Origin of the sequence: Massilia sp. CCM 8734, from assembly GCF_011682155.1 — a bacterium.
Taxonomy (GTDB): domain Bacteria; phylum Pseudomonadota; class Gammaproteobacteria; order Burkholderiales; family Burkholderiaceae_D; genus Telluria_A; species Telluria_A rubra.
In genome coordinates, this window is record NZ_WHJI01000018.1 from 1 (window position 1) to 57,671 (window position 57,671).

At 64.9% G+C, this 57,671-nt stretch carries 41 protein-coding genes (1 of these 41 running past the window's edge); 17 read left to right on the forward strand and 24 right to left on the reverse strand.

Going from position 1 to position 57,671, the window contains the following annotated elements; genetic code table 11:
- Positions 1–139: 139 nt before the first annotated feature.
- Genes F2P46_RS17615 through F2P46_RS17630 form a run of 4 tightly spaced genes read left to right on the forward strand, consistent with a single transcriptional unit; the run spans position 140 to position 4,648 of the window.
- A complete protein-coding gene (locus F2P46_RS17615; protein ID WP_166892270.1) occupies positions 140–682 on the forward strand; it encodes a DUF4402 domain-containing protein in 543 nt (180 codons plus the stop codon).
- Positions 669–1,151: a DUF4402 domain-containing protein gene (locus F2P46_RS17620; RefSeq protein WP_166892273.1), complete on the forward strand. Its 483-nt coding sequence runs from the start codon at positions 669–671 to the stop codon at positions 1,149–1,151. The genes F2P46_RS17615 and F2P46_RS17620 overlap by 14 nt, the downstream gene beginning before the upstream one ends.
- Positions 1,152–1,177: 26 nt before the next feature.
- Positions 1,178–2,014, forward strand: a complete 837-nt coding sequence (locus tag F2P46_RS17625) for a molecular chaperone (RefSeq protein ID WP_166892276.1) — start codon at positions 1,178–1,180, stop codon at positions 2,012–2,014.
- A 42-nt stretch (positions 2,015–2,056) separates the two neighbouring features.
- Entirely contained in the window at positions 2,057–4,648 is a 2,592-nt protein-coding gene (locus F2P46_RS17630; protein ID WP_166892278.1) for a hypothetical protein, read from the forward strand.
- A 284-nt stretch (positions 4,649–4,932) separates the two neighbouring features.
- Here F2P46_RS17630 and F2P46_RS17635 read toward each other — a convergent pair whose 3' ends face one another.
- The gene (locus tag F2P46_RS17635; RefSeq protein ID WP_166892281.1) at positions 4,933–6,765 is read right to left on the reverse strand and encodes a DUF885 domain-containing protein; all 1,833 of its coding nucleotides are present in this window, start codon (positions 6,763–6,765) and stop codon (positions 4,933–4,935) included.
- A gap of 307 nt (positions 6,766–7,072) precedes the next feature.
- Between F2P46_RS17635 and F2P46_RS17640 the strand changes: the two genes are divergently transcribed.
- The 4 genes from F2P46_RS17640 (at position 7,073) to fnr (ending at position 10,237) form a co-directional block, all read left to right on the forward strand.
- Entirely contained in the window at positions 7,073–7,744 is a 672-nt protein-coding gene (locus F2P46_RS17640; protein ID WP_166892284.1) for a hypothetical protein, read from the forward strand.
- An 80-nt stretch (positions 7,745–7,824) separates the two neighbouring features.
- Positions 7,825–7,953, forward strand: coding sequence for a hypothetical protein (locus F2P46_RS38275; RefSeq protein ID WP_267875870.1), 129 nt, complete (start codon positions 7,825–7,827; stop codon positions 7,951–7,953).
- A 72-nt stretch (positions 7,954–8,025) separates the two neighbouring features.
- Positions 8,026–9,273 (forward strand): DEAD/DEAH box helicase, encoded by a 1,248-nt coding sequence (locus tag F2P46_RS17645; protein WP_166892287.1) that lies wholly within the window; start codon positions 8,026–8,028, stop codon positions 9,271–9,273.
- Between the two features lie 196 nt (positions 9,274–9,469).
- Positions 9,470–10,237 (forward strand): fumarate/nitrate reduction transcriptional regulator Fnr, encoded by a 768-nt coding sequence (gene fnr, locus F2P46_RS17650; protein ID WP_166892290.1) that lies wholly within the window; start codon positions 9,470–9,472, stop codon positions 10,235–10,237.
- A 39-nt stretch (positions 10,238–10,276) separates the two neighbouring features.
- Here the strand turns inward: fnr and F2P46_RS17655 are convergent, their stop codons facing one another.
- Positions 10,277–10,804 (reverse strand): hypothetical protein, encoded by a 528-nt coding sequence (locus F2P46_RS17655; protein ID WP_166892293.1) that lies wholly within the window; start codon positions 10,802–10,804, stop codon positions 10,277–10,279.
- 269 nt (positions 10,805–11,073) lie between these two features.
- Here F2P46_RS17655 and F2P46_RS17660 point away from each other — a divergent pair, with 269 nt between their 5' ends.
- Positions 11,074–11,637, forward strand: coding sequence for a suppressor of fused domain protein (locus F2P46_RS17660; protein WP_166892296.1), 564 nt, complete (start codon positions 11,074–11,076; stop codon positions 11,635–11,637).
- 108 nt (positions 11,638–11,745) lie between these two features.
- Here the strand turns inward: F2P46_RS17660 and F2P46_RS17665 are convergent, their stop codons facing one another.
- From F2P46_RS17665 to F2P46_RS17730, 14 genes are all read right to left on the reverse strand, one after another.
- Positions 11,746–11,967, reverse strand: coding sequence for a hypothetical protein (locus tag F2P46_RS17665; RefSeq protein WP_208296670.1), 222 nt, complete (start codon positions 11,965–11,967; stop codon positions 11,746–11,748).
- 26 nt (positions 11,968–11,993) lie between these two features.
- The gene (locus F2P46_RS17670; RefSeq protein WP_166892301.1) at positions 11,994–12,527 is read right to left on the reverse strand and encodes a FixH family protein; all 534 of its coding nucleotides are present in this window, start codon (positions 12,525–12,527) and stop codon (positions 11,994–11,996) included.
- Between the two features lie 32 nt (positions 12,528–12,559).
- On the reverse strand, positions 12,560–13,963 hold the full coding sequence (gene ccoG / locus F2P46_RS17675) for a cytochrome c oxidase accessory protein CcoG (protein ID WP_166892303.1): 1,404 nt from the start codon (positions 13,961–13,963) through the stop codon (positions 12,560–12,562).
- On the reverse strand, positions 13,960–14,895 hold the full coding sequence (gene ccoP / locus F2P46_RS17680) for a cytochrome-c oxidase, cbb3-type subunit III (protein ID WP_166892306.1): 936 nt from the start codon (positions 14,893–14,895) through the stop codon (positions 13,960–13,962). The genes ccoG and ccoP overlap by 4 nt, the downstream gene beginning before the upstream one ends.
- Positions 14,888–15,070 carry a cbb3-type cytochrome c oxidase subunit 3 gene (locus tag F2P46_RS17685; RefSeq protein WP_166892309.1) on the reverse strand — a complete coding sequence of 61 codons (183 nt, stop codon included), beginning with the start codon at positions 15,068–15,070 and terminating at the stop codon, positions 14,888–14,890. Before F2P46_RS17685 ends, ccoP begins: the two co-directional genes overlap by 8 nt.
- Before the next feature lies 1 nt (position 15,071).
- Positions 15,072–15,686 (reverse strand): cytochrome-c oxidase, cbb3-type subunit II, encoded by a 615-nt coding sequence (ccoO, locus tag F2P46_RS17690; RefSeq protein ID WP_166892312.1) that lies wholly within the window; start codon positions 15,684–15,686, stop codon positions 15,072–15,074.
- A 14-nt stretch (positions 15,687–15,700) separates the two neighbouring features.
- Positions 15,701–17,128: a cytochrome-c oxidase, cbb3-type subunit I gene (gene ccoN, locus F2P46_RS17695; RefSeq protein WP_166892315.1), complete on the reverse strand. Its 1,428-nt coding sequence runs from the start codon at positions 17,126–17,128 to the stop codon at positions 15,701–15,703.
- An 88-nt stretch (positions 17,129–17,216) separates the two neighbouring features.
- The gene (gene ccoS / locus F2P46_RS17700; protein ID WP_166892318.1) at positions 17,217–17,411 is read right to left on the reverse strand and encodes a cbb3-type cytochrome oxidase assembly protein CcoS; all 195 of its coding nucleotides are present in this window, start codon (positions 17,409–17,411) and stop codon (positions 17,217–17,219) included.
- Positions 17,411–19,831 carry a heavy metal translocating P-type ATPase gene (locus tag F2P46_RS17705; protein ID WP_229509335.1) on the reverse strand — a complete coding sequence of 807 codons (2,421 nt, stop codon included), beginning with the start codon at positions 19,829–19,831 and terminating at the stop codon, positions 17,411–17,413. The genes ccoS and F2P46_RS17705 overlap by 1 nt, the downstream gene beginning before the upstream one ends.
- On the reverse strand, positions 19,828–20,592 hold the full coding sequence (locus F2P46_RS17710) for a sulfite exporter TauE/SafE family protein (RefSeq protein WP_166892320.1): 765 nt from the start codon (positions 20,590–20,592) through the stop codon (positions 19,828–19,830). The genes F2P46_RS17705 and F2P46_RS17710 overlap by 4 nt, the downstream gene beginning before the upstream one ends.
- 10 nt (positions 20,593–20,602) lie before the next feature.
- Positions 20,603–22,033, reverse strand: a complete 1,431-nt coding sequence (gene hemN, locus F2P46_RS17715) for an oxygen-independent coproporphyrinogen III oxidase (protein WP_166892324.1) — start codon at positions 22,031–22,033, stop codon at positions 20,603–20,605.
- Positions 22,034–22,068: 35 nt separating this feature from the next.
- Positions 22,069–23,703: a PAS domain-containing methyl-accepting chemotaxis protein gene (locus F2P46_RS17720; RefSeq protein ID WP_166892327.1), complete on the reverse strand. Its 1,635-nt coding sequence runs from the start codon at positions 23,701–23,703 to the stop codon at positions 22,069–22,071.
- 216 nt (positions 23,704–23,919) lie between these two features.
- Complete coding sequence (locus tag F2P46_RS17725) at positions 23,920–24,273, reverse strand: hypothetical protein (RefSeq protein WP_166892330.1); 354 nt, start codon at positions 24,271–24,273, stop codon at positions 23,920–23,922.
- A 56-nt stretch (positions 24,274–24,329) separates the two neighbouring features.
- A complete protein-coding gene (locus F2P46_RS17730; protein ID WP_166892333.1) occupies positions 24,330–27,008 on the reverse strand; it encodes a bifunctional acetate--CoA ligase family protein/GNAT family N-acetyltransferase in 2,679 nt (892 codons plus the stop codon).
- 173 nt (positions 27,009–27,181) lie between these two features.
- Here F2P46_RS17730 and F2P46_RS17735 point away from each other — a divergent pair, with 173 nt between their 5' ends.
- Complete coding sequence (locus F2P46_RS17735) at positions 27,182–28,012, forward strand: universal stress protein (RefSeq protein WP_166892336.1); 831 nt, start codon at positions 27,182–27,184, stop codon at positions 28,010–28,012.
- Here F2P46_RS17735 and F2P46_RS37705 read toward each other — a convergent pair.
- Positions 27,975–32,018 carry a response regulator gene (locus F2P46_RS37705; protein WP_229509336.1) on the reverse strand — a complete coding sequence of 1,348 codons (4,044 nt, stop codon included), beginning with the start codon at positions 32,016–32,018 and terminating at the stop codon, positions 27,975–27,977. The two genes, F2P46_RS17735 and F2P46_RS37705, sit on opposite strands and share 38 nt — an antisense overlap.
- Before the next feature lie 167 nt (positions 32,019–32,185).
- Here F2P46_RS37705 and F2P46_RS17745 point away from each other — a divergent pair, with 167 nt between their 5' ends.
- Positions 32,186–33,058: an alpha/beta fold hydrolase gene (locus tag F2P46_RS17745; RefSeq protein WP_166892339.1), complete on the forward strand. Its 873-nt coding sequence runs from the start codon at positions 32,186–32,188 to the stop codon at positions 33,056–33,058.
- A gap of 70 nt (positions 33,059–33,128) precedes the next feature.
- On the opposite strand, the gene F2P46_RS17750 is transcribed toward F2P46_RS17745, so the two are convergent.
- Complete coding sequence (locus F2P46_RS17750; RefSeq protein WP_166892342.1) at positions 33,129–33,728, reverse strand: PEP-CTERM sorting domain-containing protein; 600 nt, start codon at positions 33,726–33,728, stop codon at positions 33,129–33,131.
- A 259-nt stretch (positions 33,729–33,987) separates the two neighbouring features.
- On the opposite strand from F2P46_RS17750, the gene F2P46_RS17755 reads away from it, so the two are divergent.
- The 6 genes from F2P46_RS17755 to F2P46_RS17780 all read left to right on the forward strand — a co-directional run bounded on the left by F2P46_RS17755 (position 33,988) and on the right by F2P46_RS17780 (position 45,194).
- Positions 33,988–35,154, forward strand: coding sequence for a DUF5009 domain-containing protein (locus F2P46_RS17755; RefSeq protein WP_166892344.1), 1,167 nt, complete (start codon positions 33,988–33,990; stop codon positions 35,152–35,154).
- A 13-nt stretch (positions 35,155–35,167) separates the two neighbouring features.
- A complete protein-coding gene (locus tag F2P46_RS17760) occupies positions 35,168–36,499 on the forward strand; it encodes a glycoside hydrolase family 18 protein (protein WP_166892347.1) in 1,332 nt (443 codons plus the stop codon).
- On the forward strand, positions 36,496–37,053 hold the full coding sequence (locus F2P46_RS17765) for an NAD(P)H-dependent oxidoreductase (protein ID WP_368737926.1): 558 nt from the start codon (positions 36,496–36,498) through the stop codon (positions 37,051–37,053). The genes F2P46_RS17760 and F2P46_RS17765 overlap by 4 nt, the downstream gene beginning before the upstream one ends.
- A 25-nt stretch (positions 37,054–37,078) precedes the next feature.
- Positions 37,079–38,887 carry a glutathione-regulated potassium-efflux system protein KefC gene (gene kefC, locus F2P46_RS17770; protein WP_166892350.1) on the forward strand — a complete coding sequence of 603 codons (1,809 nt, stop codon included), beginning with the start codon at positions 37,079–37,081 and terminating at the stop codon, positions 38,885–38,887.
- Between the two features lie 782 nt (positions 38,888–39,669).
- Entirely contained in the window at positions 39,670–43,323 is a 3,654-nt protein-coding gene (locus F2P46_RS17775; RefSeq protein WP_166892353.1) for a hypothetical protein, read from the forward strand.
- Positions 43,320–45,194 carry a hypothetical protein gene (locus F2P46_RS17780; protein WP_166892356.1) on the forward strand — a complete coding sequence of 625 codons (1,875 nt, stop codon included), beginning with the start codon at positions 43,320–43,322 and terminating at the stop codon, positions 45,192–45,194. The genes F2P46_RS17775 and F2P46_RS17780 overlap by 4 nt, the downstream gene beginning before the upstream one ends.
- 495 nt (positions 45,195–45,689) lie before the next feature.
- Here F2P46_RS17780 and F2P46_RS17785 read toward each other — a convergent pair whose 3' ends face one another.
- From F2P46_RS17785 to F2P46_RS17810, 6 genes are all read right to left on the reverse strand, one after another.
- Positions 45,690–47,306, reverse strand: coding sequence for a di-heme oxidoredictase family protein (locus F2P46_RS17785; protein WP_166892359.1), 1,617 nt, complete (start codon positions 47,304–47,306; stop codon positions 45,690–45,692).
- A complete protein-coding gene (locus F2P46_RS17790; protein ID WP_166892362.1) occupies positions 47,303–50,953 on the reverse strand; it encodes an Ig-like domain-containing protein in 3,651 nt (1,216 codons plus the stop codon). The genes F2P46_RS17785 and F2P46_RS17790 overlap by 4 nt, the downstream gene beginning before the upstream one ends.
- A gap of 73 nt (positions 50,954–51,026) precedes the next feature.
- On the reverse strand, positions 51,027–52,145 hold the full coding sequence (locus tag F2P46_RS17795; RefSeq protein ID WP_166892365.1) for a hypothetical protein: 1,119 nt from the start codon (positions 52,143–52,145) through the stop codon (positions 51,027–51,029).
- Between the two features lie 150 nt (positions 52,146–52,295).
- Positions 52,296–53,414, reverse strand: a complete 1,119-nt coding sequence (locus F2P46_RS17800; RefSeq protein ID WP_166892368.1) for a hypothetical protein — start codon at positions 53,412–53,414, stop codon at positions 52,296–52,298.
- 31 nt (positions 53,415–53,445) lie between these two features.
- Entirely contained in the window at positions 53,446–56,934 is a 3,489-nt protein-coding gene (locus F2P46_RS17805) for a choice-of-anchor X domain-containing protein (RefSeq protein ID WP_166892370.1), read from the reverse strand.
- Between the two features lie 10 nt (positions 56,935–56,944).
- Positions 56,945–57,671: the 3' portion of a PEP-CTERM sorting domain-containing protein gene (locus F2P46_RS17810; RefSeq protein ID WP_166892373.1), read on the reverse strand. 182 nt of this gene lie beyond the right edge of the window; only the last 727 of its 909 coding nucleotides appear in the window; its start codon lies beyond the right edge, outside the window — the gene reads right to left on this strand; the stop codon is at positions 56,945–56,947.

The window sequence follows — 57,671 nt, forward strand, 5'->3', positions numbered from 1 at the left end:
CGGAGCTGCTCTGGGGTAGAATTCATGTCGGGCAAGGTGTGTTCGTGCTGATAGGGTAGGTTTCTAGATAACTCCCATTCTATCAATCACTTACGGCATTCTTGCCCTTTTTTGTGCAAAATTCAGGTTAGGAGCTGGAATGAACACAACGATCCAACAGCAGCGCACCCTGGCCGCCATCGCCATCCTCGTCGCCGGCCTGGGCCTGGGCTTACCTGCACACGCAGCCCAGGCGACGGCGATTGCCGGCGGCACCGTGATCACCCCACTTGCCATCGCGCCGATGGTCCCGCTGGCCTTCGGCAGCTTTGCAGCCGCCGCCGGCGGCACCATCACCGTCAGCACCAGCGGCGTGCGCACCGTCAACGGCGTGGTGGCGATGAGCGGCTCGGCCACCACGGCCGCCAAGTTCGACATCACTGGCGAACCGAACAGCACTTACACCATCACCCATTCCGGCACGGTCGCGCTGACCAACACCGGCGGCGCCGGCGAAACCATGACGCTGACCAAATTCAGCAACCTGACCGGCGTCGACGCCACCTCGGGCGACGCCACCAACGGCACCCTCTCGGCCGGCGGCGCCCAGTCGCTGTACGTGGGCGGCACCCTGACCGTGGCAGCGAACCAGGTCCCTGGCGTGTATGCCGGCGATGTCATCGCCACCGTTGAATACAACTGACGCGCGCCGCGGCGGCGCGTTGGCGGTGGCGCTGGCCATACTGACAACCGTGCTGGCCGCCGCGCCGGCGCGCGCGCAGTTGAACGCCGCTCCCGCCGGCGGCCTGGCCTTCGGCCGCTTCGCCGTCACCTCCGCCGGCAGCGTCAGCGTCGACGCGCACGGCAACCGCGCCTCCAGCGGCGGCGTCGTGCTGCTGCCATCGGCGGCGGCGCCGGCCAGGTTCACCATCAGCGACAGCAAGCCGGCCAACGCCAACCTGGTCTACATCGTCAGCCTGCCGTCCGCCGCCAGCATCAACGCCGGCGCGGCCAGCATGGCGCTGACCGGTTTTACCAGCGCCCCCGCCGGCGGCGGCGTGCTCACCGGCGGCAGCCAGGCACTGTCAATCGGCGCCACGCTGCAGGTCGGCGCCGGCCAGAGCGCCGGCAACTACAGCGGCACCTTCCACATCACCATCGAATACCAATAGCCGATCATCGAACCGCGAGGCCCACCATGCATGCCATTTTTACTTTCCCGCGCGCCGCGCGCCTGCTCGCCGCCACCCTGATGGCCATGCTGCCCTTGCAAGCGATGGCCGGCCTGATGCTCAACCCGACCCGCGTCGTCTTCGCCAAGAACCAGCGCGCCGCCCAGGTTGAACTGATCAACAGCGACAGCACTCCCGCCACCTACCGCATCAGCCTCGTCAACCGCCGCATGACCGAGAGCGGCGAATTCACCAGCGCCGACACGGCCGGCCCGGACGAGCGCTTCGCCGACGCCATGCTCAGTTTTTCGCCGCGCCAGGTGACCCTGCAGCCGGGCACCGCGCAAGTGGTGCGCGTCATGCTGCGCAAGCCGGAGGCGCTGGCGGCCGGCGAATACCGCTCGCACCTGCACTTCGAAAAACTGGCCGACCGCAGCAGCGCCACCAGCGTCGAACAGCACGGCGCCAACGCGCAGCAGATCGGCGTGGTGCTCAACTCCCTGATCGGCGCCTCGATTCCCGTCATCGTGCGGCACCAGACCGAAGGCGCCAGCGTGACCCTGGGCGCGCTGGCGTTGCAGAAGAGCGGCCAGGGCGCGCAACTGGTGTTCCAGATCGCGCGCAGCGGCGACAGCTCGGTGTACGGCGACATCAGCGCCGCCTTTACCCCGCAGGGCGGGGCCGAACAGGTGCTGGCCAGGGCTGCCGGAATAGCGATCTACACCCCCAATCCGATGCGCAAAGCCAGCCTGGCCATGCCGGCCGGCGTGAACCTCGCGCGCGGCACCGTGCACCTGCGCTATCGCGAACGGGCCGAAGCCGGCGGCGCCCTGCTGGCCGAAGCCACGCTGGCCCTGCCCTGACAGGAGCGCGGCCGCAGTCGCGCCAACGACGTAAGCGCCAGCATGCGATCCCACCGCCCGCGCCGGCGCGCTTGCCGGCTCTGCCTGCTGCGTTTGCTGGCACTGCTGTTACTGGCGCTGCCGGCGCCTGCACGCGCCGCCGACGGTCCCGACCTGGTGCTCGAAGTGCGGCTCGGCGAGCACCTGGTCGCCGACGCCATCGGCGCCTACCAGCACGGCGACGACATCCACCTGCCGCTGGGCGAACTGGCACGCCTGCTCACCATCGCCATCCGCACCGACCCGGCCGAGGGCGTCGCCAGCGGCTACATCCTCGACGAGCAGCGCGGCTTCCGGCTCGACCTGGCGCAGCGCCTGGTCGTCATCGGCGAGCAGCGCACCGGTTTTGAGGCGGCGCGCGTGTTGCGCCATCCCGACGACCTGTACGTCGCCAGCCGCCTGCTGGCGCAATGGCTGCCGCTCGACCTCGAGATCGACATGGCCAGCCTGGTGCTGCGCGTGCGTGCGCGCGAAACACTGCCGCTGCAGGCGCGCCTCGAACGCCAGTCGCGCGCCGGCCCGGCGCGCCGTGCGGACGGCGCGCCCGCCCCCGCCTACCCTCGTCTCGACACGCCCTACGCGCTCGCCGGCGTGCCCTTCATCGACCAGACCATCGCCGCCGACCTGCGACGCGGCGGCAGCACGGTCGGCTACACCGCCTACCTGACCGGCGACCTGGCGGGCATGGAAGCGGCACTCTACGTCAGTGCCGCCAACAGCGCCGCCGGCGCCGGCGCCGGCGCGCGCATGACCCTGGCCCGCAACGACCCCGACGCCGGCCTGCTCGGCCCCCTGCACGCGCGCACCATCGCGCTTGGCAGCGTGCTCGCCGCCGGCGTGGCCGACATCGCGCACGCCGGTAGCGGGCGCGCCGGCGTGGCCATCTCCAACCGCGCGCTCGGCCAGAGCCCGCGCACCGACCGCCACACGCTGCAAGGCGACCTGCCGCCCGGCTGGGACGTGGAACTGTACTTCAACGACGCCCTGATCGGCTTCCAGCAAGCGCGCCCCGATGGCCGCTACCGCTTCGACGACCAGCCCCTGATCTACGGCAGCAATGAATTCCGCCTGGTGTTCCACGGGCCGCTGGGCCAACTGCGCGTCGAACGCCAGAGTTTCTTGATCGACCAGGCGGCGCTTGCGCCCGGCGCCATCGCCTACAGCGCCAGCGTCCAGCAGGGCCAGCGTGCGCTGGCCCAGGTCGAAGTCGGCGTGCTGGCGCAACTGACCGCCAGCGGCGGCGTGGTACGCCTGGCGCTGGACGGCCGCCAGCGGCGCTACGCCAACCTTGGCCTGCACGGCTACTGGCGCGCGCTGCTGGCCGACGCCGCGTTCGCGCGCGCCGATGACGGCGGCGCCCTGGCCCGGATCGGCCTCAAGACGCGGGTCGGCGGCATGGCGCTCGGCGCCAGCCACGCGCGCCTGGACGGCTTTAGCAGCGAACTGTTTTTGCCCGACGCCGACCCGCTGCGCAGCCGCGACGAAGTGCGCCTCGACGGCCTGCTGCCGGGCGACGGACGCACCCCGCTGCCGCTGGCGCTGCAACTGCGGCGCGAACGGCTCGCCTCCGGCAACACGCGGCACGAAGCCGGCGCGCGCCTGTCCGCGTACACCCGCGGCACCGCCATGAGCGGCAACCTCCACTGGCGCGCCAGCGGCGGCGCGCGCCAGGCCGACGGCAGCCTGCAAGCGAGCCGGCGCGTGGCCGGCGTCGGCATCAGCGGCCAGCTGCACTACGCCATCCTGCCCGACGCCGGCATCTCGTCGCTGGCGCTGGGGGCCGACAAATTCGTCGGCGACGGCTACCTCCTCAACGGCGCCGTCACGCGCACCTTCGCCGACCCGCAGCTGCGCTGGAGCGCCTCGCTCAACAAAGGCGTAGGCAGCGTCGGCATGGGCGTGAACGCGTTTTACACCAGCCGCGGCGCCTACGGCGGCGGGGTCCAGCTGTTCATGGCGCTCGGCCGGGAACCGCGCAGCGGGCGCTGGCTGCACGACGCCGTGCCGATGGCAGGCGGGGGCGCGGCCTCGGTCCGCGTCTTCCTCGACAAGAACGGCAACGGCGTGATGGATGGCGACGACGAACCGATCAAGGGCGCCGGATTTGCCGTCAACGGCAGCGCCAACGTGGCACGTACCGGCGACGACGGCGTGGCCTACCTGAACCGGCTGCCGGCGCACCAGCACGCCGACATCGCGATCGACCCCGCCACCCTGGAAGACCCGCAATGGCAGACGCGCGAAGCGGGGCGGCGGCTGGTTCCGCGACCGGGCAAGGTCAGCCGGCTGGAAGTAGCGGTCGGCGTCACGGGCGAGATCGACGGCACCACCTGGCTGGCGGGTGCGAGCGGCAAGCGCGGCATCGGCGACGTCGAGCTCGAACTGCTGGACCAGGGCGGAAAAGTGATGGGCAAAACGACCAGCAGCGCGGACGGCTACTACGTGCTCGGCGGCATCGCACCAGGAAACTACATCCTGCGCATCGCGCCGGCCCAACTGGCCAGGCTCGGCCTGCAAGACAGCGGCATGCACCTGATCACCATCGACCCCGCCGGCAGCATCGTCAACGGCAAAGACTTCCACGTCACCAGATAACCCCCCAAACAGTTCGGAAACACCCTACAACCGGGGTCAGAGCTTTAACTCGCAACATTTCACATTCTTGCAAAACCGGGGCACTTCAGAGCCCGGCTGTACAACATGCGGCCAACGGATGCACTGGGACCAAAAATGGCATACTCATGGCTAATATTTCTTAACTGGGGCCTACCTCGGTTAAGAAAAGGTTGTCCCAACATCAATCAAACCGAGGGCAGGATTTAACAAAATTTCTAGTTAAAGCTCTGACCCCGGTTGGGCGGCGGGCGGTTGCGCGGGGCTTAGGCGGGCTTGGTTTGGTCGGCGATCCACTGGTCGATGATCTTGGCAAGCACATCCATCGGCACCGAGCCGTTTTTCAGGATGACGTCGTGGAACGCCGGCAGGGTGAAGCGCTCACCGAGCGCCAGCCGCGCCTTTTCGCGCAGTTCGAGTATCCGCAGCATGCCGAGCATGTAGGCGCAGGCCTGGCCCGGCCACACGACGTAACGCTCAACCTCGGCCGCGCCAATGCCGTAGTCGATCGCTTGCTGGCGCGTCCAGCCTTTGCTGTGCAAGCCGGTGTCGACCACCAGCCGGCGCGCGCGGAACAGTTCGGACCCGAGCGCACCGAGCAGCCCCGGCACGTCGCCTTCGTACCAGCCCTGCTCCACCGCCAGCCGCTCGGTGTACAGCGCCCACCCTTCGGAGTGCGCGCTGCCGCCACCAAAAATGCGCTGCGTGCGGAACTTCGGCAGGCCGCCAAGCTCCTGCTGGATCGCGAGCTGGAAGTGATGCCCCGGCACCGCTTCGTGATACGCCAGGCTGCGCATGCGGATCATGTCGAACGCCGGCCCGCGCAGCGGTACCCAGAAGATGCCAGGCAGGCTGCCGTCCGGCGCCGGCACGCTGTAGTGCGCCGAGGCGCTGCCTTCGGTCAGCGCCGGTTCGCGCCGCACTTCCACCGGCGCGCGCGGCATCAGGTTGAATAATGCGGCGCTGCGCTTTTCCGCATCCTTCACCATGGCGACGTAGCTGGCAAGGATCGCCGCGCGCGGATCGGGTCCGGCGGCCGGCTGGAAGGTTTTGTCGAGCGCTTTCATGCGCACGTCGATGCTCCCTTCGGTAAACCCCAACTGGCGCAGGTGGCGGTCCATCTCGCCTTCGATGCGCGCCACTTCGCGCAACCCGATCGCGTGGATCTGCGCCGCGCCCAAGGTGGTGCCGGTGTAGCTGGCCAGTGCATGGCTGTAGGCGGCGGCGCCGTCGGGCAGGCGCGCGATGCCGGCTTCGTCGCCGGTCTTGGGGTGCAGTTCGGCCAGCAGCGCCTGGGTCCTGGCGTAGGCCGGCAAAATGCGCTTGCCGACGATCGCCGTGGCCTGGTCGATGGCGGCGGCGCGCGCTTGCGGCGTCAGGTCGGCCAGCGCGGCGCTGCGCTCGGCCAGCGACAGCACCAGCACGTTTTTATCGGCCGCTGGCTTGAGGAAGGCGTCAACCTGCCCCTGCGCGCGTTCGAGGATGAAGCGCGGCGGCAGCATGCCGCGCGCCGCGGCCGCACGCGCCCGCGCGCTGGCCTGGTCCATGCGCTCGCCGATCTGCGCCAGGCGCGCCAGGTAGCTCTCGACATCGGCCGCGCGCCGCAGCGGGTGCGCGCTGGTCATGAAGTTGACCAGCGCGATATGCGTGCCACCGAACTGCGAGAACACGAACGCGTGCTCGTCGAAACGCTCGCCGGCCAGATGATTGGCCAGCGACCAGCGCATGGTTTCGGCCGACACGCGGTCGGTCGCATCGAGCGCGCCGGCCAGAAAGCGGTCCAGGCGCGCCACCCCGGTCTTGGCCAGCGCCGTGTAGCGGGCGCGCTGCGCCGGCGTGATCGGGGCCAGCTGGCGGTCCAGCGCCTGCTGTTCGGCGCCGGCGAAGTACTGGTCGACCGTGGCGCGTTGGGGCGACAGGCGCACCCAGTCGGCGGCAAAGCGGTCGGCCCATTTGTCGAAGGCGCTTTCACGGTTCTCCATGCCGGCCGGCGCGCTCGCGCCAGCGGCCGCAAGCACCGGCAAGGCGGCGCCGAGCGACAGTGCCACCAGCGCGGCGGTCAGGCAGGGCGCGATGGCGCGGCGGAACGGTGTATGCATGCGAAAGTCTCCTGGTGGGTATCATCGGCGTTTTGCCGCGACAGAATTTATCATGGATTCCGACAAGAAACCACCACAGCGGAAACCAGCGCCGCCCTGGCGTTTCGCCCGTCAATACAGGCCAGACACCGTTGCCGTGCGCGCCGCCGCCATGCGCCGCGGCGACAAACAACGACAATTGCTTACCTTAAGGGACTGGATCGCCAGCCCCGACTGGAGTAGCATGGCGAGCCACGATGCCAGCGCGTCTCGCCGCCTCAACCGGTACAATGCCGCCATCGCCCAGTCATTCGTCAAAGGTCATTGCATGTATATCAAGAATACCGTCATGGCGGTCGCCGCCCTGTTGCTCGCCGCCAGCGCGCAAGCCGAAGTCGCCGTTACCGCCGAAGTCGGCACCACGGGCGTCGGCGCCCATCTGATTTTCCCAATGGAAAAAACCCTGAACGCCCGTTTCGGCGCCAGCTACTTCCAGCACAAGTACAACGATACCGCCAGCACCCTGAGCTACACGATGAAGGCCAAGCTGCAAAATATCGATGTGCTGTTCGACTGGCACTTGATCGATAACAGCCCGTTCCGCCTGACCGGCGGCGTGGTGTACAACGGTAACAAGATCAGCATGGTGGCGCGCCAGGATTCGAACGGCTTTTTCAACATCAACGGCAAGCAATACGCCGCCAGCCAGGTCGGCATCCTCAACGGCGGGATCGAGTACAACAAGGGCGCGCCGTATGTCGGCGTGGGCTGGGGCAATGCCTTGAGCACCGACAAGAAGTGGCAGCTCAGCGCCGATCTGGGCGCGCTGTGGCAAGGTCACCCGAAGGGCCGCTTGACGAACTCGCAATGCACCGCTGCGGCCGCCGCCTGCGCCACCCTGGCGCGCGATGTCGCCACCGAGCGCGTGAAGATGGAAGCCGACGTCGAGGCCTACAAGGTTTATCCGGTCTTGCGCGCCGGTATCAGCTACCGTTTCTGACCGGCAGGCACCAGGTAAGGAACAGCGCGCCGCGCGGGCGTGGTTTTGGGTAGGATATCCTTTTTACAAGGGAGTGCACCATGAAACCACGCTTTCACTCGCTCGCGGCGCTGGCCGCCTGCTGCATGCTCGTTCTGGCCACGGCCGCCTGCGGCGACAAGCCGGAACCGACCAAGCCCCAAGTGGCGACAGCGCCATTGACCCGGTAGGCTTTTGCGCCACGGCAAGCGCCGGACAGAGTAAACTACGCCCTTGTTCTTTCGCTGCAAGGTCGCTTCCCCATGTCTTTTGATTCCCTCGGTCTGATCGATCCCCTCGTGCGCACGCTGGACGCGCTCGGTTACCGCACGCCCACGCCAGTGCAGGCGCAAGCCATTCCCGCCGTGCTGGCCGGGCGCGACATGATGGCCGCCGCCCAGACCGGCACCGGCAAGACCGCCGGCTTCGCCCTGCCCCTGTTGCAGCGCCTGACCTTGCAGGGCCAGGTCGGCGCCAATGCGGTGCGCGTGCTGGTGCTGGTGCCCACGCGCGAACTGGCCGAGCAGGTGCACGAGAGTTTCCGTGCCTACGGGGCTGGCTTGCCGCTGCGTACCCACGTGGCCTACGGCGGCGTGAGCATCAATCCGCAGATGATGAAGCTGCGCAAGGGACTCGACGTGCTGGTGGCCACTCCCGGCCGCCTGCTCGACCTGTACCGCCAGAACGCGCTCAAGTTCGACCAGCTCGAGACCCTGGTGCTCGACGAAGCCGACCGCATGCTCGACCTGGGTTTTTCGCGCGAACTCGACGCCGTGTTCGCCGCCCTGCCGAAAAAACGCCAGACCCTGCTGTTTTCGGCCACGTTTTCGGACGAGATCCGCGCTTTGGCCGGCAAGCTGCTGAGCGACCCTTTGAGCATCGAGGTCAGCCCGCGCAACAGCACCGTCAAGCGTATCCGCCAGTGGGTCGTGCCGGTCGACAAAAAACGTAAGCCGGAACTGTTCTTGCACCTGCTCAACAAGCACCGTTGGGGCCAGGTGCTGGTGTTCGTCAAGACGCGCAAGGGCGTGGACCAGCTGGTCGAGACCTTGCAGGCGCAGGGCGTCGCGGCCGATTCGATTCACGGCGACAAGCCGCAGCCGGCGCGCCTGCGCGCGCTCGAGCGCTTCAAGGCCGGCGAAGCGAAGATCCTGGTGGCGACCGACGTGGCCGCGCGCGGGCTCGATATCGACGACTTGCCGCAGGTGGTCAATTTCGACCTGCCGATCGTGGCCGAAGACTACATCCACCGCACCGGCCGCACCGGCCGCGCGGGGGCCTCGGGCGAAGCGGTCTCGCTGGTCTGCGCGGACGAGGTGCAATTGCTCGCCGCCATCGAAATTCTGACGAAGCAAACCCTGGAACGCATCGAGGAGCCTGGTTTCTCGCCGGAACACAGGGTGCCGCTCACCAACACCACCGGCGAGGTGCTGAAAAAACCCAAGAAACCGAAGAAAGCCAAGGTCAGCGGCGACGTGTCGACGGTCGACGTGCGTTTCCGCCCGCGCTGAGGCCGGCGCCGCGCCATGCGCAGGGGTATGGATCGCGTTGTTAGGACATGCACAACGCAAATCTGCATAATGCATGCCCGGCCGGGAAAAACAGTCATCTGTATCGGGGAAACAGCCCCATCTGTTCCGGTATTCGCCCGTGCGCCGGGGTCGCCGTGGGGTATCATACGGCTCAAGCCACAAACCGTCAGACCCTATGCCTCAGCCTCTCCCCTTCGTTCCGGCAGCCATGCTCAACGTCGCCGCACTCAAGGCCAGCTGCGCCGGATGCAGCATGCATCAGCTGTGCCTGCCGATGGGACTCGAAAACGATGACATCAGTCGCCTCGACAACATTATCGGCAAGCGCCGCCGCGTGCTGCGCGACGAGCGCCTGTACCAGATGGACGAGCCGTTCCGCAACCTGTACGCGATCCGCTTCGGCCACTTCAAGACCTACCAGGTCAACGCCAACGGCGAGCAGCAGATCACCGGCTTCCAGATGGCGGGCGAACTGCTGGGGATGGACGCCATCAGCGGCGACCGCCACCATTGCGACGCGGTCGCGCTGGAAGACAGCGAAGTGTGCGAAATCCCGTTCGAGCGCCTGGAAGAATTGTTTGGCGAAGTGCCGACCCTGCTGCGCCATTTCCACCGCATCATGAGCCAGGAAATCACGCGTGAACAGAATGTCATGCTGTTGCTGGGAAATATGCGGGCGGAGCAGCGCTTTGCCGTATTCCTGGTCAACCTGTCAGCGCGTTATGCGGCGCGCGGTTACTCGGCCACCAGCTTCCAGCTGCGCATGTCGCGCGAAGATATCGGCAATTACCTGGGGTTGACCATCGAAAGCATCAGCCGCCTGCTGTCGCGCTTCAAAAAGCAGAGCTGGATCAGCGTCGACAAGCGCGAACTGACCTTGCTCGACCCGGCCATGCTCAAGGCGCTGGCCGCCGGCACCGAACAGTGCAGCCCGATGGCGTGAGCCAGGGGCGCCCGGCCAGGGGCACCCGGCAAGGGGCTCTCAGGCTGGCAGCCCGCCGCGCGCCAGCGCGGCTGATCCCTGCGCGAGCCAGGTGGCAAGGTCGGCTTCCAGGCTGCCACTGCTGCTCATGGCCAGCACCGAGCATTTTGGATGCCCGGTAAAGCGCAACACCACGAGCGGTACGCCGGACACCGCCATGAATACCCGCTCGCCCTTGCTGGCGTTGAACCATCCCGAATAAAATCCGAAGCCAGCGATGCCGTTGCGCTTGGTTGTGATGCCAAGGCTGCGCACGTCGGGCAGGCGCTCGATGGCGGGCGCCCGGATGTCGGCGCGCGCCAGCCGGAAGGTGTAGAAGGCATGCCTGACCACAATGGCATCGGCGCCCAGTTCGACCGAGTGACGCATCAGCATGCTGGCGCAGAGAACCAGGGCGAATAATCCCGATGCCAGCAGTATGCCGCCGACCAAACCGGTTTCCATGGCATCCGGCGCTTTTTGGTGCGGAGTCAGGTAATAGAAGAACGTGGCCAGCAGGAGCGGCAACGCGATCAGCATGCCGATCAAAAAAACTTGCTTGTTGGAAGTTGGAATGTCGGTTTTCATCATCTGGGTATCCCGTCATGGCATGGTTGGCTATATTTATCAGACAGTATAGTTCCAGAACGCGCTGTAAACAGTCCGTTCGCGTCGGCGCAGGATGCACCGCCTTGGGTGCCGATGCAGACATGTCCGAGCAGGCAGGGGAGCCACTCACGGTCGCCTACAAGCTGCCAACACTCCCGGGCAGAAGCCCGTTAAGAACCCGATTAACAGATACCGCAACGAAGTTGGAAATGACAACAACACAAGCGCACAAAGATTGGGTAAGTTTTCTTCGCCACCAGATTGGGGGGGAGTTCGCTGTCACCAAGTACGACGACGATGAACGGACCACAAGCATCCCCATTTATTCGAGCCAGACGGAAGGAGGCCTGGTTGGCGCAACGGTCGGCCTGATGGACCTTGACCAGAGCAGAAATCCTGCCGTCCAGATCCGCACAGAAATCTTGATCGACACGCGCATGGACGACGCGCGAGGGCTTAATCTACTCTCTACAATCGCCTTTTATATCATAAAAAGTCAATGGCGGGTTTCACCTGGGACCGTCTTCGAAGAAATTGGCGGGATGTACTTTCCCGGCACTCCGCTCCGTCATATTTACTTTACCGCCCCGTATCAATGGGACGGCATGTCCAAAGTCGTATTGAGCGACCGAACCATTTTCCCTCTGATCGCCATTCCAATTTCGACAGCAGAGGCAAATCTGGCGAGTCAAGATGCTGGAAACGCACTCGAATCACTATGGGATGCCAATCGCGTTGACGTTTTGGACTGGAATCGAAAAAGTTCTGTTTAACGCCAATCGTAAAATATCGGGAAAGCGCAGGTCGACAAATGCCTGCCCTGCCATCTCGGGCTATCAAAGCACATTGAAAAACGCGCGTCGGCCTTTTACGACGAACGCTTAAAACGGCGGATGCGGATCGTCCGGCACCACCACCAGATAATAGGTCAGCATGCTGGCCAGCGCGCAGAAGATCCAGAAGAAGAAAAAGCCGATCGTGTACACCGCCATCGGCGACAAGGCCAATTCACCCAGGTGCAGTTCTTCGCGCGGATCGAACAGCGCAAAGAAACAGCCTTCGGCCAGCATCGCCGCCAGGAAAGCGGGCCACAGTACTTTCATCGCAAGACGCATCGACACTCCCCCGTTTAGTTGGCTGGTTGCTGCACGTCGGCCTTGATCGCCAACGCCTGCTCGCGCGGCCAGTGCCAGGCCGCAGCCAGGCGCCAGTCAAGCTTGCCGCCTTCGACCACCACCTGCCAGCGCGCCCGTTCGAGCAGCGGCAGCGCCACCGAAAAACGCCCCTGCGCATCCGGGATCACGTCCAGCTTGCGATCCTTTTCAGGCTGGGTGGCGTGCGCCAGGTGGATGCTGAATGGCGCGCTCAAAGGCTGCCCGCCGCTGCTCAACATCCCGGCCAGTTTTTCAGTGGCCGGATCGTAGCGCGCATCGAAACCGAGGCGCATGGCGCTGGCCGCGCGGTCGCGCCGCAAGTCCTGGTTGATGGCCTTGCCCTTCTTGTAGTAGTCGTCGACCACCATGGCGTCCTGGCCGCGGTAGGCCACGACGCCGAGATTGACGCCGGCCACCACCACGATGGCGGGACCGAGCATCAGGAGCCACGGCCAGCGGTGCTTGTACCACGGCCCGGCGGGGGGAGTCAGGGGTGAGGCGGTTTGCATGCGAGTCTCCTTTTTTGCTTATTTTGGCACGATTATTTAGGCACGATGAACACGGCTTTTTCACGCACCGTGAGCGACGGGTCGTCCACCGCGGTGATCTCGAACTCGATCTGGTTCGAGCCTTTGGCCGCCGCGCCCCGGTCGACCTGCACCCGCACCGGCACCGCGCGCGTGCTGGCGCCGTCGAGCACCGTCTGGTCCGGCGTGGCCAGGCGCACCGAATCGAGGCCCGAGACCTTGATGCGGAAGCTATGCCCCTCTTCCGCCGTATTCATGATCTGCAGGCGGTACACGTTTTCGATCAGGCCATCGCCCACTTCGCGCCCCATCGAACCGCGGTCGCGGATCACGTCGACCTTGAGCGGGGTGCGCAGCGCCAGCGCGGTGCCGAAACCGGCCACGATCAGCACCAGCAGCCCGGTATAAATCAGCACGCGCGTGCGCAGGATGCGCTGGCCGATGCGCTTGGCCGACCACTTGTTGTCCATCGCGTTGTCGGTCGAGTAGCGAATCAGCCCGCGCGGCAGGTCGATCTTGTCCATCACGCCGTTGCAGGCGTCCACGCAGGCGGCGCAGCCGATGCATTCGTACTGCAAGCCCTTGCGGATGTCGATCCCGGTCGGGCACACCTGCACGCACATATTGCAGTCGATGCAGTCGCCCTTTTTCTTCGCTTCTTCCGCCGTGGCCTTGGGATTGATGGGGCCGCGCGGTTCGCCCCGTTCCTGATCGTAGGTGACGATCAGGGTGTCCTTGTCGAACATGGCGCTCTGGAAGCGCGCATACGGGCACATATATTTGCACACCTGCTCGCGCAGCCAGCCGGCGTTGCCGTAAGTGGCAAACGCATAAAAGCCGATCCAGAACCATTCCCACGGTCCCAGCGCAAAGGCGCCGATGTTCGCCAGGAGCGAACGCACCGGCGCAAAATAGGCCACGAAACTAAAGCCCGTAAACAGCGCCACCGCGCCCCACGCCAGGTGCTTGGCGGTCTTCCTGGCCAGCTTGTCGGCGGTCCAGGGCTGGCGGTCGAGGCGGATGCGGGCGCTGCGCGCGCCTTCGATCTTGCGCTCGATCCACATGAAAATCTCGGTGTAGACCGTCTGCGGACAGGCGAAGCCGCACCACACCCGTCCCGCGATCGCGGTGACGAGGAACAGCAGGTAGGCGGCGATGATCAACAGCGCCGCCAGGTAGATGAAGTCCTGCGGCCACAACACCATGCCGAAGATGTAGAACTTGCGCGCACCGAGGTCGAACAGGACGGCCTGGCGGCCGTTCCAGTTCATCCACGGCAGGCCGTAAAAGACCAGCTGCGTGATCCACACGCAGGCCCAGCGCAAGCTTGCGTATCGTCCTTTTGCTTCGCGCGGATAGATTTCCTCGCGCGCCGCATACATCCGGATCACCGCCGGCTTGGTGGGGGCCTCGTTCATTTGGCAGCTACCTCCGCCACTTGCGGCTTGGCCGGATCGTTCGACAGGCTCCAGACATACGCCGCCAGAACGTGCACCTTCGACTCGCCCAGGAATTCGTGGAAGGCGGGCATGGTGTTGGTGCGGCCCTTGCGGATCGTTTCCATGATCGTCTCGGCGCTGCCGCCGTACAGCCAGACCTTGTCGGTCAGGTTGGGCGCGCCCAGTGCCTGGTTGCCGACCCCGCCGGCGCTGTGGCAGGCGATGCAGGCGGCAAACTTGGACTTGCCGAAGGAAACCTTGATCGGATCGGCCGTCAAGCCCGACAGGCTCTTGACGTAATGCGCCACGTTCTCGATATCGGACTCGGAGCCGACCGCCGCGCCCATCGGCGGCATCATGCCGTTACGGCCCTTCATGATGGTTTCCTTGATCACCGAGGGCTCGCCGCCGTGCAGCCAGTCCTTGTCGGTCAGGTCGGGATAGCCCTTGTTGCCGCGCGCATCGGAACCGTGGCACTGCGCGCAGTAGGTCAGGAACATGCGCTCGCCGATAGCATGCGCCTGCGGATCGGCCGCCACGGCCTTGAGGTCCTCGCTGGCGTATTTGGCGAACAGCGGGCCGTAGTCGGCATCGGCCTTGGCCAGCTCCTGCTGGTATTCGCCGGTCGACTTCCAGCCCAACTTGCCGGCGTAGCTGCCCAGCCCCGGATACAGCACCAGGTACACCAGCGCGAACACGATGGTGATGTAGAACAGCCACATCCACCAGCGCGGCAGCGGGGTATTGAGTTCGGTCAGGTTTTCGTCCCACACGTGGCCGGTGGTGCCGTCGCTGCCCGGTTCGACCGTGTGGGTCGATTGCGACCACAGCAGCACGCCGCAGCCGACGATCGCCAGGATCGTGATGATGATGATGTAGAGGTCCCAGAAACCACTGGTGAAATCAGCCATGACCGCTCTCCCCTGTGTTGTCCTCGTTATCGTCCGCAAACGGCAGCGCCGCCTGCGTTTCGAAGTCCTTGTTGCCCTTGAGGACAAACGTCCACAGCAAAATGCCGCAGAAGGTGGCGAAGCTGATGACGGTCATTACGCTGCTCGCACTGTCAAAAATATGTTCGATTGCCATGTCAGTTCCTGGTTTTGATCTGGATGCCGAGGCCCTGCAAATAGGCGATCAGGGCATCCTGTTCAGTCTTGTCGGCCAGCGCGGCCGGTGCCTGGGCGATGTCTTCTTCCGAGTACGGCGTCGACAGGCGCTGCAGGGCGCGCATTTTCGGAATCACTTCGGCCGGATTGAGCTTGGTTTTGGCCAGCCACGGGTAGCCGGGCATGTTCGATTCCGGCACCACGTCGCGCGGGTTGTCCAGGTGGGTGCGATGCCATTCATCGCTGTAGCGGCCACCGACGCGCGCCAGGTCGGGACCGGTGCGCTTGGAACCCCACTGGAACGGACGGTCGTAGACGAATTCGCCGGCCACCGAATAGTGGCCATAGCGCTCGGTCTCGGCGCGGAACGGACGGATCATCTGCGAGTGGCAGTTGTAGCAACCTTCCCGCACGTAGATGTCGCGTCCGACCAGGCGCAGGGCCGAGTAAGGCTTCAGGCCGGCCACCGGCTCGGTGGTCGACTTCTGGAAGAACAGGGGAACGATTTCCACCAGGCCGCCGAAAGATACGACCAGCAAAACCAGTCCGATCAGCAGCCACGGGTTCTTCTCGATTGACTCATGTGAAAATTTCATTACAAGCTCCGAAATCAGGCGTGTGCAGGTAAAAGGGTCGGAATGCGCGCATCTTCGCTGGCGGTGCCGCGCATCGTCTGGAAGGTGTTAAAGGCCATCAGCAGCATGCCGGTCAGGTACAGCAGGCCGCCGCCGACGCGGATCACGTAGTACGGGTAGGTTGCCTTGACGCCTTCAACAAACGTGTAGGTCAGGGTGCCGTCGCTGTTAACAGCGCGCCACATCAGGCCCTGCATCACGCCGGCGATCCACATCGAAGCGATATACAGCACGATGCCGATGGTCGCGACCCAGAAGTGGGTATCGATCAGGCGCACGCTCCACATTTCCTTCTTGCCCGCCAGGCGCGGGATCAGGTAGTAGATCGACCCCATGGTGATGAATCCAACCCAGCCCAGGGCGCCGGCATGCACGTGGGCGACGGTCCAGTCGGTGTAGTGCGACAGCGCGTTGATGGTCTTGATCGACATCATCGGGCCTTCAAACGTAGCGATACCGTAGAACGAGAGCGACACGATCAGGAATTTGAGGATCGGGTCCGAACGCAGCTTGTGCCATGCGCCCGACAGGGTCATGATCCCGTTGATCATCCCGCCCCACGATGGCGCCAGCAGGATCAGCGAGAAGACCATGCCGATCGACTGGGTCCAGTCAGGCAGCGCGGTGTAGTGCAGGTGGTGCGGTCCCGCCCACATGTAGGTGAAGATCAGGGCCCAGAAGTGGACGATCGAGAGGCGATACGAGTACACAGGGCGTTCGGCCTGTTTCGGGATGAAGTAATACACCATGCCGAGGTAGCCGGCGGTGAGGATGAAGCCGACCGCATTGTGGCCGTACCACCATTGAATCATTGCGTCCTGCACCCCGGCGTAGGCCGAGTACGACTTCCAGAACGAGGCCGGCATGACCGCGCCGTTGACGATGTGGAGGATCGCCACGGCCAGGATGTAACCGCCGAAGAACCAGTTGGCGACGTAGATGTGCTTGACCTTGCGCTTGACGATGGTGCCGAAGAAGACGATCGCGTAGATCACCCAGACCACCGTGATCAAGAGCGCGATGGGCCATTCCAGCTCGGCGTATTCCTTACCGCGCGTGAAACCCATCGGCAAGGTGATGGTGGCCAGCACCAGGATCGCCTGCCAGCCCCAAAAGGTCACCATGGCCAGCGCGTCCGAGAACAGGCGCACCTGGCAGGTGCGCTGCACCACCCAGTAGGAGGTTGCAAACAGGCCGTTGATGCCGAATGCGAAAATGACCGCGTTGGTATGCAGCGGACGCAGGCGCCCGTAGCTTAACCATGCGATGTCGAAATTGAGGGCCGGCCAGGCCAGCTGCGCGGCGATGAAAACGCCGACCAGCATACCGATAACGCCCCAAAAGACGGTGGCGATCGTAAAGTATCTGACGATCTTGTTGTTGTAACTTAAAGCTCTGTCCACAAAGGCTCTCCTGAGAATGCAACGATGACAGCAGAAGAGTAAGTTTCTGGGACTCAAAAATCCTTGATGTGAATCAAAAACGCCGGAATCACTCGTTGTCGTTGCGCAATGAGGTCTGTGGTGTCTCTGATACGGCCGGCAGCTCTTCGTCGTCGAGCAGGATGCGCATGCCGGGCCCATCGAGGTCGTCGAACTGGCCGCTGTCGGCCGCGCCGAAAAACACCCATGCCGCCAGGATGACGATGAACACGCTCAGGGGGACCAGCAGGTAGAGCGATTCCATTATGCGGTCCTGGCGCGCCGCAGGCGCAATGCGTTAATGACAACCACGGCGGAACTGAGCGACATGCCCGCCGCCGACAGCCACGGATTGATCAGCCCGAAGGCGGCCGCGGGAATCGCCACGCAGTTGTAGACGCTGGCCCAGGCCAGGTTCTGGCGGATGATGCGCAGCGCGCGCGCCGCCCCGAGTGCCGCGTCGTCGAGCGACGTCAAGCGGTTTGAGAGCAGCACGCAGTCGGCCGAAAGCTGCGCCAGCGCGGCCCCGCCGCCCATGGCGAACGAGACATCGGCCGCGCGCAGCACGGCGGCGTCGTTGATGCCGTCGCCGACCATCGCCACCACCGCGCCCTGCGCTTGCAGCTGCTGCACATAAGCGAGCTTTTGCTCCGGTAGCTGCTGGCCGATGGCGGTCTCGATGCCGAGCGCCGCGCCGGTGCGGCTGACCACGCTCTGGTCGTCGCCGCTTAACAGAATGACGCTCTGGCCACGCGCCTTGAAGCGCCGCACCACCTCGGGCGCATCGGCGCGCAGGGCGTCGGCCAGTTCGAAGCGCGCCAGCACGACGCCGTCGACGCCGAGGTAGACATTACTCACATCGGGCCAGCGCGCGGCCGGCGCCGCGCCCGCGTAGCCGTCGCGCCCGAGGCGATAGCGCACGCCGTCGATCGTGCCTTCCACGCCCTGCCCGGCTTCGCTATGGAGCTCGGTCGCGTGCGGCGCGCCGCTTGGGGCGGCAGTGCGGATCGCCAGCGCCAGCGGATGGGCGCTGCCCGCCTCCAGCGCCGCCGCCAGTTGCAGGCAGCGCGCCGCGTCCAGCGTCGCCAGCGGTTCCACATGGCGCAGCACCGGGCGCCCTTCGGTCAGGGTGCCGGTCTTGTCGAACACAATATGGGTGGCGCGTTGCAGCGTTTCGAGCACGTGCGGCTGCACCACCAGCACGCCGCGCCGCACCAGCGCATCGGTGGCGGCGGCCAGCGCGGTCGGGGTGGCCAGCGACAGCGCGCACGGGCACGACACCACCAGCACCGCGATCGCCACCTGCCAGGCGCGGCTTGGCTCGACCATCTGCCAGCCGATGAACACCGCCACCGTCAGCAGCAGCAAGCCCACCACGAACCAGGCGGCCACCTGATCGGCCCACTGGGCGATGCGCGGCTTGCCCTGGCCGGCTTTTTCGACCAGCTTGACCAGGCGCGCCAGCGTGCTGTCGCTGGCCACGCGCGTTACGCGCAGCACGATGGCCTGGGTGGTGTTGATCGCGCCGCCGGGCAGCTCGTCGCCCGGCACGCGCGCCTGGGCGCGGCTTTCGCCCGTCAACAGCGCCAGGTCGACGTCGGAGTGTCCTTCGAGGATGATGCCGTCGGCCGCGACCGCGCTGCCCGGCTCGACCAGGATCACGTCGCCCTCGGCCAGGCTGGCGGCGGCGACCATGGTGGCCTGGCGCGATGTTGGCCAATCGGCCAGGCGCTGGGCCGCCGCCGGCAAGGCGCGCTGCAAGTCTTCCAGCGCGCGCGCCGCTTTGCGGCGCGCCATCATTTCGAGGTAGCGGCTGGCCAGAAGCAGGAAGATGAACATCGTCACCGAGTCGTAGTACACCTCGCCCGTGCCGCGCAGGGTCGCCAGCACGCTCGCGCCAAAGGCGGCGCCGATGCCGATCGCCACCGGCAGGTCCATGCCCGGCATGCGCGCGCGCAGGCTGGCCCACGCCCCTTTGAAAAACGGCTGGGCCGAGTACAGCACCGCCGGAATGGTCAGCAGCAGCGAAGCCCATTGCATCAGGGCGGCCATCGGCGCGTCCATGGTGCCGTCGTCGGCAATGTAGGCCGGCAGCGCGTACATCATCACCTGCATCATCGACAAGCCGGCCACGAACAACTGGCGGAACTGCTTCTTGCGGTTCTTTTCCATCTGGGCGCCATGCAGCGCCGCTTCGTAAGGATAAGCGGTGTAGCCGATCCCGCGCAGGGCCTGGACGATGTCGCTCGGCTTGCAGGCGGCGGCGTCCCACGTCATGTGCAGGCGCTCGGTGGCCACGTTGACCTGGGCCTCGCGCACGCCGGGCAGGCGTGCCAGGCGCCGTTCGATCAGCCACACGCAGGCGGCGCAGCGGATGCCCTCGAGCGAGTACACGCCGTGCGAGTACACCCCTTCACGCTGTTCGCCCTGGGTCGCCACGACGGCGCTGTCGTACAGCGCCAGCTCGGGCGGCACCAGCTCCACGCCTTCGGCCCGGTCGGCGAACACACTGCGGGTGCGGTAGTAATCGGCCAGGCCGGCTTCGACGATGCCGTGCGCGACCGCTTCGCAGCCGGGGCAGCACATCGGGCGCGCCTGGCCATCGATGCGCACCGACCAGGTGGTCCCAAGAGCGACCGGCAGCCCGCAGTGGTAGCAGGCGGCGGCGAACGGCTGCGCGCTCAATGCACACCGCCCGTGATGCACAGCGCGTCGAGCCAGCCGGCCTGGCCGCCGCCGGCAGCGCGCACCAGGCCGAGCACGCCGAAGGCCAGCACCACCAGGCCGGCGCCGATGCGCACGGCGCGCTGTTGCAGGGCCGCGCGCAGACGCGCGCCCGCCATGCCCATCGCCAGCAGCATCGGCAAGGTGCCCAGGCCAAAGGCAAGCATCACCAGCGCGCCGTCGGCACCCGAACCGGTGAACATGGCGGTCATCAGCACGCTGTAGACCATTCCGCACGGCAGCCAGCCCCACAGCGCGCCCAACGCCAGCATCTTGAGCGGGCTGTCGAGCGGCACGATGAAGCGCATCAGGGGCCGCGCGCGCTGCCACAGAATCTGTCCCAGCGATTCGAGCCTGGCGAGGCCGCGCCAGGCGTCCATCAGGTACAGGCCGAGGATGACCAGCATCAGGTTGGCCAGCCAGTAGCCGCCGGCCTGCCAGGCGGTCAGGCCCGCGAGGGTGCGCGCGCCGCCGGCCAGGCCTCCGGCCAGCGCGCCGGCCGTCATGTAGCTGGCGATGCGGCCGGTGTTATACGCCAGCACGCGCGCGCCGCCGTCGAAGGCGGCGCGCTGGGTCATGACGGCCACCGGAAACGCACGCGCGCCGACCGGCGCCGGGGGCACCGCCGAAAAGGCGCTGACGATCCCGCCGCACATGCCGACGCAGTGGACGCTGCCGAGCAAGCCCACCACGAACACCGGAATCAGATTGACTGCGTTCACCCCTGTCCCGTCAGATGGTCCGCGAATAAGAGGTCGACCCGCGCGGCGCCGGGGCGGCCTGGCTCAGAAACCGGTCGAACACCATGCACACGTTGCGGATCAGCAGGCGCCCTTTCGGCGTCACACTCAGCCACTCGGGGCCAATGGTCACCAGGCCGTCGGCTTCGAGCACCTTGAGGCGTTCCAGTTCGGCCGCAAAGTAGCTCGAAAACGCGATCGGGTAGGCCTGCTCGATGGACGGCATCGATAGCTCGAAGTGGCACATCAGCATCTGGATGATGGTGCGGCGCAGGGCGTCGTCCATCGACAGGCGGATCCCGCGCGCCACCGGCAGTTCGTTCTTGTCGATCAGGTCGTAATAGGCGTCGAGCGTCTTGACGTTCTGGCTGTAGGTGGCGGCCACCGCGCTGATGGCCGACACCCCGCACGAGACCAGGTCCATTTCGGCGTGCGTCGAATAGCCCTGGAAGTTGCGGTGCAGCCGGCCCTGGCGCTGGGCCACGGCCAGGTCGTCTTCCGGCTTGGCGAAATGGTCCATGCCGATGTACACATAACCGGCCTGCTCCAGCTTGCGGATCGCCAGGCCGAGCATGTCGAGCCGTTCGTCGGCGCTCGGCATGTCCGCTTCGTTGATGCGGCGCTGCGGCTTGAACAGGTGCGGCATGTGCGCATAGTTATAGATGGCGATGCGGTCCGGATCGGCCTTGATCACCTTGTCGATGGTTTGCGCCATCGTAAATACGTTCTGCTTGGGCAGGCCGTAAATGAGGTCGATGCTCACCGAGCGGAAGCCCGCTTCGCGCGCGGCGTCGATGATGGCCTGGGTTTCGGCCTCGGGCTGGATGCGGTTGACCGCCGCCTGCACCGCCGGGTCGTAATCCTGCACGCCCAGGCTGACGCGGTTGAAACCCTGGCGGCGCAGGCTCAGGACACGCTCGCGCGAGACCGTGCGCGGATCGATTTCGATCGAATATTCGCCGGTGCCGTCGGGCGCGAACTGGAACCAGCGGCGCAGGTGGTCCATCAGCTCTTCCATCTGCGCGTCGGTGAAGTAGGTCGGCGTGCCGCCGCCCAGGTGCAGCTGCTCGATCTGGTTCATGCCGGCGAACAGCCTGCCCTGCATCTCGATCTCGCGCTTCAGGTAGCCCAGGTAGGTAACCGCCTTGTCGTGGTTCTTGGTGACGATCTTGTTGCAGGCGCAGTAGTAGCACACCGATTCGCAGAACGGGATGTGCAGGTACAGCGAAAGCGGCTTGACCGTGCCGCGCGTGCGCAGCCCCGCCACCGCATGCAGGTAGTCGCGGTAGCCGAAGGCTTCGCTGAAGCGGTCGGCGGTCGGGTACGAGGTGTAACGCGGACCGTTCTGGCTCAACTTGCGGATCAGGTCCGCATCGAAATCGATCGGACGCGGATTGGCGATGGGGATAACGGTATGCAGCATGGTTGACTCCTAGGCGATGGGACCGAGTGTAGGGATCAGGGCTCGCGAAATCCTTGACCTGCATCAAAAACGGCTGAGTCGGCATGTGCTTGCCGTTTCGCCGGCGCCCGCCGCACCCGGCTCTCGCCGCCGAACTGGAACACCGAGATCGCCTGCGCCAGGTGCACGGCCTGCTCGGCCACGCTGGCCGCCGCCGTGGCCGATTCCTCGACCAGGGCCGCGTTCTGCTGGGTGATCTGGTCCAGGTGGGCCACCGCTTCGTTGACCTGGGCGATGCCGCTCTTTTGCTCCATGCTGGCGCGCTTGATGTCGCTCATGATGGTGGTGGCGCGCTGCACCGATTCGACCACGCCGGCCATGGTGCCGCCGGCTTCCTCGACCAGGCGGTCGCCGTTCCTGACCTTGGTGACGGAATCCTCGATCAGGTGCTTGATGTCGCTGGCGGCGGCGGCCGAGCGCTGGGCCAGCGCGCGCACTTCGCCCGCCACCACCGCAAAGCCGCGTCCCTGCTCGCCGGCGCGCGCCGCTTCCACGGCGGCGTTCAGCGCCAGGATATTGGTCTGGAAGGCGATCCCGTTAATCAGGCTGATAATATCGACAATCTTGGCAGCCGAATCACTGATCTGCCCCATCGTCGCCCCCACCTGGGTCACCGCCTGGCCGCCCTTGCCGGCGATCGACGACGCCGACAGCACCAGCTGGTCGGCCTGCAGCGCGCGCTCGGCGTTCTCGCCCACGGTCACCGCGAACTGCTCCATGCTGGTGGCGGTTTCTTCGAGGCTGGACGCCTGCGACGCGGTGCGCGCGGCCAGGTCGGCGTTGCCGACCGCGATTTCGCGCGTGGCGGTCTCGATCGAGGCCACATTGCTGCGCACGTCGCCGATGATGGCGCGCAGGTTGACCGCCACCTGGCGCAGGCCGCGCAGCAGCTGGCCCATGTCGTCGGTGCGGTCGGCGGCGCACAAGAACGACAAGTCGCCGCCGGCCAGCGCCTGCACCGCCTCGGCCGCCTGCCGCATCGGCGCCACGATGGCGCGATGCAGGGCGACCCAGCCGCCCAGCGCCAGCAGCGCGCCGCACGCGCCCAGGCCGGCCAGCACAACGCTGCCGGACGCCGCGCCAAGACCGGCAATCAACACGGCCAGGCTGCCCATCAGGATGCCGATCCGTACGCCGATCGGCAAATGCAGCGCGGCGCGCAGGCGCGTGGCCAGGCCGGTGCGCACCGCGCCGCCGTCCACGATCGCCAGTCCGGCGGCGCGGCCCTCCTTGAAGCGCTGGTATAACTCACCGGCGCCCTTGATCTGTTCGCGCGTCGGGCGCGTGCGTACCGACATGTAGCCGACCGCCTGGCCGTTTTCCTTGACCGGCGTGACGTTCGCCACCACCCAGTAAAAGTCGCCGTTCTTGCGCCGGTTCTTGACCAGGCCTGTCCAGGGACGGCCGTCCTTCATGCTGCGCCACAGGTCCGCAAACGCTTCGGCCGGCATGTCCGGATGGCGCACCAGGTTGTGCGGCTTGCCCAGCAATTCGTCTTCGGGAAAGCCGCTGACCTCGATAAAGGCGGCGTTGACGTAGGTGATCTTGCCCTTGGTGTCCGTTTTGGAGACGATGGACTGGCCTTCGCGCAGCTCGTATTCGATACCCGTTACCGGCAGATTATTGCGCACGGAGATACTCCTTTTGCCCTAGAGCATTAATTCAATAGGACGAGTCTAGGGAGCTTGGAGGCTGAAATCCTTGATATGCATCAAAAATGGCCGGGCGACAGGGCTGCCCCCGGCTGTGTAAAATATGGGGATATGTGGCTTTTCGCCACACATTCGCATGGCGCGATGCCAGTTTGACAGTAGAAGTATTTACAATGGGTGGCGCACGCAGCCCTCTTACTGCCACACGCCCTTTTCCTCGACCAGGGTTTTGGCGCCCTGCGAGACGGTCAGCTTGCCCTCCGAGCTGACGCGGTAAACGGTGGTCCCGTTCCTGAAGATATAGCCCTCGAATTCGCAAAAACTGTTTTCGTCGCACTTGCCTTCCACGGTCTTGCCGCGCAAGACGATGGCCTGGCCCGTCTTCTTGCTCGTTCCCGTGTAGGAGACTTTGCCGCACACCCGGTATTCGACCGCGCACTCTTCTTCAATATTGATGATGAACGAGGGCGTGATCAGGATATCGGCGCGGGCGGCGCTGGTGGCGCTGATGGCGCCGAGGGACAGTGCAAGGAGGATGGCTGGTTTCATTGGATAGTCCACGGTATATATATGTCAACGGCGGGCATTGTGCCACACAAGCTTGCCTACAAAGGCAAGCGCATATGCACCGAGCCGTCTTCGTCCGCCTTGCTGATCTCGAAACCGAGCTTGCGCGCCAGCTTGGTGATGCGGGTGTTTTGCGGCAGCGCCTCGCCCACGATTTCGCGCGTGCCGCGGCTGCGGCAGTAGGCGATCAGTTTTTCCATCAGCACGTAGCCCAGTCCATGCCCTTTCAGGTCGGAGCGCACCGTCACCGCGAATTCGGCGGCGATGTTATCCGGGTCGCACACCACGCGCGCCACGCCCAGCGTTTCGTTCACGCCGTCGGGACCGGGGCGGGTGGCGATGAAGGCCATCTCGCGGTCGTAGTCGATCTGGGTAAAGCGCGCCAGTTGCGAGGCGTTCAGTTCGCGCACGCGCACGAACATGCGGTAGCGCACATCGTCGTCGGTGAGCGCATTGAACATGGCCACGTGGGCCGGGCCATCCTCGGGCTGGATGGGGCGCAGCAGCAGCGCTTCGCCATTCCAGTCGATACGCTCTTCCAGCTCGCGCGGATAGGGACGGATCGCCAGCCGGTCCAGGGTGCTGGCCGAATGGTCGGCAAGCGCCACCCGCATGCGCGCGTCGAGCGCCAGCGCGCCCTCGCTGTCGACCAGCAGCGGATTGATGTCGAGCTCCACCATCTCGGGCAGGTCGGCCACCATGTGCGAAATGCGCATCAGGGTGGCGATGATGGCGTCCATGTTGGCGGGCGGCCGGTTGCGGTAGCCGGCCAGCAGCCTGGCCACGCGCGTGCGCGATATCAGGTCGCGCGCCAGCACCACGTTCAGCGGCGGCAGCGCCACCGCATGGTCGGCCGTCACTTCGACCGCGATGCCGCCCTGGCCGAACAGGATCACGGGGCCGAACACCGGATCGGTGGCCACGCCGATGATCAGTTCATGCGCCTCGGGACGGCGCGCCATCCGCTGCACCGAAAAGCCCTCCAGGCGCGCGTCGGGCCGCAGTTCGGCCAGGCGCTTGTTCATGCGCAGGGCCACCGCGCGCACCGCCTCGGCGTCTTCCAGGTCGAGCGCCACGCCGCCCATGTCGCTCTTGTGGGTGATGTCGGGCGAGACGATCTTGAGCGCGACCGGAAAGCCGATCGCCTCGGCCGCCGCCACCGCCTCGTCCACCGATTGTGTGCTGCGTGTTTGCACCACGGCCACGCCGTAGGCGGCCAGCACCGACTTCGTTTCCGGCTCGCTGAGCAAGGTGCGGCCCTCGGCCAGCGCCTTGCGCACCAGCGCGCGCGCCGCCTGCGGATCGGTCGCGCCATCGTCGCCGGCGGCCGGCGGCACCTGCATCAGCAGGTTCTGGTTGCGCCGGTACTGCACGATCTGCAGGTAGGCGCTGACCGCTTCTTCGGGCGTGCCGAAACTGGGAATGCCGGCCTCGGTGAAGATCGCGCGCGCCTCGGCTACCCCATCGCCGCCCAGCCAGCAGGCCAGGATATTGCGCGACGAGGCGCTGGCGATCGGGGCCAGCGCGCGCGCAATGTCCGCGCTCGGCACGCTGGCCGTGGGCGCGTGGATGAACAGGATGACGTCGGCCTGCGGGTCTTTGAGCAGGATATTGAGCGCATCGACGTAGCGCTGGGCCGGCGCGTCGCCGATGATGTCGACCGGGTTGGCGCGCGACCAGGTGGCGGGGAGCATGGCGTCCAGGCGGGCCACGGTGTCCGGCGCCAGCTGCGCCATGCTGCCTTTGCCGCACACCACCGCATCGGTCGCCATGACGCCGGGGCCGCCGCCATTCGAAAAGATCGCCACGCGCTCGCCGAACAGCGGGCGCGCGTGCGCCAGCGTGGCCACGGCGGCGAACAGCTCTTCGGTGCCGAGCACGCGCAGCATGCCGGCGCGGCGGATCGCGGCGTCGTAGACGTCGTCCGATCCGGCCAGCGCCCCGGTATGCGAGGCGGCCGCGATGGCGCCTTCGGCCACCCTGCCCGCCTTGAGCACCACGGTAGGCTTGCTGCGCGCGGCGGCGCGCGCGGCCGACATGAATTTGCGCGCATGGCGCACGTCTTCCATGTACAGCAGGATGGCGCTGGTGCCGGGGTCGCTGGCCAGGTAGTCGAGCAGGTCGCCAAAGTCGATGTCGGCGCCCTCGCCCAGCGAAATGAACTTGGAAAAGCCGATCCCGCGCGACCTGGCCCAATCGAGCACGCCGGTCACCATGGCGCCGGACTGCGACACGAAGGCGATCCTGCCCGGCAGCGCGCCGGTATGCGCGAAGCTGGCGTTCAGGCCGATGCCGGGCACCAGCAGGCCGAGGCTGTTCGGTCCCAGCAGGCGCAAGACGTAGGGCTTGGCGGCGTCGAGCGCGGCCTGGCGCAAGGTGCGCCCGCCGCTGTCATGCATGCCGGACAGGCCGGCCGTCAGGATGATCGCCGCGCGCGTGCCCGCTTCGCCGAGCTGGCGCACGATGCCCGGCACCGTGGCCGGCGGGGTGCAGATGATCGCCAGGTCGGGCGCCGCCGGCAAGCTTGACACGCGCGCGTACACGCGCAGTCCGGCCAGGCTGTCGTACTTGGGGTTGACCGGGTAGATCGCGCCGCCAAAGCCGCCCTCGATGACGTTGCGCAGCACGGTCGCCCCCACGCTGTTCGGCCGCGCGGACGCGCCGATGATGGCGACCGACTTCGGGGCGAACAAGTGCTGCAGGTTCCTGACGCTCATGATGATCCCTTTTGATTCGGCGTGACGATGGGCGCACAGCGTAGACGGCGCGACCGCCCCCTCGCTTGATGTGCATCAAATTTGACAAAACAAAGGTTTGCGCACGCCGAACACCGCTGGACGCGCTCCGTGCCAGGGCCTACGCTAGGGTATCCCAACCCACAGGAGCCGCCATGCCGTACAAGACCATCCTCGTCCACGTCGATCATGCGCGCCACGCCGAAGCGCGCCTGCTGGCCGCCGCCAGCGTGGCGGCCGACTGCAGCGCCCACCTGATCGGCGCGGCCATGAGCGGGGTCTCGCGCTACGTCTACCAGGATGGCGCCACCGACCTGCTGCAAACGGTGCTCGCCACCCACATGGAGGAACTGAACCGGCGCGCCAATGCGTCGCTCGACGTTTTCGAGCGCATCGCCGCCGGCGTCGCCGTGCGCTCGTTCGAACGGCGCCTGGTGGACGACGAACCCGGCGCCGCGCTGGCGCTGCAGGCGCGCTATGCCGACCTGGTGGTGCTGAGCCAGTCCGATCCCGACGATCCGGTCGCGCGCATGACCCCCGGCCTGCCTGAATACGTCATGCTGGCCAGCGCCCGCCCGGTGCTGGTGATTCCGCACGCCGGCCCCTTCCCCGTGATCGGCAGCGAGGTGCTGGTGGCCTGGGACGCCAGCACCGCCGCCACGCGCGCGCTGGCCAACGCCCTGCCGCTGCTCAAACGCGCGCGCCGCGTGACGGTGGCGGTGTTCAATCCCGACGACGCGCACGGCCAGGAACCGGGCGCCGACATCGCCCTGTACCTGGCGCGCCACGGCGTCAAGGCCGACGTCATGGCCCAGCACACCAGCATCGACATCGGCGAAGCGCTGCTGTCGCTGGCGGCCGATGTCGACGCCAACCTGATCGTGATGGGCTGCTACGGCCACGCGCGCCTGCGCGAACTGATGCTGGGCGGGGTGACGGCCACCATCCTCAAGTCGATGACGGCGCCGGTGCTGATGTCGCATTAGCGCCATCCTGCTGCGCCAGCCACGCGCGCCCCGCTTCCACCGCCGCATCGAGTTCGCGCGCCGCTTGCAGGAACAGGGCCGCCGTGTCGCCCGCCGGCTCGCCCCTGAGCGACTGCTCCAGTTCCAGCGAGGCGGCGGCGAAGCGCTTGGCGCCGACGCTGCCGATCCCGCCGCGCAGCATGTGCAGCACCTTGGCCGCTTCGTCGTCGCGTCCCGCGTCCCAGTGCACGCGCGCCTGGTCGAACTGCTGGTGGCCTTCGCCCACCACCCGGCGCACCAGGTTGGCCACGGCCGCCAGGTGCTCCGGATTGCCTTTGGCGATGTCGACCAGGGGGCCGAGCCTTAACACCGGCAGCCCCGCCGGCGTTGGCGCCGACGCGGGCGCGGCCACCGGCGCGGGCGGCGCGCGCCCCCGGCCCAGGCCCGGCAAGTGACGCGCGATCGTGGACAACATCTCGTCGACGTCGATCGGCTTGGCGATCACGTCGTTCATGCCGGCGTCGGCGCAGGCGCGCCGTTCGGACTCGGTCACGCCGGCCGTCAGCGCCAGCACCGGCAGGCTCAAGCGCAGGCCGGCGCGGATGCGGCGCGCCGCCGCGTAGCCGTCCATCACCGGCATCTGGATATCCATCAGCACCAGGTCGTAGGCGCCCGGATTGGCCGCCAGCCGCGCCAGCGCCAGCTGGCCGTTGCCGACGATGTCGAGGCGCGCGCCGACGCTCTCTAAAATCCCGCGCGCGACCACCTGGTTCAGGTCATTGTCTTCGGCCAGCAGCAGGCGCGCGCCATCGAGGCGCACACCGTCGGCGCCGTCATGCACCGGCGGCAGGCTGCTGGCGGGCCGCAGCACCGCCTGGGCGCGCTGCACCAGGACCTCGTGCACGGTGTCGAACAGGCTCGAACCGGTCACCGGCTTGCTCAGGATGGCGTCGGCCTGGCTGGCCGCGCTGCCTTCCATCAGCTTGCCGCGCCCGTAGGCGTTGACCATCAGCGCGATCGGCAGGCGCGCCGCCGGCATGTGTTCGCGCAGCGCGCGCATGGTGGCCGCGCCGTCCATGCCGGGCATTTGCCAGTCCAGCAGCACCACGTCGTAGTGGCGCTGCGCGGCAGCGGCGCGCGCCACCATCTCGAGCGCTTCGGCGCCCGAGGCGGCCACCTCGGCTTCCCAGCGCCAGCCGGCGATGGTCTTGGACAGATACTCGCGGCTGGTGGCGTTGTCGTCCACCACCAGCAGGCGCAGGGTGCCCAGCGCGGCGGCGGGAACGCTGTCGCCGTCCGCCTCCGGGGCCACCAGCAACGGCAGGCAGACCACGAATTCGCTGCCGCGCCCGGGCGCGCTGTCAAGTTCGATGGTCCCTTTCATCATCCCGGCCAGGTGCTTGGAAATGGTCAGTCCCAGCCCGGTGCCGCCGAAGCGGCGCGTGGTCGACGAGTCGCCCTGGGTGAAGGGCGAGAACAGGCGCGCCTGCTGCGCCTGGTCCATGCCGATGCCGGTGTCGCGCACGCGGATGCGCAGGGTCAACTGATCGCCGGCGCGCGCGGCCACGTCGACCAGCACGCTCACTTCGCCCTGCTCGGTGAACTTGATGGCGTTGCCCGCCAGGTTGACCACCACCTGCTGCAGGCGCAGGGCGTCGCCCACCAGCGCGCGCGGCACGTCCGGCTCGACCCCGATGGCCAGGTCGAGGTCTTTGTCGCCGGCAGACACGCTCATGATGTCGGCCACTGCGGCCAGCACCTGACCGAGGTCGAAGGGCGCCTCGGCCAGTTCCATGCGCCCGCCCTCGATCTTGGAAAAGTCGAGGATGTCGTTCATGATCCCCATCAGCGACTGGCCCGAACTCCTGATCATGTCGAGGTATTTGCGCTGCTCGGTTTTCAGGTCGGTGTGCGCCAGCAGGTAGGTCATGCCGAGCACCGCGTTCATGGGGGTGCGCAGTTCGTGGCTCATGTTGGCCACGAATTCGCCCTTGGCGCGGTTGGCCGCCTGGGCGCGGTCGCGTTCGAGTTCGAGCTCGGTGGCGCGCGCGGCGATCTCGCCGGCCAGGCGGCGCCGCTCGCTGATGTCGCGCACAAAGGCGTTGGCCACGAAACCGTCGCTGGTCTGGAAGGCGGCCACCGACATCTCGATCGGGATTTCGCGCCCGTCGCGGTGCAGGGCGCTCACCTCTAAGCGGTTGTTGATGACCGGGCCGGCGCCGCTGCCGGTAAAGCGCGCAAAACCGGCGTCGTGGGCGGCGCGCTGGGCTTGCGGGATGATCAATTCCGACAGGCGCCGCCCGATGGCGTCGGCCGCGCTCCAGCCGAAGGTGCGCTCCGCTTCGGTGTTCCAGTCGGTGATGCAGCCGTCCACGCCGAGCGCGATGAAGGCGTCGTTCGAGTTTTCCAGGATGACCCGGATGCGGCGCTGTTCGCGCACCAGCTGGGCCAGCAGCGGGCGCACCTGGATCAGCAGCAGCGATGCGCCCAGTCCGATCAGCGCCACCAGTATGATCATGAGGGTGTTGGCCTTGTCGCGCAGCGGCTGGTACACGGTGTCGAGGTTGCTCTTGACCACCACGCCGAGACCGAAGGCGCGGATCGGCGTGTAGGCGGCGAACACGGGCACCCCGCGCAGGTCGCGCGTGACGGCCACCCCGGTGCGCCCCAGCAGCGCCTCGTTGATCGGCAGGTTGACCTGGCCGTCGGGCTTGAACATGGGAATGCGGAACGTGCTCGGATAGAAGCGGGTCGGCGCGCACAGGGCGTCCTTGCCGTCCAGGCTGCACAGCAGCACGTCCGACGAGGGGCTGCTGGCGCGAATGTCGGCCAGCAGGCGGTCGATGATTGGCAGTTGCTGTTCCGCCAACATGCGTCCGATGACGCGCTCGCCGTCGCGCATCTCGTTCTCGGTGGCCAGCAGGTAGCGCCCGCGCCACAGCAGGCGCGCGCGCTGGCCGCCGGTCGCCAGCGGCTGGGCCGTGCCGGGTGCGCTTTCGGTGAATACGCCGCTGGCGGCCAGCACGGTGCCGTCCAGGCTTTCGAAGCGCAGTGCGCTGATGCCGGCGTTCATGAAGCTTTCGGCCGCGCCCAGCAAGGCGGCGCGGGTGGCGGCGTCGTCCTTGCCGGCGGCCAGCAGCGCCACCGGCCCCTTGACCGAGGGCCGGTTGGCGATCGTGCGCGGGAACCACAAGCTCGTTTCCAGCGAATTGCCGACCGTGGCGGCGCTGCTGACGGCCGACAGGCGCATATTGTCGGCGATCGAGGCTTCGTAGCTGTCGCGCATGGCGGCAAAGCCGGCCGCGCCGGCGGAGACGGCCACCAGCGCCACCACCGCGATGGCGCGCGCGGTGATGCGTTTTTCATTGTCCGGAATGCCGGAGCGCACGGTGACGCTACTTCTCAGCGACCACAAACCGAGGCCCAGCACGCTCATGCCGACCGCGGTCGGGGTGGCCATGGCGTTGTAGGCGGCCAGCCGGTACAGCACTTCGAGCTTGAGGAAGTAGCCGGCCAGGGCCGCCAGGCCGATCCCGGTCACGGCGGCCGCGCAGAAGGTCAGCAAGCCGCGCAGGCGGGCGCCGCGCCGCGGCAGGCGGACCAGGCGCAGGGCGATCCCGGCCAGCAGGAAGCCGAGGCAGGTGTTGGGCGCCATGCGGCCCGGGTGCGGGATGCTGGCGGTGGGCGCGGTGGGCATGCGCACGAAGTCGATCCCCAGGTTCAGGCCGGAAATGTGCTCGACCAGCACCAGCGCCGGCAAGACCAGCAGCAGCCAGGAGCACAGGCGCCACAGCGCCGTGCGCCAGGCGCTCGCGTGCGCCTTCGTGTCCGCGCTCGGCAGGGCCAGGCAGCAACACACGCCGGCGGCGATGAACAGCACGGGACTGTTGATGCCCATCTGGGCCGAACCGGGGATCAGGGTGGCGATCGTGGCGCTGTTGAAGATCCAGCGCACGGCGACCAGCGTGCCGAGCAGGCCGATGAACAGGCCGGCGCTTTGTTCAGCCGAGAAGGCGGATTTTTTCATGGGGTAGCCAAGGTGCGGACCGGATAAAGATTACCACATGCAAATGCGCGCAGGCATTCGACAAGACCGTTGTATTCCAGCCACGACTATTGATGAGATCGTACCGATGAGCTTGCGCGCCGCCCCGGCGCCGGACGGCGAGGCCCGAACCGGTTAAACTGATGCCTATGAACAATTCTAGAAAAGTCGCCGGCGTGGCCGGCCTCGTCAGCATGGTCTGGGTCGGGGTGACTGCGGCCATCGCCGCCAACCAGCGCCGCCTGGTTTTCAACCCGACCATCAAGCCCGAAGTCGACAATCCGCGCTCAAGCGGCCACCGCACCCGCGCCATCGTGCTGCGCGCGCGCGACGGCACCAAGCTGTCGGGCTGGTTGATGACGCCCCAGATTCCGGGGCCGCATCCGGCCGTGGTGTATTTTGGCGGGCGCTCGGAAGAAGTGTCGTGGGTGGTGCGCGACGCCGGCAAGCTGTTTCCCGGCATGGCGGTGCTGGCTGTGAATTACCGCGGCTACGGCAATTCGCACGGCGAGCCGGCCGAAGCCCACATGGTCGAAGACGGCCGCCTGCTGTTCGACTGGCTGGCCGAACGCCCCCACGTCGATCCGCAAAGGGTGGCGGTGGTCGGGCGCAGCCTCGGTTCCGGGGTGGCGGTGCAAGTGGCGCTGGAGCGCCCGGTCCATTCGCTGGTCCTGATCACGCCCTACGATTCGATTTTGGCCATTGCCAAGCGCAAGTTCCGCGCGGTGCCGGTGGAATACGTGCTGCGCCACCGTTTCGAGTCGGTCAAGTACGCCTCGGCGCTGACCGCGCCCACCTATGTGCTGCGCGCCGCCTTCGACGATATCGTGCCGCATTCGCACACCGACCTGCTGGTGGCCAAGCTCGGCAAGCTGCACCTGGACGAAACCGTGCCCGATTCGGACCACATGAATATTCCCTACCTGGCAGCGACGCAGGAGCGCATCGCGGCGTTCCTGAGCACCCGTTTCGCCCTGCCGCTGGCCGATACCGTGGTGGCTGCGGCCCTGCCCGCGCAGTAAAGCCGCTCCGGTTCGCCATGGGCCATCCTGGCGCCCCCTGGAAGCGGCGTTTGCCGACTGTGTAAGCGCCTCAGCGGCGGCGCGCCAGGGCCAGTCCCAGCAGGGTCGTGCCGAGCAGGGCCAGGCTGCCCGGTTCCGGCACCTGGCCCGGCGGCGCGGCATTTTCGAAGCGCAGGTTGTCGAGCGCCAACGCCCCGTTGATCACAGGAATGGTGCGAAACACCACCCGATCGAAGCCGGACAAGAATTCGATGCCGATGAAGGAACCGCCCTCGCCATCGCCGGTAGTGTCGAAAAAATGGCTGCCGACAAGGGTATTGCCGAGGTAGGCATCGATGAAGGTGTCGTCTTCCGGATTGGTGCTGGCGTCCGCGCCCAGCCGGGTGATTACCGATGAAAACGTGATCATGCCGTCGATCCGGGGCGCGCCATCGAGGTATTTGAGCGCGACGTAGCTTTCCGGCGCCGGGGACGTGGCGTAAATGGCCAGGTCGAAATTGGTGAAACCGAGGCCGAGCGCCGCATACTGGTTGCCGATCGGACCGGCGACGGCGTTCTCGAAGTCGATCACGGTCGGGGCGCTAAAGCCGCCCACGCCAATCACGCCGGCCTGGGCCGTGCCGACCAGCGCGGCGGCCATGCAAGCGAGCATCTTCATTTTTCCAGGCATAGTCTCTCCATTTTTTGATTTTGCGCAAAGCTTATGACGCTTGTGCCAATGCTTTAGCAATTTCCGTACCCGAAACAACAAGGCCATCAATTCAGCCACTTAGCGCGACCGGTACCGGTTTGAAAAGCTCGACTGTAAAGAAAGCCGACACGGATAGTGTTATAATTTTAACTTCCGGCAAGGCTCTTGGCCTCGTCCGCAGGAAATGTTACTGTCTGCCGACATCGATGACTTTCCGTTACCATTACCGCCACCACCCATGTCCCTCGCCTTCAACGACTTGCCCCGGCAACGCATCCTGTCGGTCGACGCCTTTCGCGGCCTCACCTTCGTGCTCATGCTGTTCGTCAATTTCCTGGCCGGTGCGCGCGGCGTGCCGGCGTCGCTGCTGCACGCCGATGGCGGCGCTAACGGCATGGGCCTGGCCGACATCGTGTTCCCCGCCTTCCTGTTCGCGGTCGGCATGTCGATTCCCTTCGGCGTGAACAGCCGCCTCGCGCGCGGCGATGGCCCGGGCCGGGTGTTCGGGCACAGCGCCTGGCGCGCGCTGGCCCTGATCGTGATGGGCGTGTTCATGGTCAACGCCGAGTCGGGCTACAGCGAAGCGGCCATGCGCATGCCGATCGCGGCCTGGTCGCTGGCCTTCTACGCGGCGGTGCTGCTGGTGTGGGGCGTGTACCGGTTCGACAGCGCCCTGCTCAATGGCTGCCTGCGCGGCGCCGGCGTGGCCCTGCTGGCCGCCCTGGCGCTGCTCTGGCGCGGCGAGCACGCCGCCATGATGACGCCGCAGTGGTGGGGCATTCTCGGCCTGATCGGCTGGGCTTACCTGGCCGTTGCGCTGCTGTACCAGGCGGGGCGCGGGCAATTGACCCTGCTGCTGGGGGCCATGCCCGCCGGCGTGGCGCTGTACATGATCAGCAACAAAACCGGCGTCGGCACGGCCCTGTCCGGGCACGCCATCCATAGCGTGATCGTGCTGGCCGGACTGGTGTGCGCGCTGCTGTTCTTCGACGGCCAGCGCGGCGCGCCGCAGCGCCTGCGGCAAGCGGCCGCTTTCGCGCTGGTGCTGGCGCTGGCCGGATGGGTGCTGCACCACTGGTACCCGGTGTCCAAGATCGGCGCCACGCCGCCCTGGGCCTTGTATTGCGGCGCGCTGTGCGTGGCCGTGTTCGCGCTGCTGTACTGGCTGGTCGAGGTACTGGCCGTGCGCCGCTGGACCGTGCTGGTGGAGCCGGCCGCGACCAGTCCGCTGATCACCTACCTGCTGCCGTTCGCCATCGGCGCCGTCATCAGCCTGGCCGGCGCGCGCTTGCGCCCGGCGCTGCTCGAGGGCGACGCCGCACTGTTGGCCGGCGCCGTCTTTACGGCCACAATCGTGCTGGTAGTTGCACGCCTGAACATACATAATTGCAAGCTCAAGATTTAAGCAAGGAGAACAGATGTTGAACACAACCTGCATGACCACCCTGGCCTGCGCCCTCGCGCTGGCCGGCGCGACCACGGCGGCGATGGCGGCCCCGGCGCGCACCGCCGCCCCGGTCGAAGTCGGCTCGTACTACACCGCCTGGAGTACCGAGAGCGGTTTTCGCCTGAAGCAGCTTGACCAGGCCGGCGTGGCGGAACGCTTCACGTTCCTGAACTACGCCTTCGCCAATCTGTACAAGATGCCGGACAACACCTACCGCTGCGACAGCGGGCGCGACATCAAGGATGCGGCCGACGGCGGCGGCATGCGCGCCACGCTCGATTACGCCCGTCCGTTCACGGCGGCCGAATCGGTCGACGGCACGGCCGACACCGCCTCCCAGCCGCTGGCGGGCAATTTCAACCAGTTGCGCCAGCTCAAGGCCAAGCACCCCAAGCTGAAGGTCATGCTGGCCATCGGCGGGGCCGAATGGTCGCGCTGGTTCTCGGCCGGCGCCGCCACCGAACCGCTGCGGCGCGCGCTGGTGTCGTCCTGCATCGACCTGTACATCAAGGGCGACCTGCCGGTCCTGAACGGGCATGGCGGCAAGGGCGCCGCAGCCGGGCTGTTCGACGGCTTCGATATCGACTGGGAATATCCGGGCGTGCCGCTGATGGCGTACAACACCATCAGCCCCTCGGACAAGCAGAATTTCACCTTGCTGCTGGCGGAATTTCGCAGCCAGCTCAACGCGCTGGGCAAGAAGCAACGCAAGAAATACTACCTGACGGCGGCTGTCAACAGCGGCGCCAAGACCACCGACGCCACCGAGCCGGCCAAGTACGTCAAGTCGCTCGACTGGATCAACCTGATGACCTACGACTTCCACGGCAGCTGGACCAGGCAAGGCCCGACCGGCTTTCACTCGAACCTGTACCCCGATCCCGGCAGCCCCGACACCGACAAGCAGAGCGTGCACACCGGTGTCGAGCGTTTCCTGAAAGCCGGCGTGCCGGCCAAGAAACTGGTCATCGGCGTGCCCTTCTACGCGCGCGGCTGGACCGGAGTGGCGGCGGCGCGCTACGGCCTGTACCAGAGCGCGACGGGTCCGGCCAAGGGCTTCGAGGAAGGCACCGAGCGCTACTCGACCATCGCCGCGCGCAAGGCGCCCAAGTTCTATCATCCGGTCAGCAAGCAGCTCTGGACGTACGAGAACGGCACCTTCTGGACCTACGACGATCCGCTCGTGATCAAGGAAAAAGCCGCTTACGTGCGCGACCACCGCCTGGGCGGCATGATGTCGTGGGCCCTGGACCAGGACGACGCCGGCTTCGCGCTGTCCAAAGCCATGCTCGAAGCGAAGTGACGGCGCGCGCTGGCGCGCCACTGCGCAAGGTACTGGTCGTCTTCGCCCACGCGGCGCCGCATCGCTCGCGCGTGAACCGGCGCCTGCGCGACGCCGCGCGCGGCGTGCCCGGCGTCGAGCTGGTGGACCTGTACGAGACCTATCCCGACTTTTACATCGACGTGGCGGCCGAGCAGGAAAACCTGGCCGACGCCGCCGCGCTGGTGTTACTCCATCCGATACAGTGGTACGGCATGCCGTCCCTGCTCAAGGAATGGGTCGATGCGGTGTTGACGCCGGGTTGGGCCTACGGCGCCGGCGCCAGCGCGCTCGCGGGCAAGCGCTTCTGGCTGGCCGCCTCGACCGGCAGTCCGCTTGATGCCTATGCGCCGGACGCCGCGCACGGCCACCCGTTTGCGGCCTTCCTGCCGCCCTACCGCCAGATTGCCGCCCTGTGCGGCATGGAATGGCTCGCCCCCCACATCCTGCATGGCGCCCATCACGCCAGCGAGGAAACGCTCGACGCCCACATCGACACCTTCGTCGCCCGCCTGAGCGCGCTTACGAGCGCATGACCTCCCCTAAGAAAGCTCTGTAACAATGGAACACGGTTTGCTGCTTAACGCACTGATCTACCTGGCGGCGGCGGTGATTGCCGTGCCGATCGCCAAAAAACTGGGCCTGGGCGCCGTGCTCGGCTACCTGCTGGCCGGCATCGCCATCGGCCCGTGGGGACTGGGCCTGATCGGCGAGGTCGAAGACATCTTGCACATTTCCGAATTCGGGGTGGTGCTGCTGCTGTTCGTGATTGGCCTGGAACTCGAACCGAAGCGCCTGTGGTCGATGCGGCGCGCCATCTTCGGGCGCGGCGCGGCCCAGGTGCTGGGCGTGACCGGCGCCCTGTGCGCTTGCGCCATGCTGGCCGGGATCGACTGGAAGGTGGCGCTGATTGCCGCGCTCGGCCTGTCGCTGTCGTCGACCGCGATCGCCCTGGCCACGCTCGACGAGCGCAACCTGATGACCACCCCGACCGGCTCGGCCAGCTTTGCCATCCTGCTGTTCCAGGACATGGCCGCCATTCCCATGATCGCCATCGTGCCGCTGCTGGGCGTGGCGGCGCTTGAAGGCACCGAACAGGGCTGGCTGGGCGTGCTGAAGGTGGTCGGCGTGATCGGCGCGCTGATCTTCGCCGGGCGCTACCTGGTGCGCCCGCTGCTGCGCATCATCGTCAAGACCGGCATGCGCGAGATCTTTACCGCCTTCGCGCTGCTGCTGGTGATCGCCATTTCGCTGCTGATGCAATGGGTCGGCATGTCGATGGCGCTGGGCGCCTTCATGGCCGGCATGCTGCTGGCCGACTCCGAATACCGGCACGCGCTCGAGACCGACCTGGAGCCGTTCAAGGGCTTGCTGCTCGGGCTGTTCTTCATCGCGGTCGGCATGTCGGTCGACTTCGGCGTGTTCATGGCGCAGCCGTGGCTGATCCTGGGGCTGGTGGCGGCGTTCTTGTGCATCAAGATCGCGGTCCTGTACGGCATCAGCAAGATCGCCGAGATTCCACGCAGCCAGCAGGCGCTGTTCGCCTTCATCCTGTCGCAGGGCGGCGAATTTGCGTTCGTGGTGTTCGGCGCGGCCGAAGCGGCCAAGGTGTTCAGCGCCGAGGTGGCCTCGACGCTGGTGGTGGTGGTGGCGTTGTCGATGGTGGTCACGCCGCTGCTCTTGATCGCGCACGACCGCCTGATCGCGCCGCGCTACCGCGCCGACCAGAAGCGCCAGGCCGACAAGATCGCGCCCAACGACGAGCATGTGATCATCGCCGGCTTCGGGCGCTTCGGCCAGATCCTCGGGCGCCTGCTGGCGGCTAACGGGGTCAAGCTGACCGTGCTCGATCACGATCCGGACCAGATCGACCTGGTGCGCCGCTTCGGCATGGAAGTGTTTTATGGCGATGTGACGCGGGTCGACCTGCTGCACGCGGCCGGTGCGGCGCGGGCGCGCGCGCTGGTGGTGGCGGTCGACGATATCGACGACAGCCTGAAACTGGTGGACGCGGTGCGCAGGACGTTTCCGGACTTGAAAATCATGGCGCGCGCGCGCAATGTGACCCATTATTTCGACTTGCGCGACCGCGGCGTGACCATCATCGAGCGCGAAACGTTCGAGGCGGCGCTGAGGCTGGGGCGCGATGTGCTGCACGAGTTGGGCTTCGGCGCCTACCGGGCGCGCCAGGCGGCCAGCAAGTTCCGCATGTTCAATATGCGCAGCCTGGACAAGATTTATCCGTATTACAAGGACAAGGAACAGTTCCTGTCGGTGGCCAAGCAGGCGCGCGAAGAACTCGAAGCCATGTTCGCGCTCGACGCGGAGCTGGCCGAGGATGACAGGCAGAATGGCTGGGATAGGACATGAAAAGAAATAGCCTGCTACCAAAAACGCTGACGAAAGTCAACTGTCCGGTCTATTTCCTCGTCAGGAGAAACGACCTTCAAACGTCCACCAGAATAACAAAGGACTATTTTGAAACTGACGGCCTCAAAAAAGGCGGTGGTTGTATTTGAAGATTCCCGGCATCAGATTCATCGCGAAGAACCGGAGAAATTCCAAGCGACGATCAGCAGCATCTTGGTCGGCCTCCCCGCGCACTAGATTATGCATCGGGTGCCCGGCCAATGCGGCCCATCGCTCCCCGGCAGCGCCCATGCGCGATAATTGAAGACAAGCAACAGCGGGGCACCTTGAAAAACCGTAGCGAACGGTGCAAGTTTCGTCCGAGAAGTGCAGTCGTACGTAGGTATAGTGCACATCGCAGGTAGAAATTGCTCGCGCAGTAGGTTTCGAGGTCCCCAGTTGCTGTCTGGGCCCAACCGGTCGCGTACCGAATGCGCTATGCCAGGCGCACGCATTCCCCCTGACACGCTGACGACATCCCGTTAGCGATGTCGCACGATCACTCATGATATGGCCGTTAGATCCCGGCGCCGCGCTTCATTTCCCTCGGTGCGAATCCTGCTCATGGATGCAGAGGTGTTTCGCCGCCCGAAGTTCCGTCATTTCCACACTTCATTGACGCGACGCGCGAAGCGCTCACTTCGATACTGAACACACCCTGCGACTACGCATACTGGACCGGCTCCACTTATGCGTTGGCGCCATGCGCCTATCGATTACTCTCCTCCATTCGGGACATGATCATGACATCACCGACCAAACTGCTCCTCAGCGAACTAATACGCCAGCATATCGCCGGCAAGACCGTCATCGGCCTTGACACCTCACCCACAGGGACAGGAAAAACGACCTCCGGCAGCGAGTTCTTTCGGGACCTGAACGACTTTCTCATCAACACTGACGAGAACCATACACTGAAAATCGTTATCGTTGCTTCCCAACATCGTTACCTCGGCCAGTATTGGAAAAATGGCTACTACAAAGACGCCATTCGATTTCTCGGGTCACAAGAATACGCCCGAAAATTGCTCGAAATCACACAAGGAAAGGAAATGACTGTGCCCGTGGCCGTGGCCGACGAGATCGTAAAGGAAGGCTTGACTCCATGGAACTGTCCGCTTCAGGAAGACAGTGAATGGCTGGAAGAATTCGCGGCCCTCGCGCCAAGGCCGACCGTGGCGCTGCCAGAATTTCGTAGCGTGTGTCGAAAGCATCTCTTGCCCCGACTGCAGACGACGGCGCCGGATGTCCTCTTCCATCCCTGCAATCGAAGCTGCCCCATCGCTGGCGGCGACTTCTTCAGCGGCCAGGAGGCGGCCTCGCCGCATCAGCCAGCGATGCAGGAAATACAAAAACCCGGAGCACCGCGTATCGCGCTGATTACAGCGGCAAAACTGCGCTATCGCGCTGCCAGTTTCACGGAATCGAACGGCGAGATTGTTGAACAGGCGATCGACTTCAAAGAAATCGAACGTGCGATATTCGTGTTTGAAGAAGCAAATGAGGTATTCGAAACGTCCATGTCCTATGTCGATGAAAACTCCGCTGCAATCGAGTACCTGAGCTGCGCGTCACTGATCTCCGAGTTCTTCCGGCGTCGCCGCAAGCAGAACAAGACGCTGAAGCGCTTTTACGACCGCAGCAGGACCATTTACCTGACCAGTCGCAGCAATGCAATTTGCAAAAAAGGAACGTGGCTTCCTGTGAACATCTACATGGCGCCATCGAAAACCAAGCGCGGCCAAGCACGCCCAGGCCATCTGATGTCGGTTTGCCGGGACAGAGCCTCGATCGCGATCGGCGACATACCAAAATTCGATCTGACCATTAACGGCGGCAACGGCGGCATCCCACAATCCTATCGACTGGAAATCAACGACACAGCGCCGTCCCAGTTGACCGTGGTCATCCGCAGTATTTTCCGAAAGGCCATTATCCCCTTCGTTCGGCATTTCGTCCGGGCTGAAGCCATGGCCGGGGCGCCTGTCAACACGAGGCGTGTTACCCAGGAAGTCTATGAGACGCTTCAGATGCACAGTGCCACCGCACGCGAGCTGATCGCCCTAGCAACGAGTTCCATTGACAGCGAACGCAGCGGGCGAAATATCCGGTCGCCAGGCAATAACACCTTCGCCGATGACCATTACTATTTGCACGGTGTTGCCTTTGCCGAAATCCGCCATCGCGAAAATACCAAAAACGATGACCATCCATCCAGCCTGAGCCTGTTTGTCAGCCATGCGCCGCCAGAGCAAACCCTGTTTCGGCTCCTGCAGGCGCGCAACTCAATCCTGTTATCCTCCGCGTCGGTGAAGCTGCGCTCACCGCTCACGAATCTGAATCTCGATTGGTTGCTATCGAAGCATCGCGGCATCTTGGGCTCGTTGCCGGACGGCGCGGACCGTGTCGTTCTCGACCTCGATCAGCGCGGCAGCCCGCTGAACGAGAAAAAAGACGCCATCGTCAACGAACTGTTTGACGTCAGGAGGTGGGAACAGAACACACCCGACATACGCATTTTCCCGGTCCGGGATGGGGACGAGCGGGAATACGAGGATGGCTTGAACGCGCTGCTCGCCAAAATTGAGGAACTGAATGCGATCGACGTACCGGTGGTATGCATTGTCGCGACCAACTCCTATCGAAATGCGCGAAAGATCCTGCGCCGCCTGACCGATCTGTGCGAGGATGCCCGCATTGGTGAATTGATCGGCATTAACACCGATCGCGTAAAGCAAGGTCTCTCCGTAATGGAGCGCTGGGTCAGCAACGACGCGCCGGCGCGCGCGGCGAATGGGTTGGTGGTTGCATCCGAACACTCGATGCTGTTCGACAGCATCGAAGATGGCGTTGCCCGGTGCATGGGCAGGCTCCTCGGATGCGAGCAGGTACGAAATGGGATTGTCGTCGGCGTCTACAAGAAGATGATGCGCGGGGCAAATTTCAGAGTCGACACGCAGAATGTGGTGCTGAGCCGTATAGGAAAAAACTATCTACGGCACCAGCATGAAGCGGGGGAAAGCCACCGCTACCTGGATTTCAACGGCGTCGTGTTCGCGGAGCATCCTCGCAGTTTTGTCACCAGCGACAATTATCGGCGGGTTGCGATCCAGGCGATCTCCATAGGCGACCGTACCCTGCAACAAGAATTGACGGCAAAGCTGAGGGCCGGCAGCGTCATTCCGATCCAGCATGCCGTAAAATGGTCGGATTTCGGCGCCATGGCGGTGGTCGACCTGACCAATCAGGGAGTCGGTCGATTCGTCCGGTGCAGAGTCCCGCTTCCGGCACACCGCTTCCTAATCTTATCCGACAAACATGCTCGTCTTTTCATGCTCGGCAATGGTGGGAGCCGGCCAGACGAAATCATGACGACACCCGATTTGCGAGTCCTCAGCGTAGCCTGCAAGCAGTACTGGATCGACAGGACCATCTCATGCGACGGTGAGGACGGTGGCGTAGCGGAATGGATTTCACGGTCGTACAAAGGCGGCGTGCCGTTGACGCCGATCGAGTTGGAAGCGATCCGCGATGTGCGCGACTTTCTGTCCGATCCGTCGAACCATGCGATCCCGGCATCGACATTCCTGTCTGTGATTTCCGCAGCAATACGAACCAGAATACCTGGCTCCGGACCGGCGGCGCGCGTACGTGCCGCATGCGAGCAGGCACTGCACAGTTCCTATATCCGCACTTCAAAGGAAGAGCGTACCTTGGCCTGTGCCAAGACCAATACCTACATCATCCGGCATGCCGGCAGCGGACGCATTTCGCTGCTGAGCTACCCGCGCTATCCCTCCAATATGAAATCGATCAAAGGCGAGTTAATGCTGCTCAAGCCACGCGAGCTGTTCGAGATCGCCTACCCCGCTGGGGACGAACGCGCAATAGAGATGGCGTTGCGGGCTATACGCGGTCGCGACTACCTTGAATACGAGGTAAAGGCCGCAATCGACCACGAGACCTTCATGGGCGCCGTATTGGACGGCTCGCACGAGGCAGGCGACTTCCTGGTTACGATGGATGGCGTCAACCTGCTGCTTGACTGCAAAACAACAGCTATTGCGTCAAAATATAGTCCGTGGAACAGGTCACGAGAGGACTTAGCCGACGAAGTCACGAAAAAAACCCGACGGCTGGCGGCAAGTACCGGCAAGAACGCGGACGCCTTTGTCTTCATGTGCTCTGCGTGGCCATACCACGACATGTGGTACACGGACTCCTTTCTTCAGGAAGACTGCAATGTACCGGTCTACTGGATGGATGCCTGCACCTTGCTCAACGCAGCGCGCATGCCGCTCGAGCTAAAAACGACATTGACATTCATCGTTAATGCGATCAAAAGCGGCCGCAACGGCAAACCTGGCGACGCCGACACTGCCCGAGAGCCTGTATGAACGCCCGCGCATCGTCAGAGGACGCCCCGCCGCCCTTCGTTTTGAGCGCAGTCACGCTGGACGAAACGGCGATAAGGCGGTGGGCACGCAGCATGCAGGGCAAGCTAATCCGCCTTGACGAAAAGGAGCGGTACGGGCACTGGAACGAACTGCTTTACGCCTGTATCGCCCGACGTCGCATCAAGGCCAGCGTCCGTTCGCGCGAGAGCATTTGGGTGCTGCTTGCCGAACCGCTGGAGCGGATGCCCGAACCGGAACTGCGATGGCATGCGCGCGACGCTTGCGGCGATGAGATCGAGCCGCTTGCGCGCCTGCGTTTCGCCGAATGTGTTGCCCGAGTCGCACCGCATGGCGTCGTACAGTACATCGGCAGCACCCAGATGTTTATCAGCGATAGCTGGAAACAATCCAAGGCCCACCAACAGGCACTCGACGTCGCGATCAAGATGATCGCACCTGGGCGCTGGCTTATCGCCATGACCTCGGTCCTGTACACAAGCGAGATCGGCACGGTGGCAAACACCGCGCGTTGTTTTGTGGTCCGATCCGAAACGGGCCCGGATGCGACACGGGCCGTGCCGACCCGCAAAAACAGCACGGCGGGGCATCTTGCATATGCAACCGTCTCAGCGATCGCTACACGGGTTCCTTGGAAAGGACGCAACGGTGCCACTGCGATGGACCGTTACACCGCTCTACAACTGCTCACCGGCGAAATTAGTGTCGCTATGGGCGCGCGCCCCCTTCCTTGCACGATTTTCCCTTTGCATGCGTATCGCAAGGTCGGGACGACAAACCAACGCAAAACTGAACTCACCCATGCTCACGTCATGGCGCGTATTGCCGATCGTTTTTCAGGAAAAATCATCCATGTGTTCTCGCATCTGGGTCGTCCTGAATTTCTCAGTAGCCTCATGGCAGCACAATGTGGTTCTATAAAGTGGCAGAATACGTTTTCGCCCATGGACGACGGTGACAACCTTGAGGGCCTGCTCGCTGTGGTCAATACCCCGAGCAGCAATGGCGATGACGGCGAAGACGACATCAAAGCCAGGCTACGAGCAAGGCGCCTGCCGGTGTTACAGTGCATTACCGACAGACTGCTCGAACAAATGCGGCGCTCGATACAGCGCCGCGCAAAGCGCGAGGATCGAATCGATGCGGAAGGTCTTATCGAAACGCGCCGACCGGCCCAATTCCACGAGACAGTCGCGCGCGCGTTAATGGTTCAGCTAGTCTTGAAATATGAGCTTCATTCGGGACGCTTTCTGCTCGAAAGGCCCTGGATGGATGCCATTACCGACATCGGCCGCTATGCCTTTATTTACCGCGACTTCGGCGATCCGGCGTGGATCATCGTTCGCCCGAGCGATTCCACGCAGTTCACAACGGAAGCGGTAAAGGACCTCGATGTTCAGACCTTTCATGGGCGGACGCCGGTAATTATCGACCCGCCTGCATATGGCAAGGATGGCCGCGGCAAAGTTGCCGACGACATACTCACGCAGTGTCCCAATTGCGTCCTGATCAGGTCGACGCCGATCAATTTTTTCTCGTCGTCACGCAGAGCAAACGCCGGCATCTGGATCATTCCGGAACTGTTTGCCTATGTCGCAATGGGATCCGACGCGGGTAGCAGCGATCTTTCGTGTCAGGTCGCGCCCCGTGTGCGCATCGTCGAAACGTATCGCTACGGTGTCCCGACCGATGGCCAAGATCGCCGAAAGGCTCTTCTTGACATGGCAACGCTCAGTTACGACCCGACCATCCGAATGTTCCGAACGTCAGCCTTTCCAGTATTCTTTAAATTGGCAGCAGAGGCGATGGAGTTGATTGAACCAAGGACCACCGGCGACCTCGAAAAACCGTAGCGAACGGCATCAGTGTCGTCCGGGAAGCGCGACCGTACGAAGCTAAGGTAAGCATCGCAAGCGCGAAAATGACGCCGCGCAGCGGATTTTTTCGAGGTCTCCGAATAATCAAGCTTGAAAGCACATGTGTTCGGGACTCCCAAGCAAAACTGATACTTACTGCACGCTTGCCCTTCCCCGCCAGACTTGTGGAATGGGAAAAATCGAACCGGGCAAGCGGGCCTGCGTTTGCCGGTCCGCCAGCCCGTCGCACGCAGCCTGTTGTCCATGGCACGCCAACAAGCCGGCGGATACCGACCACATTTGCGTCAGCATGACCCCGCCCAATCGGTTTTCGTGCAATCTTTGTGCGCGTTGCTTCGCGGGCTGGTGGAATGGTGAAAACCTGATACCGGAAGGACGATACTGAAAAACACTAAGCAACGTCGAATGGAAAGCGCTCGATGCCTCAATTCGACGCCAATGGCATATCGGCCAGCGCAGCGACCCGTGCAGCTACTTTGCCCCAGAGCCGCTGGCGCTCCACCGTTTAGCCTGAAACTTCTCATCGACGACGAGTTCCGGCGTGCCTGGCGGCAGCACCTGCAACGACTTGAGAAATTCGATCAACGCATCCTGATCCGTCTTGCCGGCGGCCTGGAATGCCTGTCGTGACGCGATCGCTTCGCCGGCGTGTCCCAGCACCGCTTGCCGCATGGTGGTGAACATGCCGTGATGAAAATACGGTCCCGAATTGGCAATCCCCCACAGGCGACGCGTGAGAAAGCGCCGGTTCCCTACCGCGAATTTGGGAGCCCATACAGGCCAATTCATGTCGAGCGCTTCGGCCGGCATGTCGTCGGCCTCTCCAGAGATATCGTGCAGCTTGAAGTCGGTGTAGGCCGGCACCAGCATCGACTCATTACCCGGGTGAGCCGGCCCCAGGCGCGGCAGCGGCAGCGCGCGATCGTTCAGCTCGACGCGTACGGCGCGCACATCGCCAGCCTTCAGATTGCCGCTCGGATTGAAAGGGCCGGGTTCGCTAAACGTCCAGCCCTGCCGGCTCAGCGGCAGCGCGGGCACATGGCACTGTGCGCACTGAAACTGGCCGAACAGACGCTGGCCGCGCAGGATGGCGCGTTCTACTTCGGGCTCGTTCGGAACGACCTGCCCGGGCACCGCCATGACGGCCTGGAACAGCGTGGCGGCGGTGACATCCGCACGCGTCAATTCGTTCGAGAAGCCGTCCCCATCCGGGTCGAGGTTGGCGCCGAAGCGCTCGGTCGGCTGGATCCCGTGGTGATGATGGTACGAGGTGTTCGTGAAGTCGCGCAGCGATACTGAATTGCCGGCCTGGTGCCACGGACGCACCAGCAGGCTGGGCGGATCGATCGGCGTGGCGGTGATCAGGCTCTGGCGCGGCAGGCCGGTCACCTCGCGCACGTCCCACATGCCATCGCCGCGCCGCGTGATGCGGCCAAAATCAATGCCCTTGGCGACCAGGGCGCGCGTCTGGCCACGCTGCGTGCGGTCGCGGATGCGCTGCAGGTCGGCGCTGATCTCGCGCGCCAGCATTTCGATGTAGCCGGCGCCGAACATGCCCGGTGTGTGGCGCGAATTGGCAATGCCGGCCAGCGTCACCGGCATGCCGCGCTCGTCGAGCGAGCCTCTGGTGGGCACCGTATCGGTGCGCTCGAAGGTGGCGAAGTCGAAGCGCTGCCCCTGCACGAACACATTGGCGACGAAATCCCCGCTGCCTCCCGCGATGCCGTAGGGCTGGCTGTGGCAGCCCATGCAGGAATTGGCGTCCGGACCGGAAATGCGGTTGAACGAGCGAGCGCCACGCAGCGGCGCCAACGGATCCGACAAGGCGCGTCCGTTGCCCTTGGCGAGCGGCCGCCCGCCTCCTTCGGACAAGGTCCAGTTCGCCGAGAACACCTTGCGTCCATGCTCGATCAGCTCTGCCAGCGGCAGCACGAATTCCTGGTCGTCGCGCAGATGCTGGCGCAGCCCGAATTCGTCGCCGAGGCCCATGGCCTGAAGCGACGCGTCGACCTGGGCGAGCGCCCAACCGGCAATCCCCACGCTCAGCCCGGCGATCGCCAGTGCCATGCAGCGCCGGCGCGGGCTCATTTGGCGCTCCCCGATTTCGGCTGAACTTGCGGTGATGCCAGCTCAATGTTGACCAGGTCCGCGCCGCCGTCGCCCGTCAGTCCCGCTCCGCGCCCGATCAGCCGGCCGTCGCGCCATACTTCGATGCTGACACCGCCGGCAGGTACCGCGCCGAGTCGGAAGCGTCCCTGGCTGTCGGTATTGGTCATGCCCTGGTAACGCGGATTACCCGAGGACCGCACCCGCACTTCGGCGTTCGCCATGTTGTCGGCAACAGCGCCGCTGGCTTTGGCGCGCTGGACTGTCGCCCGCAACTGCGCGGGGGCGCTCGACGCCTCGGCCGGCACCGGGGCCGCCCCGGCCAGGGTCGCCGCTGGCGCCGCCAGCGGCGGCACCAGCGTCTGCACCTGGTAGCCGCCGCCCGCAAGCGGCGTAAACAAGATGAAGGCCTGGTCCAGGTCGAAGCGCTTGGTCTGGGTAAAATAGTCGTAAATAGCCGTTGCGGCTGGCAAATTCATTAGCGGCGTGGCGCCGAAGTCGACCTGCTGGAAGGGCGCGCCCGGCCCCGGCGTCAATCCGACCAGCGAGCCGGTGCCGAGCGCGGTGATGCCCTTGTAGGCAAACACAATCCGGCCATCGCGGAACAGTTGGATCTGGAGCGTGTTGGTGCCGGTGCCGGTGAGGTGACGGGTCTGGTCATACGTGACGATAAACCGACCGGGCAGGCGGTCGTTGACGAACACGCCGCCACCGCCAATCAGATCGTCGAAAAATGCCGCGATGCGTTTGCGGCGGTTGAACGAGGGAACATTTTCCGAATAGGTCGCGTCGCCCGCATCGAAAGTGATATAGCCATTGCTGCCGACCCAGGCGTCGCCGTAGACCTGCCCGTAGAACGGGAAATTGAACGGCAGCGTACGCTGAACGAAGCAATCGTCGCAGGTAGTCCAGCGCACGCCCACATCGGCTTCGAAGTTGAGCTCCACAACCGTGGTTGTTCCGGCCTGGGTGTCGCCGCCCGCCACCGCCGCCAGCGCTGGCGATGCGCCGATATGTACAGCGCCGCCGGCTGGCGTGTATTTCGCCTGGATCGCCAGCCTGGCGGAGATGGTGGGCACAGCGGCGATCCGAAAGCGCCCGGCACCGTCGGTGATCGCCGTCCTGCCGCCCGCTGCACTGACCAGTGCGCCCGGCACCGCGTTGCCAGCGACATCGACCACCTGTCCGACCACCGTGGTCAGCGGATCGGGCACGACCGACACCACCACCGGGGCGGCACTTCCCTCGTTGCCACCCAAGTCGCGCGCGATCGCGCCCAGGGTCAGCGTGCCGACCCCGTCCGGCACCGTAAACGTGTACTGATGCGGTGCGGTGGTGCTGGTGAACACGCCCTGGCCATCGATGCGAAAGCGCACCGCGGCCACTGCGATATCGTCGGCCGCATCGACGGCAACGGTGAGCTGCGCGCCTTCGACCACCTGGCTGCCGCTGTCCGGCAGCGTAATCGTCGCGCTCGGCGCCACCCGGGCCATGTCAGTGCGCGGCTGGTACTGGCCGATGTACAGGCCGCCATGGCCGTTGCTGCCGCCCCGCTGCCGGTCGTTGCGAACGGCGACCAGGTAGACATACCTGTCATCGATGGCGATGCCCATGCCTTCATCCTCGCGCGTGCCAAAGCTGAGGAGCGAGCGCGGCTGCATGTCGGCCGGATTGCTGATGTCGACGATCGGCACGCCGTTGAAATACATCACGTCGGCGCCAAGCGCGAAATTGCCCGACAAGACGACATTATTGAGCAGGCCGCCCGCCAAGTCGGCCGTCATCGATATCACCGCCGGCTCGGCAAGATTGGCGACGTTCACCGAGGTCAGGCCGTTGACAAAATCGGCTACCAGCGCGACATTGCCGCGCAGTGCCACGCCGCGCGCATCGCCGGTGGCGACGCCCCCGCGCAGCAGCGGCGCCGAGAGGTTGCTGATATCGACCAGTTGCAAGCCGGCGCTGCCGGCGGCGACCGCCACCAGGTTGCGGGTCGGATCGAGCTCGACGTTCCATGCCTTGCCGCCCACTTCGATCGACCCGGCCTGGATCATCGCGGCGGGGTTGGCCACGCTGACGATGTGCAGGCCGGCCCCGGCGGCCATATAGGCGGTGGTATCGCGCACCTTGACACCCATCGCGTTGCCGACGCCGGCGAAACTGCCCAGCAGCCTCGGCTTGGCCGGGTTCGACACGTCCACCGCCTTCAGGCCGGCGCTGGTGGCGAGGTAGGCCATCGTTCCGGACAGCGTGATGTCGTTGGCATTGCCGCCCACGTCAAGTAGCGCCGCCACCGACGGGCTGCGCCGGTCGGCGCCCAGGCTCACCACGTGCAGCCCGGTGGCGCCGGACGCGATAAACGCATAGTCGCCGTTGACCGCCACCCCGTTGGCAAAGCCCGGGATCTCGAGGAAGGCAAGCCGGGACGGGGTAAAATCCTGCACCGCGCCGGCCACCGACGCACTCTTGCCATTGTTACTGACGGTAATCGTACAATTACCTGGCTGGCTCGCGTGGACGCGGCCGTCGGCATCGCCGAAATTGCAGGTGGTCAGATTATCGCTGGCATAGGTGGTCTGGCGTTGCGCGCTGGTCAGGTCGATCTCGCGGCCGTCGATCAAGGTGCCGGTGACCGTCAACTGCACGCTGGCATTGCCGCTGAGCGAATTCACGTTCAACGTAAAGCCGCCTGGGGTCACGCGCAAGCTCTTCAGCGCCGCCGCCAGCTTGTAGCTGGCGCCATCGACCGGGTCGCTGCCAGTGGCGATTTCGGTGCCATCGTCGATGTCGTCCCCATCGGTGTCGTTCATGACCGGGCTACTGCACGCGGCGCGCGGGCAATGGGCCTCGGCGCCATCGCCCAGGCCGTCGCGGTCGCTATCGGCGTTGCGCGGATCGGTGCCCGCCTGGAATTCCTCGCGCGCAGTCATGCCATCGTGATCGAGGTCGAGCAAGGTGTCGGCCGGATTACCCGGATCCATCCCCAGACGCATCTCGTCGGCGTCGGGAACACCGTCGCCGTCGCTGTCGGCCCCGGCCAGCGCAACCCGCACTTGCACGATGCCCTGGGTGCCCTCGTTGATCGCCTGCGCCACCACGGTGCCGCTGCGCACGGCGGTGATCAGGCCGCCGGCCGTGATGGTGGCGATGGCCGGGTTGCTGATGCGGTAGCTGGTGCCGCTGGCGCTGACATCGACCTGGTCCGGGCTGCCGCTGTAGGTCGCCAGCGCCAGCGCCTGGGTGGTCGCGCCCACGCTGGAGAGCACGGCCGTGGGCACGCTCACCCGCACCGAGGTCGGGATGCGCGTGGTGGGGCCGAGGAGGATCGGCGGCAGGGTGACCGAGGCGTTGCCAGCAAACGTGAACGGCGCCGATTCGCCGTAGCTGGTCACGCCACCCTGGACGCAGGTGGCGCGCGCGCGCACGCTGCCGAAGTTGGCGGGAATGTTGGGCAGAACCCAGCTGCCGTCCGCTTTGACCAGCACATTGCGATTGAGGACGCTGACGACGCAGTTTTCGTTGAGCTGGGCGAGGGCCGGCCACCCGGCGCAGGTCAATACGGCAAGCAGCAGCGCGCGACCGATGCGCCGTAGTGTGCCCGCCGGGGGCAAGTTGCAGGTGCGGTCCATGTGCTCCATCCTCCTTGTCGGCAGCGGCGGCATCGTTGGATGATGCCGTTGCTGGTGTGCCAGAAAAGTGCTACTACAATGACATCACATGGGTCGTTAACGACGTATTCACGCCATCCCCGAGGTAATTCGCGCGCGTCGTGACATGCATCATCTTGGTACCGACAATGACAGCATGTACCTTGTAGCAAAACGACGACCGCTCGACAGCGATCGCGATGCGGGCCAGGCGTCGTCCATGAATGCTGTCGACCACCGTGGCGTAACATTTGCCACCGTCGTCGTACAGCGCCACCAGCCGGGTATCCGATAGCAGAATATCGACCAGTCCGGGGTAGGATGGCTTGATGACAGTGATCAACGAACTGACCGGCGCCAGCGAGGAATTGAACAAGTGCGCCGTCACCAGTCCCGGAAACACGATCTGCGTGACCATGGCAATCCGTTTGCCGTCCGGACTCTGTCTTGGCTGCGAGGCCATGCCGATCACGCGTTGCCGTTTCAGCGGCGCCAGAAGATCGGGCGCGCGCAAGTCCAGCGTGAATATCACGCCGCCGAACAGCCACGCACTACCCGTGGAATGGAGGACGGCGAAGCGGTCGGGATAGCCACGCAAACGCAGCACCCCCTGAAACTCGACCGACCGCGGGATGGGCTTGATCAACTTGAGCGCCAAGTCGGCATCGACTGTCACGAGCACTCCGTCGCCCTTGCCGTTGACGCCAAGGTCCAGTCCACCATTGTCGAGCGCCGAGATGTTTGTAACCCTGACGGTTCCATAGTGCAGCGCGGGCGGCAACGCCACCTCCACGATCCGGGCGCGGCCGTTTCGTACCCTGCCGATATAGACCGAACCTGGTCCGTACGTTTTCACGAAATACAGATCTCCATATCGCGAAAAAGCGTAATTGAAATTGAAGTCCGTTACGCCATCGAGTTCCGGGATCCGGGTGAATGTACCGGCACCGCCGGCTGCTGGCACGGTGATGAGTACGATCTCAGCGCAGGGGCCGAAGTCCTTTCCTGGCGGCCTGCGGCCTGCCAGCACGGTCAGGCTGTCGCCCTTGTCCGACGCCCTGACGGCGAGTGTCTCAAGGTTGTCGCCGACGCCAGTCACAGGCGCTGCGAACAGGTAGCTGGCGCTGGCGGCAATGAAGATGGCGACGAACAATCGGGCAATCGAAGCTCTCACGATATTCTCCTGAAACCTCAGCTACCAGGGACTTGGCCCCAGTAGCACAGCGATATAACAATGAGCAAGGGCCGTGGCCGCCACCGTCCGTTCACAGCGCCAAGAACAGGAGCGAGTCGTCGTCGATAGTCCAGCTGCCTCATGGCGCGCTTACAAGGGTACGATCTGGGTCATCAACGTCGTACTCGCGGGGCCTGCATTTTCCTCACTGTAGGCTGCCGCCAACATTAACCTGGTACCGGCGATGACGCCGCTCACATTCAAGCATCGCATGCCTGAACCGGCCGTCACGTCATGCCGCGCCAGCTGACGCCCGTCGCGACTATCGGCAACGGTGGCATAGCATTTTCCCTTATCAACATGCAGCGCCACCAACCGGGAATCCGACAGCAAGATCCCAACCGGCGCGAAATAGTATGGTTGGTCGACGATCACCTGGCTTTTCACCAAGGCGAGCGAGGCGTCGTACAAGTGCGTCGTCACCAATCCGGGCTGGTACGAACGGGTGGACAAGGCTATTCGTGTGCCGTCGGGGCTTTGCACTGGCAGCGAGGGCATTCCCATCACCTGCTGCCGGCCTATTGTCGCCACCAGATCGGGAGCACGCAGTTCCAGGGTAATTGTCACCCGTCCTCTCCAGGCATCCGTACCGGTGGAGCTGACGATCATGAAGCGGCCCGCCTCGCCCCGCAGCCGCAGCACTCCATGGAAGTTGGTTGAGCCGGGAATTTTCCGAATTGACTTGACAGAAAGATCTGGTTTCATTGACAGCAACGCGCCATCTCCCCTACTGTTCATGCCAATGTCAAGCTCGCCGTTATTGAGTACCGCGATATTGCTGACTCTGAAACTACTGTCGCGCAACTCTGGTGGGAGCGCAATACTGGCCCCTGCAGAGCGGCCGGTGCCCACCTTGCCGACCCGGATCACGCCGGTATCGGCTGTTTTCTCAAAATAGAGCTCTCCTTCGTTTGAGAATGCATGCTGGAAATTGACGTCAGTCGACCCATCCAGCTCCGGGATGTTGGTGAACTTACCTTTCCCACCCGCAGCAGGCACAATAATAAGACCTACCTCGACAAAGCTCCCAGAGATGTCCCCGGACGCCCTGCGTCCGGCAAGTACGGTCAATCGTTCACCGTCAAGCGCGGCACCAACTCCGATTATTTCTAGATCTTTGCCCACATCCGTTACCACCCCCGCTGACAAGCGGCCAGTGCTGAGGGCAATGATCATGGTAACAATACACCTGCCAATCAGAAATCTCACAGTATTCTCCTCGTGAAGTAGCAGCCAATCGTTATGGAACACCAATCGGCCTACAGCACGTGCAGTATTGTTGCTGGCGCTTATTGTGTGTAAAAATACCTAACTCGCGCAGAACATTGACGTAGGACTGAGCAGCGGCCATACAGGTGCGATATTCCTCATTAAACTCGACGAACTCGGCACTTCCAGACGTGTATGGATTGGGAGCGCGATAGGCTACATTACAAACTGCGCTTGCACGAACAAGAAACTCGTCGTCGGCACTTCTCTTTGTTTTCCCGCATGTTTGATATGCGACGTCATGCCAGTTACATGGCAGATTGCGGCCAGGAGCTCCGCTGCCAGATTTCGGCGGGTTTGATTCTACAGCGCCAAAAGCAGTGGACGTACCCCGATGATTTAATTGGGTAAAGGGATTAGCGAGCGCCATCGGATCCTGAGGCGACGACGAGCATCCATCAATTTCATGGAAAAGCGACCTGTTCTGCGAACGCAGTGCCGGGCTGCATTGTTGTTCAAAGAGAGCAACGCTCGGAGCAACGTTAGGAATCCGCTTACCCTCGAAGCAGCAGCTCACCTCATCGTTGGGATTTGGCGCCGGCTCGTTCACGGGCGTACGCACCCCGTTCTTACAAGCTCTGCAATCCTGTCCCGTTTTCTCCGAATCCTTGTTCTGGCTCACCAAGCTGCCCGCGCGGCAAACCTCCTCCTTGCAATCGGTGGGCGACGCCTGCGGCGGCGTCTGTCCATCGTCGGCGATACAACTAGACCCCTCGCACTTCTGGCACGTCGGGCAGGTTCCGGCCGCCCCGGTGGAAGCCGGATTGCCGCCGCTATGCCAGCCCGCCTTGATCACCCCGGAGCCGATATCGGAACTGATGGTCGAGCCATCCTGGCTGACCGTGGCGCTGCCGATCGCCACGAAGCTGGCCAGGTCGTGATCGTACGAATACATTTCGGTGACCGCGCGCGGCGCCAGCCCGTCCACGTTGGGAATCGTCATGCGCGCCGGCGGGTTGAAATGCGTGCCGACCGGCTGGATCGTCACGATAAAGCGCGGCTGCTGGCCGAAGCCGGGCACCATCGGCACCTTGTCGATGTTGACTGGCGTGACCGACACGCAGCCGCTGCGCGAGCCACCCGGAAAGGTCGCCGCGCCGGCCGCGATGGTCAGGGCAAAACCTGGCGCCTCGGGAATCGTGACGGTGCCGCCGGTCGTCTCATCGACGCAGGCGCGATTGCCGTGATTGAGTTCGGGCAGGTATACCGGCATGCCGATCGTATTGTCGTGCCCCGCGATGGTAATCATGTCGAAGTCGAGCGTTGGCCAGCTGCCGGGGCGCAGTGCGGTGCCGCCGTCGGCCATCAACTTGAAGATACCCACCGGCACCGGCTGCATCAGAAACTGCCCTTGCTCGTCGGTGCGCACAGGCGCCGCCATCTCCTGCGGGATGTTGCTGGCATTGCCTTGGGAGATGTGCAGCAGGCGCATCGTCACGCCGGGGATCGGCTTGTTGCTGTTGTCGAGTACCACGCCGCTGATGCGGGTCTGGCTGGCAGGACCCGGCACCTTTCCGGTGGCGGCGAACGCCGCCGCATGCCAGCGGTTGCCGCTGAAACTCACCTCGACCACGTTGTTGTTGATGCCAGGCTCCGGCCCCATGACCAGGGTCGCGGCAACCCGGCCGTCGCTGTCGCTGATTGCTTGCAACGTGCGGTTGCGCGAGGGACCAAAGCCGCCGCCGCCGCTCACGCTGGTGAAGATGAGCGGCACGCCCCCCAGGCGGTTGTTGCTGGCGTCGGTGACCACGGCGATGAGCGGCAACGGCAGTGCCTGGCCGACCACGCCAACCTGGTTGTTGCCCGAGTCTACCACCACCAACTGCGCAGCGGTCGGCGTGCCGCTGGCAACAAAGTCGGCGGTGCTCGCCACCCCCGCCGCGCTGGCTTCGACCAGATTGTTGCCCGAGCCGGCGCGGCTGCCCAGCCTGAAATATGCGCGCGCCTGTCCTTGCGCATCGGTATTGACCGCCATGGCACTGAGGCCGTATCCGGTCGCCTGGGTCGCGCCGAGCGTGCCATCGAGGCCGATCACGCGAAACACCACCGGCTTGTCGACCTGCGGCGCGCCCTGCCCGTCGAGCAGCTTGACAACCAGCGGCGCGGCCACGGCGGCGCCGACCAGGGCGCTCTGGTTGTTGCCCGACACGATGGACAGCGAGGCCCGACCCGGCGCCAGGCGCTCGAGCTTGACCGTAGTGGTGGCCCGGTTGCCGGCCCGGTCTGTCGCGACTGCCTGGATCTGATTGGCGCCGAGCGCCAGCGGCACGTCGCGCGCCAGGAAGCTGCGGTTGAGGACCTCGGCGGCAACGCCGTTGACGGTGACCGTGGCTTGCTGCGGATTGACCGTGCCGACCACGATGTCGTTGACCACGCCGCTGACCGTCACCACTGCCGCGCTGGTGCTGGCGCCCTCGGCCGGCGAGTAGATTTCCACCTTCGGCGCAGTAGTGTCGAGCGTGACCAGCACACTGGCGGTGCTGGTGCTGCCATTGCTGTTGGTGGCCACTGCGGTCACGGTGTTGGGCCCTTCGTTGAGCGGCACCGCAGCCGCAAAGCGCTTATCGCTTAGCGGCGCGGCAATGCCGTTGATCTTGACCAGCGCCGCGCCATCGCCAGTGACGCCTTGCACCGTCAGTACCGGGGTATTCAGGTACGCGCCGTCGGCCGGCGCGGTGATGCCGACGCCTGCCGCGCCACCGGTGATGGCGAACGACAACGGCCCCGAATAAACCAGCGGCCCACCCTCGGAAAACCGGACCGCGACCCGGTAGTCGATGGTCCCGGCCACGTTTTCAAGCACCGTGGTGCGCAAGGTATAGGTACTGTCGTTGGCGGCGCTGTCGCCTGCGTTTCCATCATCACGCAGTTGGCCGATCGTCGCAAGCGGCGCACCGCTCGCGTCCAGCTTTTGCAGTGTCACGCTGGCCGGTGGCGTTGCGCCATTGTCGATGAGCGCGGTAAGCGTCGCCAGTACGCCAACGCCAGCCGGTCCCGTGGCGGGGGCAAACTGGACGGGACCGATGACCGGCGCCGGTGTCCTGGTCACAACCAGTTCCAGCGGGCCCGCCTTGGTGCGCACGATTTCCCGCGTAAACCCGGCCGAGACCTGGAAACGGATCGGTCCTTCGCCGGCTTCCTGCAGGGTGGCACGCAGCGTGTAGATCTTGTCGCCCGCCAGCGCGTCTCCCTGCTGACCATCGTCATGCAGGAGACCCAGCACCGACACGATGGCGCCGGCCGCGTTGAGTCGCTGCACGTTCGCACTGCCTGCAAGGTAGCCGGGGTCGGTGATCCTGACGCTGAAGGTGACTGCCGAGGGAATGCCGCTGGTAATGCTGCCAGGCGTGATGGACGGCGCCCCCAGCGTGCCCGCCTCGGCACGCCAGCATAGCAGCGAGCCAAGCAAGATGACGCCGATTCCGACCGCCCTGCGGATGTGCTGGAACAGCTTGCTCATGCGCGCCTCCTCACATGTTGCGTTTGAACTCCAGCGGCGAACGGCGACGCAACGCAGCGAACAGCCCGACGCTTATCAATGCGATGGTCGATGGCTCTGGTATGGCGACAGTGGCGTCGACGCTTAAATCGTCGAGGACGAACGAGTTGCCGTCGGCGTGCGCAGTCAGGGTGATGTAGGAAATGCGGCCGTCGGCACTATCGACCTGGAGAAATTCATTGGAACTGCTGTCCGGATCGCCGCTGCCGTCGGCCAGATTGATTCCATAGGCGCCAATGCCGGTATCGAGCAACACGCCATCGACATCGTAGGCGGTTACAGTCAGGCCGCTTGAATAGGTGAAGTAGCCACCGACACGGAACACCGGCGAGAAAAAGGTGATGGTAATCGGCCCACCACTGTCGAACACGACGCCATCGGAGGAATGCGCAGGATACGCCAGGTCATTGAGCGAGCCCTTGGCCATGAGCACCGTGGCCTGGCTGAAACTTAGTCCGGCATATTGCGAGGACAGCACTGTACCGTCCGTAAAGCTGTCGAAGTCGTAGACGATCGGCCCAGCGCGCGCGGAACCCGTTGCGGCTGCCGCAATGAACGCGGCCACGGCGGCAATCATTGTCTGTCGTATCAGAAGTTCCATGTCGTATCCGGCTGTCTTTGTCGCTTGCGGCCGGGACGGCCACTGCACGAATTTGCCTTCAACAATACGCATTTTCCGCGACCAAAAGTCGTCGCAA

Excerpts from the sequence above, each read along its gene's own strand:
- F2P46_RS17725 (WP_166892330.1), bottom strand. The coding sequence starts at position 24,273 with ATGAAACCAGCCATCCTCCTTGCACTGTCCCTCGGCGCCATCAGCGCC.
- F2P46_RS17665 (WP_208296670.1), bottom strand. The coding sequence starts at position 11,967 with ATGAAAGTACTGTGGCCCGCTTTCCTGGCGGCGATGCTGGCCGAAGGC.
- F2P46_RS17645 (WP_166892287.1), top strand. The coding sequence starts at position 8,026 with ATGTCTTTTGATTCCCTCGGTCTGATCGATCCCCTCGTGCGCACGCTG.
- F2P46_RS17785 (WP_166892359.1), bottom strand. The coding sequence starts at position 47,306 with ATGAGCCCGCGCCGGCGCTGCATGGCACTGGCGATCGCCGGGCTGAGC.
- fnr (WP_166892290.1), top strand. The coding sequence starts at position 9,470 with ATGCCTCAGCCTCTCCCCTTCGTTCCGGCAGCCATGCTCAACGTCGCC.
- F2P46_RS17685 (WP_166892309.1), bottom strand. The coding sequence starts at position 15,070 with ATGGCAATCGAACATATTTTTGACAGTGCGAGCAGCGTAATGACCGTC.
- F2P46_RS17805 (WP_166892370.1), bottom strand. The coding sequence starts at position 56,934 with ATGAGCAAGCTGTTCCAGCACATCCGCAGGGCGGTCGGAATCGGCGTC.
- F2P46_RS17775 (WP_166892353.1), top strand. The coding sequence starts at position 39,670 with ATGACATCACCGACCAAACTGCTCCTCAGCGAACTAATACGCCAGCAT.
- F2P46_RS17790 (WP_166892362.1), bottom strand. The coding sequence starts at position 50,953 with ATGGACCGCACCTGCAACTTGCCCCCGGCGGGCACACTACGGCGCATC.
- F2P46_RS17745 (WP_166892339.1), top strand. The coding sequence starts at position 32,186 with ATGAACAATTCTAGAAAAGTCGCCGGCGTGGCCGGCCTCGTCAGCATG.
- F2P46_RS17730 (WP_166892333.1), bottom strand. The coding sequence starts at position 27,008 with ATGAGCGTCAGGAACCTGCAGCACTTGTTCGCCCCGAAGTCGGTCGCC.
- F2P46_RS17750 (WP_166892342.1), bottom strand. The coding sequence starts at position 33,728 with ATGCCTGGAAAAATGAAGATGCTCGCTTGCATGGCCGCCGCGCTGGTC.
- ccoP (WP_166892306.1), bottom strand. The coding sequence starts at position 14,895 with ATGGCTGATTTCACCAGTGGTTTCTGGGACCTCTACATCATCATCATC.
- F2P46_RS17760 (WP_166892347.1), top strand. The coding sequence starts at position 35,168 with ATGTTGAACACAACCTGCATGACCACCCTGGCCTGCGCCCTCGCGCTG.
- F2P46_RS17630 (WP_166892278.1), top strand. The coding sequence starts at position 2,057 with ATGCGATCCCACCGCCCGCGCCGGCGCGCTTGCCGGCTCTGCCTGCTG.
- F2P46_RS17640 (WP_166892284.1), top strand. The coding sequence starts at position 7,073 with ATGTATATCAAGAATACCGTCATGGCGGTCGCCGCCCTGTTGCTCGCC.
- F2P46_RS17625 (WP_166892276.1), top strand. The coding sequence starts at position 1,178 with ATGCATGCCATTTTTACTTTCCCGCGCGCCGCGCGCCTGCTCGCCGCC.
- F2P46_RS38275 (WP_267875870.1), top strand. The coding sequence starts at position 7,825 with ATGAAACCACGCTTTCACTCGCTCGCGGCGCTGGCCGCCTGCTGCATG.
- F2P46_RS17615 (WP_166892270.1), top strand. The coding sequence starts at position 140 with ATGAACACAACGATCCAACAGCAGCGCACCCTGGCCGCCATCGCCATC.
- F2P46_RS37705 (WP_229509336.1), bottom strand. The coding sequence starts at position 32,018 with ATGAAAAAATCCGCCTTCTCGGCTGAACAAAGCGCCGGCCTGTTCATC.
- F2P46_RS17635 (WP_166892281.1), bottom strand. The coding sequence starts at position 6,765 with ATGCATACACCGTTCCGCCGCGCCATCGCGCCCTGCCTGACCGCCGCG.
- kefC (WP_166892350.1), top strand. The coding sequence starts at position 37,079 with ATGGAACACGGTTTGCTGCTTAACGCACTGATCTACCTGGCGGCGGCG.
- hemN (WP_166892324.1), bottom strand. The coding sequence starts at position 22,033 with ATGCTGCATACCGTTATCCCCATCGCCAATCCGCGTCCGATCGATTTC.
- ccoS (WP_166892318.1), bottom strand. The coding sequence starts at position 17,411 with ATGGAATCGCTCTACCTGCTGGTCCCCCTGAGCGTGTTCATCGTCATC.
- F2P46_RS17780 (WP_166892356.1), top strand. The coding sequence starts at position 43,320 with ATGAACGCCCGCGCATCGTCAGAGGACGCCCCGCCGCCCTTCGTTTTG.
- F2P46_RS17660 (WP_166892296.1), top strand. The coding sequence starts at position 11,074 with ATGACAACAACACAAGCGCACAAAGATTGGGTAAGTTTTCTTCGCCAC.
- F2P46_RS17755 (WP_166892344.1), top strand. The coding sequence starts at position 33,988 with ATGTCCCTCGCCTTCAACGACTTGCCCCGGCAACGCATCCTGTCGGTC.
- ccoG (WP_166892303.1), bottom strand. The coding sequence starts at position 13,963 with ATGAACGAGGCCCCCACCAAGCCGGCGGTGATCCGGATGTATGCGGCG.
- F2P46_RS17735 (WP_166892336.1), top strand. The coding sequence starts at position 27,182 with ATGCCGTACAAGACCATCCTCGTCCACGTCGATCATGCGCGCCACGCC.
- ccoO (WP_166892312.1), bottom strand. The coding sequence starts at position 15,686 with ATGAAATTTTCACATGAGTCAATCGAGAAGAACCCGTGGCTGCTGATC.
- F2P46_RS17670 (WP_166892301.1), bottom strand. The coding sequence starts at position 12,527 with ATGCAAACCGCCTCACCCCTGACTCCCCCCGCCGGGCCGTGGTACAAG.